General features: G+C 44.2%; 54 protein-coding genes and 5 pseudogenes (2 of these 59 cut by a window edge). 39 read left to right on the forward strand and 20 right to left on the reverse strand.

The genetic code is table 11. The features are described 5' to 3' along the window. The 3 genes from AC3RV5_RS02610 to AC3RV5_RS02620 all read right to left on the reverse strand — a co-directional run. Positions 1-513, reverse strand: the 5' portion of a protein-coding gene (locus AC3RV5_RS02610; protein WP_489730439.1) for a hypothetical protein. Its footprint begins 243 nt before the window's first position; the window shows 513 of its 756 coding nt (coding positions 1-513); it begins with the start codon at positions 511-513; the stop codon falls past the left edge of the window. A gap of 80 nt (positions 514-593) precedes the next feature. After that, positions 594-962, reverse strand: coding sequence for a hypothetical protein (locus AC3RV5_RS02615; protein ID WP_489730440.1), 369 nt, complete (start codon positions 960-962; stop codon positions 594-596). Beyond that, positions 952-1,080, reverse strand: coding sequence for a hypothetical protein (locus AC3RV5_RS02620; protein WP_489730441.1), 129 nt, complete (start codon positions 1,078-1,080; stop codon positions 952-954). Before AC3RV5_RS02620 ends, AC3RV5_RS02615 begins: the two co-directional genes overlap by 11 nt. Positions 1,081-1,314: 234 nt before the next feature. Here AC3RV5_RS02620 and glnK point away from each other — a divergent pair, with 234 nt between their 5' ends. The 4 genes from glnK (at position 1,315) to AC3RV5_RS02640 (ending at position 5,881) form a co-directional block, all read left to right on the forward strand. Next, a complete protein-coding gene (gene glnK, locus AC3RV5_RS02625) occupies positions 1,315-1,653 on the forward strand; it encodes a P-II family nitrogen regulator (protein ID WP_007103493.1) in 339 nt (112 codons plus the stop codon). 18 nt (positions 1,654-1,671) lie between these two features. Further along, entirely contained in the window at positions 1,672-2,934 is a 1,263-nt protein-coding gene (locus AC3RV5_RS02630) for an ammonium transporter (RefSeq protein ID WP_489730442.1), read from the forward strand. A gap of 308 nt (positions 2,935-3,242) precedes the next feature. Beyond that, complete coding sequence (gene ggt, locus AC3RV5_RS02635) at positions 3,243-4,934, forward strand: gamma-glutamyltransferase (protein WP_489730443.1); 1,692 nt, start codon at positions 3,243-3,245, stop codon at positions 4,932-4,934. 23 nt (positions 4,935-4,957) lie between these two features. Further along, positions 4,958-5,881 (forward strand): Dyp-type peroxidase, encoded by a 924-nt coding sequence (locus AC3RV5_RS02640; RefSeq protein ID WP_489730444.1) that lies wholly within the window; start codon positions 4,958-4,960, stop codon positions 5,879-5,881. A 171-nt stretch (positions 5,882-6,052) separates the two neighbouring features. On the opposite strand, the gene AC3RV5_RS02645 is transcribed toward AC3RV5_RS02640, so the two are convergent. From AC3RV5_RS02645 to AC3RV5_RS02655, 3 genes are read right to left on the reverse strand one after another with little or no spacing between them, the layout of a single operon-like run. Further along, a complete protein-coding gene (locus AC3RV5_RS02645; RefSeq protein ID WP_489730445.1) occupies positions 6,053-7,144 on the reverse strand; it encodes an adenylate/guanylate cyclase domain-containing protein in 1,092 nt (363 codons plus the stop codon). A 48-nt stretch (positions 7,145-7,192) separates the two neighbouring features. Then, a complete protein-coding gene (gene hemL, locus AC3RV5_RS02650) occupies positions 7,193-8,488 on the reverse strand; it encodes a glutamate-1-semialdehyde 2,1-aminomutase (protein WP_489730446.1) in 1,296 nt (431 codons plus the stop codon). 1 nt (position 8,489) lies between these two features. Then, positions 8,490-9,533 (reverse strand): aspartate carbamoyltransferase, encoded by a 1,044-nt coding sequence (locus AC3RV5_RS02655; RefSeq protein WP_489730447.1) that lies wholly within the window; start codon positions 9,531-9,533, stop codon positions 8,490-8,492. A 154-nt stretch (positions 9,534-9,687) separates the two neighbouring features. Between AC3RV5_RS02655 and AC3RV5_RS02660 the strand changes: the two genes are divergently transcribed. Both AC3RV5_RS02660 and AC3RV5_RS02665 read left to right on the forward strand, forming a co-directional pair. Continuing rightward, positions 9,688-10,248, forward strand: coding sequence for a P-loop NTPase family protein (locus AC3RV5_RS02660; RefSeq protein ID WP_489730448.1), 561 nt, complete (start codon positions 9,688-9,690; stop codon positions 10,246-10,248). A gap of 166 nt (positions 10,249-10,414) precedes the next feature. Further along, entirely contained in the window at positions 10,415-12,616 is a 2,202-nt protein-coding gene (locus AC3RV5_RS02665) for a penicillin acylase family protein (RefSeq protein ID WP_489730449.1), read from the forward strand. Between the two features lie 345 nt (positions 12,617-12,961). On the opposite strand, the gene AC3RV5_RS02670 is transcribed toward AC3RV5_RS02665, so the two are convergent. Together AC3RV5_RS02670 and AC3RV5_RS02675 are read right to left on the reverse strand one after the other, a co-directional pair. After that, positions 12,962-13,225 (reverse strand): Txe/YoeB family addiction module toxin, encoded by a 264-nt coding sequence (locus AC3RV5_RS02670; RefSeq protein ID WP_489730450.1) that lies wholly within the window; start codon positions 13,223-13,225, stop codon positions 12,962-12,964. Then, a complete protein-coding gene (locus AC3RV5_RS02675) occupies positions 13,218-13,472 on the reverse strand; it encodes a type II toxin-antitoxin system Phd/YefM family antitoxin (protein ID WP_489730451.1) in 255 nt (84 codons plus the stop codon). The genes AC3RV5_RS02670 and AC3RV5_RS02675 overlap by 8 nt, the downstream gene beginning before the upstream one ends. Before the next feature lie 223 nt (positions 13,473-13,695). On the opposite strand from AC3RV5_RS02675, the gene AC3RV5_RS02680 reads away from it, so the two are divergent. From AC3RV5_RS02680 to AC3RV5_RS02700, 5 genes are all read left to right on the forward strand, one after another. Next, positions 13,696-14,733, forward strand: a complete 1,038-nt coding sequence (locus AC3RV5_RS02680) for a cysteine synthase A (protein ID WP_489730452.1) — start codon at positions 13,696-13,698, stop codon at positions 14,731-14,733. A 257-nt stretch (positions 14,734-14,990) separates the two neighbouring features. Further along, positions 14,991-15,401, forward strand: a complete 411-nt coding sequence (locus AC3RV5_RS02685) for a hypothetical protein (RefSeq protein ID WP_489730453.1) — start codon at positions 14,991-14,993, stop codon at positions 15,399-15,401. A 376-nt stretch (positions 15,402-15,777) separates the two neighbouring features. After that, entirely contained in the window at positions 15,778-17,076 is a 1,299-nt protein-coding gene (locus tag AC3RV5_RS02690; RefSeq protein WP_489732080.1) for a DEAD/DEAH box helicase, read from the forward strand. Between the two features lie 257 nt (positions 17,077-17,333). Beyond that, a complete protein-coding gene (locus tag AC3RV5_RS02695; RefSeq protein ID WP_489730454.1) occupies positions 17,334-17,582 on the forward strand; it encodes a DUF3297 family protein in 249 nt (82 codons plus the stop codon). A gap of 646 nt (positions 17,583-18,228) precedes the next feature. Further along, a complete protein-coding gene (locus AC3RV5_RS02700) occupies positions 18,229-18,711 on the forward strand; it encodes a GNAT family N-acetyltransferase (protein WP_489730455.1) in 483 nt (160 codons plus the stop codon). Between the two features lie 179 nt (positions 18,712-18,890). On the opposite strand, the gene AC3RV5_RS02705 is transcribed toward AC3RV5_RS02700, so the two are convergent. From AC3RV5_RS02705 to AC3RV5_RS02715, 3 genes are all read right to left on the reverse strand, one after another. After that, positions 18,891-19,952, reverse strand: a complete 1,062-nt coding sequence (locus AC3RV5_RS02705; protein WP_489730456.1) for a M12 family metallopeptidase — start codon at positions 19,950-19,952, stop codon at positions 18,891-18,893. Between the two features lie 286 nt (positions 19,953-20,238). Continuing rightward, positions 20,239-20,637, reverse strand: coding sequence for a DUF2784 domain-containing protein (locus AC3RV5_RS02710; protein ID WP_489730457.1), 399 nt, complete (start codon positions 20,635-20,637; stop codon positions 20,239-20,241). A gap of 142 nt (positions 20,638-20,779) precedes the next feature. Continuing rightward, positions 20,780-21,232 carry an Lrp/AsnC family transcriptional regulator gene (locus tag AC3RV5_RS02715; RefSeq protein ID WP_489730458.1) on the reverse strand — a complete coding sequence of 151 codons (453 nt, stop codon included), beginning with the start codon at positions 21,230-21,232 and terminating at the stop codon, positions 20,780-20,782. A 102-nt stretch (positions 21,233-21,334) separates the two neighbouring features. On the opposite strand from AC3RV5_RS02715, the gene AC3RV5_RS02720 reads away from it, so the two are divergent. After that, positions 21,335-21,928, forward strand: coding sequence for a LysE family translocator (locus AC3RV5_RS02720; RefSeq protein WP_489730459.1), 594 nt, complete (start codon positions 21,335-21,337; stop codon positions 21,926-21,928). Between the two features lie 73 nt (positions 21,929-22,001). Here the strand turns inward: AC3RV5_RS02720 and AC3RV5_RS02725 are convergent, their stop codons facing one another. Together AC3RV5_RS02725 and AC3RV5_RS02730 are read right to left on the reverse strand one after the other, a co-directional pair. After that, entirely contained in the window at positions 22,002-22,430 is a 429-nt protein-coding gene (locus AC3RV5_RS02725; RefSeq protein WP_489730460.1) for a hypothetical protein, read from the reverse strand. Further along, positions 22,427-25,099, reverse strand: a complete 2,673-nt coding sequence (locus AC3RV5_RS02730) for a reprolysin-like metallopeptidase (protein ID WP_489730461.1) — start codon at positions 25,097-25,099, stop codon at positions 22,427-22,429. The genes AC3RV5_RS02725 and AC3RV5_RS02730 overlap by 4 nt, the downstream gene beginning before the upstream one ends. Positions 25,100-25,667: 568 nt before the next feature. On the opposite strand from AC3RV5_RS02730, the gene AC3RV5_RS02735 reads away from it, so the two are divergent. The 3 genes from AC3RV5_RS02735 to AC3RV5_RS02745 all read left to right on the forward strand — a co-directional run bounded on the left by AC3RV5_RS02735 (position 25,668) and on the right by AC3RV5_RS02745 (position 29,039). Next, positions 25,668-26,348, forward strand: a complete 681-nt coding sequence (locus AC3RV5_RS02735; protein ID WP_489730462.1) for a DUF2982 domain-containing protein — start codon at positions 25,668-25,670, stop codon at positions 26,346-26,348. 186 nt (positions 26,349-26,534) lie between these two features. Next, positions 26,535-26,942: a hypothetical protein gene (locus AC3RV5_RS02740; protein ID WP_489730463.1), complete on the forward strand. Its 408-nt coding sequence runs from the start codon at positions 26,535-26,537 to the stop codon at positions 26,940-26,942. A gap of 588 nt (positions 26,943-27,530) precedes the next feature. After that, entirely contained in the window at positions 27,531-29,039 is a 1,509-nt protein-coding gene (locus AC3RV5_RS02745) for a BCCT family transporter (protein ID WP_489730464.1), read from the forward strand. A gap of 571 nt (positions 29,040-29,610) precedes the next feature. Here the strand turns inward: AC3RV5_RS02745 and AC3RV5_RS02750 are convergent. Both AC3RV5_RS02750 and AC3RV5_RS02755 read right to left on the reverse strand, forming a co-directional pair. Continuing rightward, positions 29,611-30,510, reverse strand: a complete 900-nt coding sequence (locus AC3RV5_RS02750; protein ID WP_489730465.1) for a fructose bisphosphate aldolase — start codon at positions 30,508-30,510, stop codon at positions 29,611-29,613. A gap of 393 nt (positions 30,511-30,903) precedes the next feature. After that, complete coding sequence (locus AC3RV5_RS02755) at positions 30,904-31,869, reverse strand: integron integrase (protein ID WP_489730466.1); 966 nt, start codon at positions 31,867-31,869, stop codon at positions 30,904-30,906. Positions 31,870-32,618: 749 nt separating this feature from the next. On the opposite strand from AC3RV5_RS02755, the gene AC3RV5_RS02760 reads away from it, so the two are divergent. From AC3RV5_RS02760 to AC3RV5_RS02820, 13 genes and pseudogenes are all read left to right on the forward strand, one after another. Continuing rightward, positions 32,619-32,999: a VOC family protein gene (locus AC3RV5_RS02760; RefSeq protein ID WP_489730467.1), complete on the forward strand. Its 381-nt coding sequence runs from the start codon at positions 32,619-32,621 to the stop codon at positions 32,997-32,999. Between the two features lie 142 nt (positions 33,000-33,141). Then, the gene (locus tag AC3RV5_RS02765) at positions 33,142-33,558 is read left to right on the forward strand and encodes a hypothetical protein (protein ID WP_489730468.1); all 417 of its coding nucleotides are present in this window, start codon (positions 33,142-33,144) and stop codon (positions 33,556-33,558) included. 291 nt (positions 33,559-33,849) lie between these two features. After that, positions 33,850-33,987 (forward strand): annotated as a pseudogene (locus AC3RV5_RS02770) (excalibur calcium-binding domain-containing protein); the annotation flags it as partial. Positions 33,988-34,667: 680 nt separating this feature from the next. Further along, positions 34,668-35,957: a group II intron reverse transcriptase/maturase gene (ltrA, locus tag AC3RV5_RS02775; protein WP_489730469.1), complete on the forward strand. Its 1,290-nt coding sequence runs from the start codon at positions 34,668-34,670 to the stop codon at positions 35,955-35,957. 127 nt (positions 35,958-36,084) lie between these two features. Next, on the forward strand, positions 36,085-36,513 hold the full coding sequence (locus AC3RV5_RS02780) for a hypothetical protein (RefSeq protein WP_489730470.1): 429 nt from the start codon (positions 36,085-36,087) through the stop codon (positions 36,511-36,513). A gap of 498 nt (positions 36,514-37,011) precedes the next feature. After that, complete coding sequence (locus tag AC3RV5_RS02785) at positions 37,012-37,530, forward strand: AAA family ATPase (protein ID WP_489730471.1); 519 nt, start codon at positions 37,012-37,014, stop codon at positions 37,528-37,530. 141 nt (positions 37,531-37,671) lie between these two features. After that, positions 37,672-38,010, forward strand: a complete 339-nt coding sequence (locus AC3RV5_RS02790; RefSeq protein ID WP_489730472.1) for a hypothetical protein — start codon at positions 37,672-37,674, stop codon at positions 38,008-38,010. Positions 38,011-38,097: 87 nt separating this feature from the next. Further along, on the forward strand, positions 38,098-38,439 hold the full coding sequence (locus AC3RV5_RS02795; RefSeq protein ID WP_489730473.1) for a hypothetical protein: 342 nt from the start codon (positions 38,098-38,100) through the stop codon (positions 38,437-38,439). 123 nt (positions 38,440-38,562) lie between these two features. Further along, positions 38,563-39,318, forward strand: coding sequence for a hypothetical protein (locus AC3RV5_RS02800; RefSeq protein ID WP_489730474.1), 756 nt, complete (start codon positions 38,563-38,565; stop codon positions 39,316-39,318). Between the two features lie 102 nt (positions 39,319-39,420). Continuing rightward, positions 39,421-39,753, forward strand: a complete 333-nt coding sequence (locus AC3RV5_RS02805; protein WP_489730475.1) for a hypothetical protein — start codon at positions 39,421-39,423, stop codon at positions 39,751-39,753. Between the two features lie 102 nt (positions 39,754-39,855). Next, positions 39,856-40,284, forward strand: a complete 429-nt coding sequence (locus tag AC3RV5_RS02810; protein WP_489730476.1) for a hypothetical protein — start codon at positions 39,856-39,858, stop codon at positions 40,282-40,284. A gap of 105 nt (positions 40,285-40,389) precedes the next feature. Next, a complete protein-coding gene (locus AC3RV5_RS02815) occupies positions 40,390-40,761 on the forward strand; it encodes a hypothetical protein (protein ID WP_489730477.1) in 372 nt (123 codons plus the stop codon). Positions 40,762-40,850: 89 nt separating this feature from the next. After that, on the forward strand, positions 40,851-41,174 hold the full coding sequence (locus tag AC3RV5_RS02820) for a hypothetical protein (protein WP_489730478.1): 324 nt from the start codon (positions 40,851-40,853) through the stop codon (positions 41,172-41,174). A gap of 22 nt (positions 41,175-41,196) precedes the next feature. Here the strand turns inward: AC3RV5_RS02820 and AC3RV5_RS02825 are convergent, their stop codons facing one another. Next, the gene (locus tag AC3RV5_RS02825; RefSeq protein WP_489732081.1) at positions 41,197-42,153 is read right to left on the reverse strand and encodes an IS110 family RNA-guided transposase; all 957 of its coding nucleotides are present in this window, start codon (positions 42,151-42,153) and stop codon (positions 41,197-41,199) included. A 342-nt stretch (positions 42,154-42,495) separates the two neighbouring features. Between AC3RV5_RS02825 and AC3RV5_RS02830 the strand changes: the two genes are divergently transcribed. The 3 genes from AC3RV5_RS02830 to AC3RV5_RS02840 all read left to right on the forward strand — a co-directional run bounded on the left by AC3RV5_RS02830 (position 42,496) and on the right by AC3RV5_RS02840 (position 46,167). Next, positions 42,496-42,801 carry a hypothetical protein gene (locus AC3RV5_RS02830; protein WP_489730479.1) on the forward strand — a complete coding sequence of 102 codons (306 nt, stop codon included), beginning with the start codon at positions 42,496-42,498 and terminating at the stop codon, positions 42,799-42,801. A gap of 1,026 nt (positions 42,802-43,827) precedes the next feature. Further along, the gene (ltrA, locus tag AC3RV5_RS02835; RefSeq protein WP_489730469.1) at positions 43,828-45,117 is read left to right on the forward strand and encodes a group II intron reverse transcriptase/maturase; all 1,290 of its coding nucleotides are present in this window, start codon (positions 43,828-43,830) and stop codon (positions 45,115-45,117) included. A gap of 138 nt (positions 45,118-45,255) precedes the next feature. Next, positions 45,256-46,167 (forward strand): hypothetical protein, encoded by a 912-nt coding sequence (locus AC3RV5_RS02840; RefSeq protein ID WP_489730480.1) that lies wholly within the window; start codon positions 45,256-45,258, stop codon positions 46,165-46,167. Between the two features lie 96 nt (positions 46,168-46,263). On the opposite strand, the pseudogene AC3RV5_RS02845 reads toward AC3RV5_RS02840, so the two are convergent. Continuing rightward, positions 46,264-46,680, reverse strand: a pseudogene (locus AC3RV5_RS02845) (group II intron maturase-specific domain-containing protein); the annotation flags it as partial. Positions 46,681-46,725: 45 nt separating this feature from the next. Between AC3RV5_RS02845 and AC3RV5_RS02850 the strand changes: the two are divergent. Continuing rightward, a pseudogene (locus AC3RV5_RS02850) lies at positions 46,726-47,805 on the forward strand (recombinase family protein); the annotation flags it as partial. 510 nt (positions 47,806-48,315) lie between these two features. On the opposite strand, the gene AC3RV5_RS02855 reads toward AC3RV5_RS02850, so the two are convergent. Continuing rightward, a complete protein-coding gene (locus AC3RV5_RS02855; RefSeq protein WP_489730481.1) occupies positions 48,316-49,038 on the reverse strand; it encodes a reverse transcriptase domain-containing protein in 723 nt (240 codons plus the stop codon). Positions 49,039-50,268: 1,230 nt separating this feature from the next. Between AC3RV5_RS02855 and ltrA (AC3RV5_RS02860) the strand changes: the two genes are divergently transcribed. From ltrA (AC3RV5_RS02860) to AC3RV5_RS02870, 3 genes are all read left to right on the forward strand, one after another. After that, on the forward strand, positions 50,269-51,558 hold the full coding sequence (gene ltrA / locus AC3RV5_RS02860) for a group II intron reverse transcriptase/maturase (protein WP_489730469.1): 1,290 nt from the start codon (positions 50,269-50,271) through the stop codon (positions 51,556-51,558). 239 nt (positions 51,559-51,797) lie between these two features. Then, complete coding sequence (locus tag AC3RV5_RS02865; protein WP_489730482.1) at positions 51,798-52,658, forward strand: TolB-like translocation protein; 861 nt, start codon at positions 51,798-51,800, stop codon at positions 52,656-52,658. 84 nt (positions 52,659-52,742) lie between these two features. Continuing rightward, complete coding sequence (locus AC3RV5_RS02870; protein ID WP_489730483.1) at positions 52,743-53,198, forward strand: hypothetical protein; 456 nt, start codon at positions 52,743-52,745, stop codon at positions 53,196-53,198. 386 nt (positions 53,199-53,584) lie between these two features. Here AC3RV5_RS02870 and AC3RV5_RS02875 read toward each other — a convergent pair. Continuing rightward, a pseudogene (locus tag AC3RV5_RS02875) lies at positions 53,585-53,716 on the reverse strand (IS110 family transposase); the annotation flags it as partial. Positions 53,717-53,822: 106 nt separating this feature from the next. On the opposite strand from AC3RV5_RS02875, the gene istA reads away from it, so the two are divergent. Continuing rightward, positions 53,823-54,842 (forward strand): IS21 family transposase, encoded by a 1,020-nt coding sequence (gene istA, locus AC3RV5_RS02880; protein ID WP_489732082.1) that lies wholly within the window; start codon positions 53,823-53,825, stop codon positions 54,840-54,842. After that, entirely contained in the window at positions 54,839-55,618 is a 780-nt protein-coding gene (istB, locus tag AC3RV5_RS02885; RefSeq protein WP_489728457.1) for an IS21-like element helper ATPase IstB, read from the forward strand. The genes istA and istB overlap by 4 nt, the downstream gene beginning before the upstream one ends. An 82-nt stretch (positions 55,619-55,700) precedes the next feature. On the opposite strand, the pseudogene AC3RV5_RS02890 reads toward istB, so the two are convergent. Further along, a pseudogene (locus AC3RV5_RS02890) lies at positions 55,701-56,723 on the reverse strand (IS110 family RNA-guided transposase); the annotation flags it as partial. Between the two features lie 172 nt (positions 56,724-56,895). On the opposite strand from AC3RV5_RS02890, the gene AC3RV5_RS02895 reads away from it, so the two are divergent. Together AC3RV5_RS02895 and AC3RV5_RS02900 are read left to right on the forward strand one after the other, a co-directional pair. After that, the gene (locus AC3RV5_RS02895; protein ID WP_489730484.1) at positions 56,896-57,471 is read left to right on the forward strand and encodes a dihydrofolate reductase family protein; all 576 of its coding nucleotides are present in this window, start codon (positions 56,896-56,898) and stop codon (positions 57,469-57,471) included. A gap of 113 nt (positions 57,472-57,584) precedes the next feature. Then, positions 57,585-57,671, forward strand: partial view of a nuclear transport factor 2 family protein gene (locus AC3RV5_RS02900; RefSeq protein ID WP_489730485.1) — the 5' end (the start) only. 408 nt of this gene lie beyond the right edge of the window; only the first 87 of its 495 coding nucleotides appear in the window; the start codon lies at positions 57,585-57,587; the stop codon falls past the right edge of the window.

The following is a 57,671-nucleotide window of genomic DNA, read 5'->3' on the forward strand; positions in this document are numbered from 1 at the left end:
TTTCTGCTGGCGATAACGGACCGCTTCCTCAGCGGCAATATCGGCAATCGCTTGCTGATTAAAACCTTTTAGCTGCTGTTGTACCTGCTCTTCAGCTGATGGCCCTGGATAATCAGCTTCGCGGTCTGCCTTGCTGGTCGTAAAGCTGACACTACTATTGTGCACAGGCGGTGCCGGGATATCAGCGGGGATCGCCGAAGTTGCACCTGAGCCCATTCTTGGCACTATTTTTTCGATTTTTATCTGCGCCGCCCCAGGTGCAACGATGTCGTCTGCTCGGGCGGCGGGTTGTTGTTTGGTTAATGGCTGTGTTGGCGGGAGAAGTTTTGGATAAACTAAGGTTGCCTTGATGGTCTGCCGGTTTTGCTCAGGTGTGTTGATTGGGCGTGTAAAGGGCCGGGCAATCAAAAGCAAGAATATGACATGAAATATCAACGAAACACATAACAACCAGTAGCTAGAGCGTGAAGGGGGGACTGACGCGGGTGGTCTGTGCAGTGCTTCTGGTGTCATAACGGGGGCGGGTAGTTTAAAAACAGTAGAGTGAGGGAAGGGTTTTTAGTTCCCTTGCAACGAAAGTTTACGACCCAGCGCTAGGTATTAAACTCATTATCTGCTTGGCGCCGGTTGTTAAATATACTCACGTGCCAGCTGCTTTGGGCGAAAACCTGAGTACACAACTGCTCAATAGCTTCGCTGTTGGACATGCCCGTTATGATAAATAACTGGATATCTTGTACTTTTTCCGAGTCTAACTTGCCTAACATGAGTAAACCATGAGTGTCGGCTGCAGTTAATTCCGAGCCCGTTACCTGACTAAAATCCATCATCAGTTTGCGTGCTTTTTTGAGTCCCGATTTGTAATCCCGGCTTTGATTGAGAAAGATCAGATCGAGCGCATTGAGCACACCGTTAAATTCGATACATAGCTTGTCATGGGTGGTTTTAATTTCATAACTCATTATTTTCTCCTGCGGTAAACACGCCTGTGATGGAGAATAGCGTACTTTTAGTGGCAGTTGGCATGCCAAGCGATATATTTTGTTCCAAGACCATGGGTACATCTGTGTTAGTCGCCAAATACGTTGCTAATACCCGGCATATAAAAGTGCCTTAAGGGGCAGGTCGAGCAGGGCGCACCATTTTAATGCAAATGCCAGACGTTGCCCCAGCGTTGTGCGCTAGATAATGGCAAAATAGCGGTAAGTGCTATTATGTTATTGAAATACCTAGTAAATAATTTGTGGCACAGGTCTTGTTCTATGTTGTTCATCTACTTAGCAAAATAACAAAATAAACCTTGGGAGCAACACCATGAAACTAGTTACTGCGATCATTAAGCCCTTCAAGCTTGATGACGTGCGAGAAGCAATTTCTGAAATTGGCATAGATGGTTTAACCGTTACCGAAGTGAAAGGTTTTGGTCGACAAAAGGGTCACACCGAACTTTATCGTGGCGCTGAGTACCAAGTAGATTTTTTGCCCAAAGTGAAGCTTGAGATCGCCGTGCAAGACGATCAGGTGGAACGCTTAGTTGAAGCCATCGTTGGCGCTGCTAAAACGGGTAAAATTGGTGACGGTAAGGTGTTCGTTTACGACTTGGAACATGCCGTTCGTATCCGTACCGGTGAAACCGATGGCGAAGCCATCTAGAGATTGAGGAGATAAAAAATGGAAATCACGTTTGAATTAGGTTACGCCCTGGATACGTTTTACTTTTTAATATGCGGCGCGTTAGTTATGTGGATGGCAGCAGGTTTTACTATGCTTGAAGCGGGTTTGGTCAGAGCCAAAAATACCACAGAAATTTTGACCAAAAACATTTCGTTGTACGCCATATCCTGCATCATGTATATGATCTGCGGATATTCCATTATGTACGGTGGTGATGAGTTTGTCATGTTTTTAAGCGGTATCACAGCCGATGGCGCCACAGGTGTGGCCGAAGATCCTGCCACTTATGCACCTTCTGCCGACTTCTTCTTCCAGGTAGTATTTGTGGCGACCGCCATGTCTATTGTTTCGGGAGCCGTGGCTGAGCGCATGAAGTTATGGGCCTTTTTAGCTTTTGCAGTGGTATTAACCGGCTTTATCTATCCCATGGAAGGCGCCTGGACCTGGGGAGGCACATCCGTATTTGGTATGTACACGTTAGGCGATTTAGGCTTTTCTGACTTTGCTGGTTCGGGCATAGTACATATGGCCGGTGCCGCAGCCGCACTAGCTGGCGTATTGCTGCTCGGCTCGCGTAAAGGTAAATACACGGCAGATGGTAAGGTTAATGCGATCCCTGGTGCCAACTTACCTATGGCGACTTTGGGTACCTTCATCTTGTGGATGGGCTGGTTTGGCTTTAACGGTGGTTCAGTGTTAGCCACAGCCACAGTAGAAAGTGCCAATTCGGTCGCAGTGGTGTTTATGAATACCAACGCCGCCGCCGCTGGTGGTTTAGTTTCAGCCCTTATCCTGGCCAGAATATTATTCAAAAAGGCTGACCTTACCATGGCTCTTAACGGCGCCCTGGCAGGCCTGGTTGCTATTACTGCCGAACCTTCTACGCCCACTCCTTTGCAAGCTACCCTGTTTGGTGCTTTAGGTGGCATGTTAGTGGTGTTCAGTATTCTGGCATTAGATAAGCTGAAAATTGATGATCCAGTTGGCGCCATCTCTGTACATGGAGTAGTGGGTTTTTTAGGTTTGATGTTGGTACCCGTGACGAATCCTCTGACTGCGGACGGTGGTTCATCGTTTAGTGGGCAATTGATTGGCGCACTTACCATATTCATTTGGGTCTTTGTTACCAGCCTGGTTGTTTGGGGGATCCTCAAAGCGGTCATAGGTATTCGGGTAACGGATGAAGAAGAATTTGAAGGCGTGGATATGAGCGAGTGTGGTTTGGAAGCTTACCCTGATTTTACTGGTAGTCGCGCGTAAACCGCAATTTCTCAAAAGGTGAGTGGGCGTAAAACAATAATAAAATAGCGCCCAGCTTATCCGTTAACGTTCAAAAACCTCGCCTTGTGCGAGGTTTTTATTTTTTCACATCCTGTTAATGCACTATTCTGTCATGACCCTACCCAACCTCATCAGCTTCCTACGGGCTGGCATAGCACTTGACAACCGCTAGTTCGTTGCTAAGTGGCTTATAACTAACCATTAATTTACCCGCTAAGCCCGCTTTTACTTCAAAGCACTGCCGGCACAGCGTATCCTTTGGGTACGACATATCTGTGGATAGTAGTATGTGTATAATCCTGCGTATCGGTTTAGCCTGTAGTTTGTTTTTTGCCACTAACAGTCTGGCCTTTGATCGAATTACCGGTCAGCCTTTTGCATCACGCTCCGAAGTGCTGGCGACCAATGGCATGGTGGCAACTAGCCAACCGCTGGCGACCCAAGTGGGCCTGGACATCCTTAAGCGTGGGGGCAATGCCATAGACGCAGCGATTGCCGCCAACGCCATGTTGGGTTTGGTCGAACCTACAGGTAGTGGTATAGGCGGGGATCTGTTTGCCATAGTGTGGGATGCAAAAACCAAACGTTTATATGGCTTAAATGCATCCGGGCGTTCACCTAAATCTCTCACTCTGGAACATTTTGAGTTATTAGGGCTGGATAAAATCCCGGCTTTTGGGCCCTTGCCTGTGTCGGTTCCCGGAGCGGTAGATGGCTGGTTTGAACTGAGCGAGCGTTTTGGCAGCCTGTCTATGGACAAACTGTTATCGCCCGCCATCGACTACGCCAAAAAAGGTTTCCCGGTTACCGAGGTGGTGGCCCACTACCTGGCACTCAATGCCCTACGTATCGGGCAATACCCGGGTTTCGCAGACACCTTTATGCCTGATGGCCAGGTGCCGGTTAAAGGCCAGATCTTTACCAATCAGCGCCTAGCTAATACCTATGAAAAAATCGCCACCGGCGGTCGTGAGGTATTTTACAAGGGGGATATCGCCCAGGTTATCGCCACCTATATGAAGCAGCAAGGGGGCTTTCTTAGTTATGAAGACTTGGCCTCACACAGTTCAACCTGGGTAGAGCCGGTTTCGACAAATTACAAAGGTTATGACATCTGGGAATTGCCGCCTAATGGTCAGGGCATCGCCGCATTACAAATATTGAATTTGCTCGAGCAGTATGATGTGGAGTCCATGGGGTTTGGCTCAGCCCAGTATGTGCATACTTTTGTCGAAGCGAAAAAGTTGGCCTTCGAAGACCGAGCGAAATATTATGCCGATCCGGATTTTAGCCAGATACCGACAAAATGGTTAATTTCCAAGGAATACGCCAAAAAGCGCAGCAAGTTAATTGATGCAAACACCGCCGCCAAACGTTTCGACGCCGGAATTTATCAAGGGGATACAGTCTATCTGAGCACGGCCGATAAAGATGGAAACATGGTATCGCTGATCCAGAGTAACTATAGAGGTATGGGCTCGGGCATGATCCCAACGGGGCTGGGCTTTGTTTTGCAAAATCGTGGCGAACTGTTTGCGTTGGATGCCAAACATGCCAATGGTTATGCGCCGGGTAAACGGCCCTTTCACACCATTATTCCGGCTTTTATCACCCGTAACGGCCAGCCCTGGGTAAGTTTTGGGGTGATGGGGGGTGGCACGCAGCCCCAGATGCATGCACAAATAGTGGTTAACCTGCTGGATTTTGGCATGAATCTGCAGGAAGCCGGCGATGCCCCGCGTATGTTGCACACCGGTTCCAGTCAGCCCACGGGTGAGATGATGCGCGATGGTGGTTTTGTCAGCCTAGAAAACGGTTATGGCCCCGCACAGCGGCGCGAATTATTGCAAAAGGGCCACGTATTGCAAGAGGTGTCAGGCTGGTTTGGCGGCTATCAGGCCATCATGCGTGACCCTCAAACTGGCGTCTATTATGGCGCGTCCGAAAGTCGCAAAGATGGACAGGCGGCAGGCTATTAAACCAATATAAAAATAAGAATTTTATGGCACAAACACAAAAAGGGATCTGCGCAGAGCCGAGTCTGCACGCCTTGTATTTGTTGTTCAATGTGAATGACGACGATGACCAGGCCATGCGTGTAAAACTGGCGCGTATTTTAGACTTATTCAGTCATTATGATGAAGAGTATTACGAAGCTATGGTTTCCGGGGTTATCGCCATTGGCAGCAGTTATTGGCATGAAGTGTACCCTGGTCTAATCCCGGTTGAACTGGCGCCTTTTCCCGACATGCAGTGTGACGATCGCAGCGCGCCGGTTGCCCCTTGTGATCTGTTTATCCAAATTCGCGCCGATAGGGCAGACGTATGCCATGCGCTGGGAACCGAGATATTTAGCCTGTTAGGCCCCAATGTGGATTTACTAGAAGATGTACGGGGCTTTCGCTATCTGGATGGACGGGACCTGACCGGCTTCGTGTATGGCGCCGACAACCCTAGCGGTATGCACAAGCTGGACGCTGCACTGGTAGGGGAGGAAGATCCGGACTTTACCGGTGGCAGTTACCTCCATATACAGCGCTATAAACACAATATCAGCAAATGGCAGCAACTAACGGTTAGCCGCCAGGAACAAATTATGGGGCGCCAAAAATCCGATAACAGTGAGCTCGATGAACTGTATAAATTACCCCGCAATCACGACTTTTGCACAAGGGTTCATGATAACGATAACCAGGCTATTAACATGTTGCTGCAAAGCATGCCTTATGGCGATATGCACGTACAAGGTCTGTTTTTGGTGTGTTGTGCAAAAAGTCCCAAGCCCTTTAAGCAAATGTTAAGTCAGATGATTTTTGCCGACGAAAATAGAGAGTATGATCAGTTTCTCGACTATACCAGTGCCGAAACCGGGGCCGCTTTTTTTGCTCCATCCCTGACCTTTATTAAACACCAGGGCAAAACATAAATAACAGGAAAGCTAATGGAAGTAGTCACCTGATGTTCACGGGAAAGCCATAATACTGTTATGCAAAAGAATTATTATGCAAGCGCCTGTTAGGCATTTTGTATCTGTTGTGTGACCCTTTAGAGGGTAGGTTTATGCAAATTCATCCTCATTTCTAACTCTGATTTTGGTTCAAAGTTGTAATGCCCCGTCCCAATCTTGGGGTAATTTTTGCTGTCGTAACAGGCGGCACTGGTCAAGGTGGTGTTTGGCCAGAGTATCTTGTGGGCTAAGCGCCAGTGCTTGTTCGAAACAAGCCAACGCTTCAGACCAATTTTGTATGATCCGGTAGCTTATGCCCTGTTTTATCAGGTTGGCATTAAGTAACTTTAATTTTCGCTGTTCGTCGGACAGGTGATCGAGCACTTCGTGAATTTCTAATGCAGCCAAGCGACCCTTTACCTTAACCCAATCCAATAAACGTGACTCAAAACGACCGTTGGCCTTGGCCACTTCCAGCATTTGGGCACTGACCACTATGTCGGTATGGTAAACCGGGGCCAACCCTTCGAGGCGATAGGCTATGTTCACACTGTCGCCAATTACCGTGGTGTCCATGCGATCGTCCGAACCTACTGTGCCGATAATAACCGGCCCAAAATGCATACCTATGCCGATATTGATGGGCGGGTAGCCGCTATTATGCCTGTGTTGGTTATAAATGTTGAGGGCATAACGCAAATCAAGAGATGCCCGAATGGCGTCGGTAGCCTTATCTTCATTGCTGCCCTTGGGATGATCGAACAGGGCCATAATGGCATCACCGATAAACTTGTCGATAAAACCACCGTTATGATGAATGGGATCGTTCATACGCAAAAAATAAGAATTGAGGAAGTTCATCAATTCCTGGGGGCTCATCTGCTCGGACAAACCCGTAAAACCGCGGATATCGCAAAACAGTATGGCCACTTCATCTTCGTCTGCATGACCTAGGGCTAATACGGTGGAGCCATGTTTGGCAAAATGATCAACAAACTGCTTAGGCACAAACTTTTGAAAGGTATGCATCAAACGCATGGCTTCATCAGCTTTTTGTTCGAAACGTTTGGATGATGCTAAAGCGTTACGTTCAAATTGCACCCGCTCTTTTTGGGTAACCACATCTGCCGGGCGCTCACTAAGCTGTTTGACCTTGGCGCTCAATATAACAAGCGCCAAGATACACAAAGCGATGATAGCTAACAGAGCCAGGGGTAAAGGCTGCATAAGTGGTTCTAACATACGACTGAGACTGCTTAAATAAGTGGAATGAGCAAAATATACCCTAACCTACCCGAACTTCTTGGCGACGTCAGCTAAAACCTCATCGGCGATATGCAAAGTCTGCTCAATTATGTCTGTATCATGAGCGGCAGAAACAAAACCCGCCTCGTAGGATGCCGGTGCCAGGTATATACCTTTGTCTAACATGCCGTGGTAAAAGTGATTAAATTGTTCGGTATTGCAATTCGTTGCCTGCTGATAATTAGTGACTTTTTCTACATCCGTAAAAAACAAGCCAAACATACTACCGGCATAATTAACCGACATGGCAATACCGTGTTTATCCGCCAGCTGTTTAAATCCTTCGGCCAGGGTTTGGGTAGTGGCACTCAACTGGGCATACAAACCAGGACGCTGAATTTCTGCCAAAGATGCCAAACCGGCAGCCATGGCCACAGGGTTGCCAGACAACGTACCGGCCTGGTACACCGGGCCGGTTGGGGCGATATGTTGCATGATCTCTGCCTTGCCACCAAAGGCCCCCACGGGCATACCACCCCCTAACACTTTACCCAGGCAGGTAAGATCAGGATCTATCTGGTATTTTTCCTGGGCGCCACCTAAGGCGACCCGAAAACCGGTCATGACTTCATCAAAGATCAGCAGCGCGCCGTATTGCGTGCATATCTCCCGCAAACCGGCCAAAAATCCGTCTACCGGGGGAATGCAATTCATGTTGCCACACACGGGTTCAACGATGATGCAGGCGATATCCTCTGGGTGCTGGGCAAACGCCTGCTGAACTGACTTAAGGTTGTTAAATTCCACCGTGAGGGTGTGTTTGGCGAAATCTGCGGGAATACCCGGTGAACTGGGTACGCCAAAAGTCAGGGCGCCGGAGCCGGCTTTTACCAGCAGGGCATCCGCATGGCCGTGATAACAGCCTTCAAATTTGAGGATTTTATCCCGGCCGGTATAACCCCGGGCTAATCGTATAGCGCTCATGGTCGCTTCAGTACCTGAGTTGACCATGCGTAACATTTGCATGGAAGGCACCAACTTGCTGACCAGTTCAGCTATATCTACTTCTGCCTCTGTGGGAGCCCCAAAACTCAAACCGTTTTGGGCCGCATCAATAACCGCCTGGCGAATTTTGGGATGGTTATGGCCTAATACCATGGGCCCCCAGGATTGCACATAATCGATATAACGTTTGCCATCAGCATCGTACAGATAAGGGCCATCGGCCTTGGTGATAAAGGGTGGTGTGCCGCCTACGGCTTTAAATGCGCGCACGGGGGAATTAACGCCACCCGGAATATGTATTTGGGCGCGTTGAAAAAGTTGTTGAGATTTTTGCATGTTAGTCAGTTGTTACCTTAGTCTGATCTTGGCCAAAGCCGGCCGAATTGGTGTACCAATGAACGTCTTTTTCAAATTTGGCGACGATATTCTCTACCCCCAGGGTCAGGGCAAACAGTGCCATGCGCACTAACACTCCGTTGTCTGTCTGCCTGAATATGGCCAAGTTGGGGTTCATATTCAAGTCGTTATCCAGCTCGTTTGCTTCCACCCGCGAATCCCGCGGTAAGGGGTGCATGATCACCGTTTTGGATTGAAAATGCTGGGTATAGATCTGTTGATTCAAGCGGAACTTGCCGCGATACAAATTGGCTTCCGCCTGGGAACCGAAACGCTCTTCCTGCACCCGTGTTTGGTAACAGATATCGGTGTCCAGATTGCCTTCTAGGGTTTCGCTCACTGTATAGCGATGCCCAGCCGCCTCAATTGCCGCGAGAATGGCCTCGGGCATGGCCAGTTCTTTGGGCGAAATCAGGGTAAAACGCACATTTTTAAATAAACATAAGAGTTTGGATAATGAATGTACGGTTCGCCCGTATTTAAGATCACCTATCATAGCGATATGCAGACCATCGATGCTGCCCCCGTGATAGTGCAATTCCTTTTGAATGGTATACAAGTCGAGCAGGGCCTGGGTGGGGTGTTCGTTGGCACCATCACCACCGTTGATCACGGGGACCCGGCTACCTTGGGCAAACTCCGCCACCGAACCGGAATCCGGGTGGCGCATGGCGATAATATCCGAATAACCGCTTAACACCCGGGCGGTATCGTACAGCGACTCACCTTTAGCCAGGGCTGAGTTACTCATGCCGGTGGTTTCCCGCACGTCCCCGCCGAGCAAGTTAAACGCCGTGCCAAAACTGACCCGGGTTCGGGTACTGGGCTCAAAAAACAGGTTACCTAAAATTGCGCCGTCCAGCACAGTAGTGCGCTTCTGGCGTTTGGCGTAGGGGGCCATGAGATCAGCGATGGCAAAGACCCGCTCAATAGATACACGGTCGAACTGATTAACGGAAAGAATATGACTACCTTCGAATTTCATCTTAAAAAGCGCCTGTGTAAAGTGAACCGGCAGCATTTTATCAAACTTCTGACAGGCTGCGCGAAATCTATTTGCCTAAATGTGAATTTGTCATTATCCCATGCTAAATTGGCACTACATACGGACGTTAATCCCCTTAAAGCAAGGAGTGCCTATGCTTCACAACATAATGACAAATAAGGCCATACGTTTGGTGATGATTGGTAACTCAGGTTCGGGTAAATCTACTCTGGCCGGGCAATTAGCCAAACGTTTTAATATCGCCCACCTGGATTTAGACACATTAGCCTGGCTACCGAAGGGATCATCTGACGAAGAAGTGCAGCGGGCACCGCTGGTGGAATCGATGGCTGGCATCAACGCTTTTATACATACCCAACCAAATTGGCTGATAGAGGGCTGTTACAGCGACTTGCTTGAGCAGATATTGCCCATGGCCACCCAGCTAGTGTTTATGGACTTACCCATTGCAACATGCATTGAAAATGCGAAGGTTCGCCCCTGGGAGCCCCATAAATATGCCTCACAAGAGGCGCAAGACGCCCAACTATACATGCTCATTCATTGGATAGGCCAGTATGACGTAAGGCAAGATACGTTTTCTTATAGTGCCCATCAGGCACTGTTTGCGAGATTCCAGGGGGAGAAGGTGCGTATCACTCAAAATCAGCAGGATTTAGGGTTTTTGCGGACGTTAGATTTGGGAGTGCATTAACCGCTACAAGTGGTTAAACCACTGGCCCCAAGGGGTGTATGTTGGGTGTTTTTGTAACCTTGATATTGAGGTGTTCGGTTTAGTTGCAAGATCCAGGGGAACATCGGTGTTTTTGCGAGTTATTAATATTGTTATATTTTATGTTCTTTTGAGGCAGCACATCATTATGATTCGAACTAAAACTTATTTCTTTATTACTATTATTTCGTTGATAATGGTCGTTGTATTTTCCAGTTTCACTTGTGTTGCAAACACTAGCGATTTAGCGCGGTGGCAGCAACAAGCTGGTGAAGTTACCATTACTCGTGACACATGGGGCATTCCTCATGTGTATGGTAAAACTGACGCTAATGCCGTTTTTGGAATGATATACGCGCAGGCTGAAGATGATTTCAAGCGTATCGAACGCAATTACCTTAATGCCATGGGCCGCCTGGCTGAATCAGAAGGGGAAAGTCAACTATATCGTGACCTTCGCATGAAACTCTATATCGACCCTGCTGACATGCAACAGAAATTCAGCAAAAGCCCTGTTTATCTGCAAAAACTGATGAATGCTTGGGCGGATGGTCTGAACTATTACCTTTATACCCATCCTGATGTTACGTCCAAAGTGATCAAGAAATTTGAGCCTTGGATGGCACTAGCTTTCACTGAAGGCAGTATTGGTGGTGATATCGAAAGTATCAATATAAAGGGTCTTGAAAGTTTCTATGGTCAAAGTAAAGGCGACACTGTTGTTGCCGGGCTCACCCAAGATCCTAATGCAGAGCCACAAGGTTCAAATGGTATTGCTATCGCCCCTGAGAACACTAAAAGCGGTAAGGCACTGCTGCTTATCAATCCACACACGTCATTTTATTTTCGCGCAGAAGTGCATATGCAAAGCGATGAAGGATTGAATGCTTATGGCGCTGTAACGTGGGGACAATTCTTTATCTATCAGGGGTTCAATGAAAATACAGGCTGGATGCATACCTCTAGTGGTGCTGATTTCATTGACGAATATCTCGAAATCGTCGAACAACGTAAAGATGGGCATTATTACAAACATGGTAATTCGTGGAAAAAGCTACGGGAAAGACACATTACCCTGGTGTATAAAACGGATAAGGGACAAAGCTCAAAAACCCTTACGGTTTATTATAGCCACCACGGCCCTATAGTAAGAGAGCTCGATGGTAAATGGGTAAGTGTCGCTTTAATGCAAAATCCAGTTGATGCACTAAAGCAGTCATATGGTCGAACAAAAACCAAAAACTACGCCGACTACAAAGAGAATATGCAGTTACATACCAATTCTTCGAACAATACGCTGTTTGCCGACTCAGAGGGTAACATCGCGTATTTTCATAGCAATTTCATTCCTCGCCGCAACCCTGCATTTGACTGGAAGAAACCGGTTGATGGCAGTGATCCCGCTACCGATTGGCAAGGATTGCACACACTCGAAGAGACCATTGGCGGCCATAACCCAAAAAGTGGTTATTTAAATAATACTAACAATTGGCCATGGATGGTGGCCGGGCCAAAATACAGCCCTAAAGCAGCAGATTACCCCGCGTATATGGAAAATTACCCGGAGAATTATCGCGGTATTCACGCTATTGAGGTGCTCGAGGGTAAGAAAGACTTTACCATTGATAGTTTGGCTGCTGCGGCCTATGACAGTCACTTAACCGCCTTTAATATTCTGCTGCCTATATTGTACAAGGCATATGATGCTGTGCCTGTTGCAGACCTTGCTGATCAGATAGCGCTGCTTAAAGCATGGGACCATCGCTCTGGGGTCGACTCTAAAGCAACATCACTGGCTGTATTTTGGGGCCAAGAACTTAGGCGTAGAGCCGCAGATAATGAAACGGCTCGAGCGAATGCCGCAGACCGCGGTCTTAGTTTTAGTCAATATGTAGCTGAATATACCGCTCAAATGGGTGTAATTACTTTATCTGAAGCAAAGGCAAAGCTGATCGCTGACTTTGGCAGCGCAGAAACACCTTGGGGTGAGATAAATAGATTTCAGCGTCTAACCGGTGACATTGTTCACCCCTTTGACGATGCAGAACCAAGCATCCCTGTTGGGTTTACTTCTGCTCGTTGGGGATCGTTAGCAGCCTATGGTCAACGCACATTTAATGATACCAAGCGTATATATGGAACCCGCGGCAACAGTTTTGTCGCTGTCGTTGAATTTGGCGATAAAGTAAAAGCCAAGGCAATCACCGCTGGTGGCCAAAGTGGTGACCCCGCTAGTGCGCATTTTAATGATCAAGCCCCACTTTATGCAGCGGGCAAATTACGAGATGTGTATTTTTATCCAGAGGATATTAAAAAAAATACTGAGCGTAAATATCATCCAGGTGAATAATTAACGTGCTAATTTTTTGCTGCGTTTTAACATTGTCATGGACGAACATTAAGGTTTGAAACGAACAAGACACGTTGATTTTTGTCAATTTACAATGGGTGTCATCATAATTATTATCTGATTGAAATTTCAAGGTTCACTAGCGAGTTGGTCAAATTCACGGCTACAGACTTTATTGGGAACGAAAGGACAACCCGGGTTTACTGGTTGCCTAATGCGTTTTGCGTGGACACGAGGCCGGGTCAGCTATAATTACCAAGCACTCATGTTAATTTGATTGTTATTTGAGCTGGTCTAGACTTTAAAAACCTTTGGCTACCCGATTTAGCTATGCCTAATTAGTCTTTAGTAATGATAACGACAAGATAAAATGGTAATCGTACTCTGCTCGATTACATAAACTAAGCGATTGGTATCGGCTATTCTACGAGACCACAAACCAGTTAAATTCTCTTTTAATGGCTCGGACTTGCCTATACCTTCAAAGGGTGAGCGTTTTACATCAGTAATAAGTCTATTAATTCGCTTAAGCGTTTTTTTATCTTGGGTCTGCCAATATAAATAGTCTTTGCAAGATTCGTCAGTCCATGACAATAAGCGTTTACTCATCAAGCACGTCTCTTAGAATAACCTCACCAGCTTTATACTGCGCAATTGATTTATTTAAATGTGCTGCATTTTTTGGTGACCTAAGTAAATGAACTGTTTCCATCAAACTGTTGTAATAGTCAAGAGAGATAACAACAGCATCTTCTGAATCTCTCCTAGTAATCACGGTAGTATCAGCATCATTTATTACTGTGTCCAAAACGGCTTTCAAACCATTTCTAGCTTGTGTAAAAAATACGATCCTCATAAAAAATCTCAACATGTACAATATATAAGACAAGTCTAGACATTAACTGCGTACTTGTACGGTATATTGAATATGAAAAGGATGATCCACAGGCAGACGAGACTTTATAAGTCGTTGAGCACTAACTAAGACAATGCCGCTTGAATAGACATAAAATCGTGTTTATGGCTCGCGGTTTAATGTGTTAACTTGCCTATATCGAATGAACAGAGGTAGCGTCTTTATGCGCGCGAATAATTTAAGTGAAATGGTGGGCAATACTGACCTACTTAAAATAGAATCATTATCAGCGCTCACCGGCTGCAATATTTACGTAAAATGCGAATATCAAAACCCAGGTGGTTCAATCAAAGACAGAGCTGCCCTGCAAATGGTGTTAGATGCCCAAAAAAAAGGCCATTTAAAGCCGGGCATGACGATAGTAGAAGGCACGGCAGGTAACACGGGTATTGGACTTGCAATCGTGGCTAAAGCCCTTGGCTATAACCTCAAAGTGGTCATGCCAAAAGGCCAAACCATCGAAAAAGAACGCTTAATTAGCCTGCACGGTGCACAATTACTGTTAGTTGAGCCTTGCCCATTTAAAGACCCAGCTCATTTTTATCATACAGCCAAACGAATTGGTGAAGAAAATGCAGATTATTGGTGGGCAAACCAATTTGAAAACTTAAGTAATTATCGTGCTCATTACCTAAATACAGGTCCAGAAATTTGGAAACAAACTGAAGGCGAAATTGACGTATTGGTATCCGTTTGCGGCACAGGTGGAACCATTGCAGGAAATTCAGACTATCTTAAACAGCAAAATGCAAACATCAAAGTTTGGCTTGTTGATCCTGATGGTTCTGGGATATATAACTTTTTGAAAAACAACGAATACAAGTCAGATGGCGGCTCATTTACCGAGGGTATCGGTATTATGCGCACCGTTGATAATTTCCGTCAGGCCAAAATTGATTACGCGGTCAACTTACCCGATTCTGACTTAATTACCGTGGCACATTATTTGGCAGCTAACGATGCTATTGTACTTGGCAGCAGTTCTGCACTTAATGTTGCTGGAGCGCTGCGTGCTGCAGCTGCATCAGGCCCGGGTAAGACGATAGTAACCTTTGCTTGTGATTTAGGTGAACGCTCATATTCTAAGCTTTACAATCCAGACTTTTTAAATGAAAAAAAACTAGCCCAGCCTAATCCAGATATCACCGCTTTGTTCGAGCGTTATAAGGCGCAAGCTATGGATAATGTCGTGAGCGTGTAATTTGCTTTGAGCGGAAGTAGAGGGCTTTTGTGATATGTATTGTAGAAATTGACCAAGATAGCCTACTGCAACTGCAAGCGGCCCATCTCGGTTTTCTCGTCATCCGGAAGATAGACCTTAGATTGCTAGGGGCTTCTAAATGAATGATAATCGAATTACAAAAAGGCTGTTAATCCTTCGTGTAACCGTTCTTGATGTCTAAATTTTCTTGTTACTGAAGATGTCGTGGTTATACGTTGCTTTTTAGGAATACATTTATGTTGAACGTCAAAAATCTCGCGTTGGTACTATTAACGTATGCTTTGTGCACCGTGAAAACCGTGACAGCAGCTGAAGATGTCACCATTGATAGTGATAAAATTTTAATTACTATTGTACTGAAACATCAGCAGGATAAGAGTCTATCTGAGCTGCAAAAGAAGATGGATGAAAGCCGGTTTTGGCAATCATTTCCGCCGGAGGGAATGGAAATTGAATCATGGTATGTCGCCATGGGTTTGGGTCAAGTGATTACTGTAAAAATTGAACCCAAGGATCTCAGAAAGCTGAACTTGGCTATAGAAAAGTCTGCTTGGGGTGCATTCACGACTGACATCTATCCAACGTATGAGTTTAGTGATATCGCAAAATCAATCAAAGCAAAAAAGATGGCGACCGAGAAAAAATAGCTTCTGAGATAAAAATGTCGAGGTAAAGAAAGCCCCAATAGTTCGACAAAGAAAATTCGAACTTAAAGGGTCAGTCAATTTACATTATTGTGCGTTTATTCGTAGATAATAACCTTTTGATCTGACGCGAATATTGTACCTATTTTTATTGCTTTTTTCGGCTTCTTCCTCTGTGTTTTCTGTGCGCGGCACCCGGTGCACGACACCCGGTGCGCGGCACCCGATGCGCGGCACCCGATGCGCGGCACCCGATGACCTCAGTGGTGAATTATCTTTTTGCTTTTTCTATTCACTAGTAAATTGAAATGGCTGTTCTGTTAATGAGTCCAACATGCATCATATCGAAATTCTTAATCCATCCAAGGAATGTTTATCTATGTCATTTGGCTCTTTAGGCTTGTGTGATGAGCTGGTAAAAACCGTTGCTGAACAAGGTTATACAACGCCATCGCCGATACAGATTAAAGCTATTCCGGCGGTGCTTAATCAGCGTGATGTTATGGCGGTGGCACACACTGGCACGGGCAAAACGGCTGGCTTTACGTTGCCTATGGTGGAGTTATTGTCTGGCGGCCCTATCCAGGGTGGCCCTATCCAGGGTGGCCCCAGCCCGCAGGCTCAATATGTGCGTGCGTTAGTTATTACGCCGACCCGTGAGCTTGCTGCTCAGGTTGCCTCAAGCGTACAAACCTACAGCCGACATATGAATATTCGCTCTACTGCCGTGTTTGGTGGAGTGAGGATCGAGCCGCAGATCTCCCAGTTGCATGGTGGGCTGGATGTGCTTGTTGCTACGCCTGGTCGTTTAATTGATCTTTATAATCAACAGGCGATTAACTTTGACCAGCTTGAGATATTGGTATTGGATGAGGCTGATCGCATGTTGGATTTGGGGTTTATCGACGATATCCGTCGCATCCAAATGCTGCTGCCTACCACACGTCAAACCTTGATGTTTTCAGCGACGTTTTCTAACGAGATCAAGTCGCTTGCTAAAGGTATGTTAAATAATCCACTTGTGATTGAAGTGGCGGCTGCGAACAGCACGGTCGATACCATTAAGCAGAAAATACATCCGGTAGACAAAGCGCGTAAGAGTGAGGTGTTGATCCACCTGATTAAAAAGAACAATTGGCATCAAGTTTTGGTCTTTAGTCGTACCAAACATGGTGCGGATAGTTTGGTATTGCGGCTGGAAAACGCCGGTATTGGTGCCGCATCAATCCATGCCAACAGAACCCAGCATGCACGCACACGTGTCTTAGATGGTTTTAGAAACGGGAATATTGTGGTATTGGTCGCCACTGATATTGCCTCTCGGGGCATTGATGTCAATCAACTGCCTTGCGTGGTTAACTTTGATTTGCCCTATGTACCAGAAGACTATGTGCACCGCATTGGTCGTACTGGTCGTGCTGGCATCTCTGGTTTAGCGGTTTCATTATTCAGTGAGGATGAATCTAAGCAGTTACAGGCTATTGAACGTGTCATTGGCTATAAGTTTGAGCGTGAGATCATCCCAGGCTTTGCGCCCAGTAAAAAGGCACCAGCAGACTCATCTGATGATGAGGAGTATGGTAATTTTGAGGCAGATTCTAAACCTCGACGTCGAGGTCAATCTCAGGGGCGTGGAAGCCGTGGCGGTAACTCGTCTAATCGAAATCGACATAATTGAAAAGAATTGTGCTCAGAGTATGAGGCAGCCCCATGAATTAAATTAACACCGCACACCCCATCTGAGTACCTTGCTTGAGTTGTTCGATGCCATGGTGCTGGTCGAGTAATGAGTTTCGTGGGTAGCATGACTAGTTTTATTAACATGCTATCCAAATTCGCAAGTTACTAAACAACGCCTCTAAACCCAACTGCAGTTATTGAGCGCTAGGCCTAAATTGTCTACAATAGCGCACTTTTTTACTTCAGGTCACCAATATGAACGATACTAAATCGCTACCGGCTTTACCGGATCGTCTTTCTAATAATCCTCGTAGCCCACATCATGTGAAAGAAATTTTCGAGCACAATATTGGTATTCTGTTGAACGGCAAAGAGCGTACCAATGTCGAGGAATATTGCATCAGTGAAGGTTGGGTAAAAATCCCGTCTCCTAAAGCGTTGGACCGTCGAGGACAACCGCTGCTGATAACGCTAAAAGGAACTGTTGAAGCTTATTATAGTTAAGTCGTTTGGCCCTTCTGGTTTTCGCTTCAGGGATTAGACGCGCATAAAAAAGCTGACTATGGTGCCATTCATATACCCCAATTATTACACTATTACACAGATACACAGACTCCAGCATAAAAACAACACCTCTGCAGAGCGCGCATTATAAGAAATCACCCTAAATAACCAAGGGTTATGTGTCCGTTAAATGGGTCTTGGTACAGGGTGTCAACGTTAACTTTGTTGTTCAGCAGCGCAGTTGTGCTCCTCATCTCGACTCATAAATACAGTCGGTGTTGCGAAGTTCATACCTTTTTACAACAGTGATTTTGGTGCGCAGGCCATGACCAGTTGCAGTTACGCACAAGTGATGAGCAAAGATAATGACCTGAAAGATCACCTAGCCTGAGAGGCAGGTTTTCGTATGGGCTACTATGGCGGCATTATTACCGACACAGAAGCCGGAGACGATAAGAATCGACGCCTTTGCACGGTTAAAACAAATCGACACTCGTTACTGGCAAAGTGCTGAACAAACCTGTTCCGGGGTACAACTACTGGCAGAGTCTTTTTGATGAGGCTGGGCTAAAGAATGACGGCGATTCATCAAATTGATAGCGGGGTGTTATATTTCACAGTGTGGGGCAGAACGGGAGAATAGCCAGTGAGTTATGAAATTCAAGAAATCAAACCTATTCACGATACTAAGGTTTGCGAGATCATAAAAAAGGTTGGTGAAGAGTTCGGGGCAATTGGTGAGGGTTTTGGCCCTTCAGATCCCGAAGTAAATTCCATGAGCCAGTATTATAACGATGAAAGCTCTAGCCGTTATCTCGTTGCAACTATAAAGGGCAGTATCGTAGGCGGAAGTGGTATTGCGGCTTTTAATGGTAGTAGTGACGTCTGTGAGTTACGTAAATTATTTCTGCTGCCAGAAAGTCGTGGTTTAGGACTCGGTAAAAAGCTTACGGAAGATTGTCTAGAGTATGCGAAACGCAAAGGGTACAAGATGTGTTACTTGGATACATTACGCAACATGAAGTCGGCAATTTCTCTATATGAAAAGCTAGGATTTAAGCATCTAGATAAGCCATTAGAAGGTACCATTCACAATAGTTGTGATGTTTGGATGTTAAAAGAGCTGTAAAGTACAAACAAGTAAATAATCCGGTAGCCGGAAGTTTCCTACAGCCCCCACAACACCCTGCACTGAAGCGTCGGCCAGAGCGCCGCGCACAGGGCGTTCGTAGAAAATGGGCCAGCATGTCACCAGCATCCAAATGAACAGAAAAAGGGCCAGATTTGTTTGCATCTGGCCCTATTTTTTCACCACAGCATCACCCCCCCTTCGCCTGACGCGCCCCCATTATATAACCTTAAACGCAAATAATAGCGTCGCCCACTAATTAAGCGCAATTCTACTCTTGAATTGTAATTGCTGCCGCTATCGTCATCACCGGCCAAAAATATAGGCTCGCCATTGTCATCTTCAAATAGCACCATGACCGTGTCCATGCTGCCAAATGTTTGCATGGTATAGGTTCGGCTTAGTTCTGGTTCAATAATAAAATCTATTTGATCCCCGGGATTGATATCCAGCTTATGAGACAAAAACGGTTTTAACTCGGGCCATTGCATTGGGCTGTCGCCCGGGTAAAACTTGCGGGCTTCTTGTTTATCCATTTCGGATAAGCCGGGGGCGGGGATCAGTGGCTGATTTTCATATCCGGGGGGGTGCAATATCAAACCGGCTTGAAACTGGTAATGCATGACCGAGTCTCTGTCCCATGTGCTGCCAGCAACATCTTGTGAGGCTATCTTACGAATAATATTATGATAGGTTTGGTCTCTACTCCAAAAATTCGGGGAGCCGGCAAAGGTGGCGTATACCGCATCTTCATTCCAGAGGATCCCTGCTTTGTGGTTTTGATGTTCATGGGGGAAACCCATGGCATGGCCAATTTCATGCAAGGCGGTATCCCGACCATAAGATGTGGTTAAATCCCAACCGAAGTTCATGGTTTGTTGGTCGCGATTGGGCACCAAATCTATGCAGTCCCGTCCCACATAAGACCAGGCGCTGCCGGGGGCAAAGCCAATCCTGAATTCCGCATCGGCCGCCTGGTTAACTTCAATAAATACCAACCCCAAACCCAGGTTTTTCCATTCGTTAAAGGCATCTCTGACTGCTTGTAATTGTTCCTGTGGACCGGCTAAGTCACTTTGATCCTGCATAAAATAATAATGTAAGACAGTGTGGTTGACCCACTTCTTCTCAATATAACGGATCAGGGATTCACGGTTAGGGTTTATATTGACATCCAAAAACCTCGGCTCTACCAGCGGTAGATCACAAGAACAGGGTAAGTTGGGGGCACATGTTTTCATTTTCACGTCCTTCTGGTTGTGAAACTCAGTCCTGTGGGCTGATATTGATTTAACCAGTCACTGGAAAATGTTGGACAATATCGTTTCAGTTTACAAGATGGCGGGTGTTTCGAAACTGCACAGACGCCTAGATTCTATACTTCTGTAACAACACATGAGTATAATATTAACCTAGCTCAATGAAGCTAAACTTTCAATTTTCTGATAGACATACTGAGCGTTTAGTTACATGCGTTGGGCAGAAATTTTGTCTGGTTTACACTACGGCTATTGGCATTAATTCAAACTAAAATGTCCGGGGTTTTACCCAAAACCAACTTGCCAGCACTAAGCACGCAAAGAGACTGTAACAAGCCACAAAAACCCACTGGGGTGCTTGATAATATAATAGAGCGTTCAGCCAGTGAGTGATAAAGGAGCCGTCATAGGCTGCTTCTCCCGCGCTTGAGCGCAGCGCCATTTCCCAGCGGGTTAAGGGGCAAATGACACCGAACCAGGATTGCCCTGCTACTACGCCAATGCTCAGTAAATGGCTGATGCGCAACCACGGATTTCTGACCCATCGCCATGAACGAAACTTACCCAAAACGATAAAGATAAAGCCAAACACCACAAAAGCCACAAACAGTACATGACTAACCAGTAGGATATCAGCGGCGAACGTATACAGCGCCTGGGATTGCATAGTGCCTCTTTACTTTAATGTCACATGAGCCTTGATTGAAGCCCAACCTAGGGGTTAAAAAATAGCAATGTAATAAAAACCTGGCAACCTATTTGGCTGGTGGTTTACTGAGCCAACAAGGGGTGCAATCGACGCTCAACACTCAGGCCCGTTCGTCCTTCGGGGACTCCATGACCACATGGGTGGTAATGGTGCTCACCTGGGGTAGGGTGCCCAGAATTTCGGTGTGAAACGCCTTATAGGTTTTTAAGTTCGCGGTTTCTACCCGTAATATATATTCAAATGAACCGGTGACGTTATGGCATTCTTTTACTTCTCGCGCCTGGGTAATGGCTTTTTCAAAGGCGCGTTGGGATTCTTTGGTGTGTTTGCCCAAACCTACTGTGACATAAGCGATAAAGCCATTGCCAATTAACTCGCTGTCGAATATGGCGCGATAGCCTTTGATTAGGCCACTGTTTTCTAGTTCCTGTACCCGCCGTAAACAGGCTGAAGGCGATAAACCGATTTTTTCTGCCAGCTCAGTATTAGAAATTCGGCCATGGTCTTTTAACTCATGCAATATTTTATCGTTATATCTGTCAATCTTAATCATTTATTGTGTAACCACCCTGATTTAAAAGTCATTCGGCGTAATAATTGTATAATTTGACCTTTATAATTGCATTAAATTAAAGCCAGTTGAATAACAAATATCATGACCTTGGAAATAATCACCGCCTTAGTGCTGTTTGCGTTTGTGTCGTCGATCACTCCCGGCCCAAACAATTTGATGTTAATGGCGTCTGGGGCAAACTTTGGGTTTAAAAGTACATTGCCCCATTTATTCGGGGTAGGTATAGGTTTTACCCTGATGGTGGTGTTAGTGGGTTTGGGGATAGTGCAACTATTTGATCTTTACCCGTTAAGTTATCAGGTATTAAAAGTACTGAGCGTGGCCTATCTGTTGTATCTTGCTTACAAAATTGCCATTTCAGGCTCGGACATTGAAAATCGCACCTCAAGGGTAAAACCCATGACCTTTGTGCAGGCGGTGTTGTTCCAATGGGTAAACCCCAAGGCTTGGACCATGGCACTGACAGCAATTAGTGTGTACGCACCCTCTAAGAGCTTAGCAGCCGTTGTATTGGTGGCCTTAGTTTTTGGTGCTGTCAACTTGCCTTGCATTAGTTCCTGGGCCGCTTTGGGGCAAAAAATTCAGAGTTTTTTGACCAATCAAACACGCTTGAGGCTATTTAACTTTAGTATGGCAACCCTGTTGGTTTTATCCCTTTATCCCGTGCTGTTATAAAACGCAGGCAGGGCGATCAGCAGGATGTTTTGCCTGAGGTGTTTGGTATTGGCGTAGCTGGTTCATCTTCAGACTATTTTGCATAACACAGGGCGAGCATTTTCTGGTTATACATTACTGCGTAGTCGTGCATTTTTGAGCGTAGAGGAAGTTCATTTGGCGTTGATATTATATCACCGGTACCTTTGACTACCCGATAGCCGCAATGCAGTTCGAGTTCGCCCAGGGGGTAAATCGTCAAGTCTATACCCGGCAGGGAAGTAACTCTGCCAGCAAACGCCAACAACCGTCTATCTCCGTTTTGACTTGCTTGTTGCGCGTCTTGCTCAGGATCAGCATGTAGTACCCACGTTAGGGGGTGTTGGCTGTCAATGGCACTGGGTTGCGCCTCACCGGCCTGAAGTTGAGCGTTCGGGCCATGTTGTCCGGTGCAACCCGCTAATACAAAGCCTATCAGGCCCACGGCGAGAATAACGTGCGAGTAATGAGGTAATTTAATCATACGTTAACCTGCCTGCTTGGCCACATCACTGCTTTTTTGCGCCACAGCAACCAAAAACCCAGCAGCCAGTAGCTGGCATAACCTAAGGCGCCGCCGCTGCTTTTGGGCTTGGAAGGGGTCGGCATGGCCACTGGCGTTGCGACTGTTGTAACCGTTACCGTGGCGGTGCTGGTTAGTTGCTTGTCACTCACAGTGTAACTAAAGCTTTCGCGGCCAACGAACCCGGTTTGCGGCTGATAACTGATCTGGTTGGTGTCAATCGATACGCTAGCATTACCGCTGTAATTAACGGCACTGATGTTAAGAGTATCACCGTCGATGTCAGTATCGTTGGCCAATACGTTGAACAGGGTAGGGGCACTGTCCTGGTTAAGAGTAAACATATCTTGTGCGGCACCGGGTGCATCGTTAACCGGGGTAACACTTATCTCTAAGGGGAATATCCCAGAGTCTACTATGCCGTCATTGACCGTGGCAGCAACCGACAAAACACCGTTAAAATCCGCATCGGGCACAACGGTGATACCGTCCGCACCTACGCTGTAGTGGTTGCCGTTTTCAAGGAACAAGGTGAAATTTTCCGGGTAACTTGAATCAGGATCACTAACTTGCAACGCTGCCAAGGTGATGTTCAAAGAGTTGTCTTCCACTACTGTTAAGGGAAGCTGGCCAGTGATAACGGGCGCCACAGGATCCGGACCCGGTTCAATGGTAAAATTTCCCTTATTGAGGCTATAAAATACATTGTCGTGACATAATACTTGTAAGCGCACTTGGCTGCTGGCTGAGTTAGGCACACTTATGGCTTGCTCACCGTCGTTGGGTGTATCGCTGAGTACTAAACTGTCAAACAGATTGTCGCCGTCCAGATCCAGGCGAATGTCCACAGTTTGACAGCTAACCGGTGCCAGTTGGGTGTCTGCTGTGTCCCATTGCACAGTTTGCAGGGTATTGCCCTGCCAATTTGTGCCGGCGGCGGGTACAAGTACCGCAAAATTCACCCCGGTATCGATTACCTCCAGAACAACATCTGCGGTGTTGACTCCACCTTTACCATCTTTAACCGAAACCCTGAAGTTTAGTTCTCTATTGGTGCTGGGGTAGGCTTCGCCGAAACTTACCTTATCAGCTACCACATCGCTCAGTTTTGGAAAATAGCGAGAAGGCTGGGCGGTGCCCGGGTAAGAGCGAAACAGCGGATTGGCACCGTTATCGGTTTGCATTTCTTGTGCTGAAGTGGTGCTTCCAAATAAACCTCCGCCGTCCAACTGTTCCCAGTTGTAGCTCAGGTTGTCGCCATCTTCATCGCTGGCCTGGGCAGTTAATACGAAGGGGGTATTGGCGGGGATACTATAAACACTGGTCGCCAGCACAACCGCAGGCGCAGTGTTATTTAATGAACTGCTGGCGGCGCAGGTGCGACCGAAGCCGTTTTCTGTGTAGTTGAGGATCTGCTCAATCGAACCGGCATGAAAATAAGGATCGCTGCTGCTTTGCAAATTCTGCTCACCACATACGCCGGAATACGACATGATGGTCGAGCCGCTACCAGGCTCAAAGGCCGTGTCGGGGTTACGCTGGTCAGCGACACAGTTATTTTGATCTTGGGCATTATAGGTATGTTTGGCACCCAACTGGTGGCCAAGCTCATGGGTTACCAAATCGATGTAAAAGCGCTCCCCTCTAGGGTTGCTGTTGCCGCTATAACCTTGGGCTTTCACGTCGTTATTACATACCGAGGGAACAACAGCCAACCCGCCCGGGTTAGTGCCCAGCAAATGGCCGACATCGTAGTTTTCAAACCCAATTTTGTCATCTAACAGTTGCTGATTCGTCTCGATATCGGCGGCCTGATCACTGTTGGTGTAAGGATCAGTTTGTGCATCCACAAAAATAATGTCGTTATTGTCAACCAGCTCAAATGCTATGGCCAGATCCGCCAGCAATATCTGGTTAACCCGATTGACCAGGCTGACCATCTCAGCCACGGCATCGGCTTTACTGCCACCCACTTTGGCGGTGTATTCGCCTGTGGCACTGAGAGCTAGGCGATAAGTACGCAGGGTTGCTCCGGTGGATTTTTGCAGGACAACTGCTTTGGTTGAAGGCCCCGTGGCACTTGCTGAAGCAAACAGCGTATCGTTATCTAATGAGAGATCATCAGAGGCAATGGAATCCTGGTAGTAATAACTGATATACAGGGTCGGGTCATCCTGGTAAAGGGCTGAGAGTAAAACCCACTGATCTTGCTGGCGAAACAATCCGGACAATCCTTGGTGGGTGATGCTAAACCGCCCGACATTTTGTGTTTGGCCCAGTTCGTAACCCTCAAACGACATCATCGCCGGGTAACGCGCAGCCAAGGCTTTTGACATCACCGGAGAAGGGCTCAAGACAAACTCCTTGGTGCCCCCTTCGGGTAAAGGAACCGGCAAAGTGAATGTGGCGGTTTTATCCGCGAAGCGCCGCTGCAGGGCGGCAGGGTCGACCTTGAGATAATTCCCGCGACTGGCAGCGATTTTTGCCCGAGTTTGATCCCCTAACTTGGCTTGTGGTGCAGAAGTCCACAGTTCAGATTGGGCGGCGTAGCTGAACATGCATACCGGTACGGCAAGTCCGTATAAAGCGAGACTAACGACAACTCGGCGTATTTTACAGCGTAAATGCATAAACTTCCTCGAAATGATGAACCCAGTAATATACATGAAACTAGGGGGCTTAGGGGCAAGAGACCTGTTTCAGACCGACAAGTTGAGCAAGGGTACTGTTTATAAACTTCGCTTGCTATCCTTTTGGTCTCAATGGGCCGAGTAATTAATGACTCTATTGGGGATACGGCGAATGTCACCTGTTGGATCTGTTTTTGTTCACTTAAGGCAAAATCGAGACCGAAGATACGGCGCACAGGAAGTTCTCCTTTGCACAGTCTACACGGGGGACTGCTTCAACTGAGATCATTTCGTTGGCAAATATTCAGTTTCTTAACGTGCATAAAGCAGTTATCTTGGCAGTTATCATCACCTATGCCTTGGCTTACCTAATCGATGATGATTCATGGTATGAGGCGCGTACGTCAACGAGAAAATATAGCATTGGCTAAACATACAAAACCTCAAGAACAGGATTTACGCTGGTGGCAAACCCATTGCCCAAGTTGCCAGCGTTTCAGATTAATCGGCTTGTGGGCTATCATAGCGTTTATCCTGTATTTTGTTATTTGGGCATGAAGAAGTATTTATGCAAGAAGTGATTCAAATTCGTGCGGCGGCAAAACGCAACGTGCTTGCCAGCTTCTTATGCGGAGCGGCAGGCCTGTTAGTGTCCATGGCGATATTTAATTGGCTGCCGGAGCGCTTTTTGTTGGTGGGGATTTTTGTGACCAGTGCTTCCCTGGTGGCTTTATTGATCGCCTGGTTTAAATTTCGTGAGCCGGTTTTTAGCATCGAAATCTCCCGCGACTACGTGCGTTACCTGCACCGCCGAGGCCATTGGCAAATAAGCTGGGACAATATCCAGCGCATCGACGTGCCCAGGGCCCCGCGTAACATGCAGCTAGAAGATTTAAGTCTGGTAGGGATCAAGTTAAAGGACTATGCCCCGTTTTTAAGCTCCACCCCTTTGCGCCTAATGACTAATATATTGATGGAGCAGCGGCCTTTGCTACTGCTCGGAGATCAGCAAAATTCTGCGACCGGCGGCAGTTACACGAGTGATCTTATTGAAGATGACAAATACAAATACCCTGACGGCACGGTCATCAAAGGTATTCCGGCCATGCTCGCCAACCGTATGGGCAAATTGCGCCAACGCCTGGGTTACGATCTGTATATCAGTGTGGCGGAACTTGATCGCACTGAGCTTGAGTTCGTCCAGTTACTCAGGGAGTGTCAGCAGCATGTGGCCAGTACGCCAAATTAGTGGTGGTTTGGGCGCAGAGGACATCAGCGAGGTATACAAGGTAAATTTGTTGGGGTATGTAATTAACCGTTTGGAGGTAATAAAAAGCAGCGTTTGGAATAACATAAGTGATCTTTCTGGTATACTCAGTCAACAACGTTTCTCATTCTTAATACTTAACCAGTCGATTTATAGGTAGTCAATATAGTGCCAAAATTCCATATACTTCACTCCAAAAATGCGATTTCGGTGAGTTTCGATGAAAACTGGGATCATCAGTCACATGCTGAAAAGTTTGGCGAAAAGTTACTGGTTTGTAGCGAGAAAATGCATTCAGGCCCCTGGGCATTTATCGATGACATCAGGAATTGGTCAGTCAAAACGCCTAAAGAAATTGACTTGTGTATCAATCTGGCCATTGAGTTGAGCCAAAAAGGGTTAACCCATTGTGTTGTTTGTGTGGATGATAATGCGCTGTCTAAATGGATGATGCATAAAATTGTCCCCAATGAGATCAAAATAGTGTTTTTCCCGGATATAGCCCAGTGTAATGCATGGGTACAAATGCATAATTTTGAGGTACCTGAATTACCCTCTCACGAGATAGCAGGCTAATTTTTTCAAGGGGCATATTATCTATGCCCCGACATAATTTTGTCGTTAACCCTTAGCTGGGGGCCTGGTCTAGTGGTCAGTTTGACTGGATTTTTGGTGTATCCTGGCAAAAAGGCACTGCCGGTAATCCAGCCCTGTGATAAAAGGCGGCGTAGGGATTATTCGCCCATGTTTATTGTACTTGTGTCGGTTTTTCGATCTGGGGATGCCAGAGAATTATGCGGTTATTTTCCAGTTTAGCCTTTGCCATACGTAATGACGATTTCACTTGCGATAGCAAATTTGCAGTGTTTAGTATCCCTCAGTAACAATCCGTCAGCCTTGTGTTTGAAACTACTAAATAGCCGAGGCTTGGGCTCTACATGAAGCCAATGTAATAATGTTTGAAACTCATTATTTATGCCGAACAGTCTGCATCTGATCTGACCTGCACCAATGTGTCATCTATAGCCACTCGATGATACTGGGAAAAAGGAAAAATCACCCCGCCCCCTTATTCCCAGCTATTTTACTGGTTTTACTCATTAGTTGATTTGATATCGCTTTTAAAGAGCCGTATTCTTTTGCTCATATTAAAAAGATTGATGTGTGAACCGTTTGCCTTTAAACAAAACAACAAAGCTTGAAAAAACCGCGTTATTACTGTGCGTTAGTTTATCTGTTATCGCTTTTTTATTTCCTAAGTTGCTTACTGCTCACTTACAACCTGTTATTAACCAGCTTTTAAGCTACTTGGGCTCGCCATTTTTTGTACTCGTTAATTTGTTGCTCGTTACTGTAATTGCAATTGCGATAAGCCCGTTAGGGCAGCGTAAAATTGGTGGCGAACATGCAAAAATTGAATTTGAGTTGTTTGGTTGGCTCTCAATGCTATTTGCAGCAGGTATGGGATCGGGGCTTATTTTTTGGGGCGTTGCCGAGCCTGCGCTTCATACAATTCACTCACCTTTAAAACAAAGCTTATTTCCAAATCCACAAACGAGCGGCTTAGCATTAACCTTGGTTAATTGGGGCGCGCATGCATGGGCGCTTTATGCGGTGTTTGGTTTAGTGCTGGGCGGACTAAGTAGCAACAGTGGCAAGGCGGGCGATATTAGTGCGCCGGTTATAAGTGCAGCCAAAGGTGTAATAAATCGAGCCTGGCAAGTAAAGTTAGGTTTCGGCGTTAAATTAGTGGCGATTTTTGCCATATTTTTTGGCGTTGTTGGCACAATTGCAAATTCAACGTTGCTACTGCGTAAAGGATTAGCATTAAAGCTAGGTGTTGAATCTGCTTTACTATCGGGCTTTATAATTATTAGTTTGATTGTGATTTTATATACGTTGTCGGCAAAGTTAGGGCTTAAAAAGGGTATTCAAACACTGAGTAAATTAAACGTGTATTTAGCGTTCTCGCTCATTATTTGGCTGCTAATGTTTGTGCCCATAAAGCCCGTTATTGAAATAGCCATTGGCGGCACTTGGGATTACATACAACTTATTACAACCGGTACTTGGCAATTTGCTAGCCAACTTAACGATCCTGAGTGGGCGAATGGCTGGACTTACAATTACTACTTTTGGTGGTTAGCATGGGGACCATTTGTGGGAGTTTTTTTAGCAAAAATAAGCCAAGGTCGGCCAGTATGGCAGTATATTTTAGGTGTTGTACTCGTGCCAACACTCGTTACTATTGTATGGTTTAGCGTGTTTTCTGGCTCTGCTATAGCGTGGGATACTACTCATCAAAGTGGAATTTTAGAGGCAATAAAAGCAGATTACACCCAAGGTTTATTCGTATTTTTTGAACAACTAGGTTGGCAGGGCGCTGTACTCATTTGGGCAAGCTTATTGCTGCTATTAATTTTTGTGGCCACTTCTGCTGATTCGGCGATATTGGTTATACGCCAGTTAAGTGGCGCTAATGATACACAGCCATGGAGCTTGTATGGCTGGTCCTTTGCATTAGGGCTGTGTGCTTATGTGTTATTAGTACAAAACAATGAGCCATTAAACAGAAGCGTGGCTATTATCGGCGCTTTACCATTTTTAATTATATTTTTGCTGCAACTGCTTGGATTTGTTAAAGAGTTTATAAAAGAGCTATCGCTTGATTAGTCAGAATTAATCGGGGGCAGAATGACCTTAATGTCTCCTTTGGAGCTAACTCTCTATTAACCCAGTAGGGGCGACTATAGAACGCTCGAAGTAGCCCCACAGCGTTCGTTTGTTCGTGCCAATTGCAGACATACGCTACTTGATTTACAACGTATTTTGCACTTGGGCTTTGCTTCCATAGCGGACGGTCAGGCTGTCAGACATTTACTTTAGAAACTGCCAGTTGCCAGGTACCTAAAGGCAGTATTGTCTCAAATCAGTTCTGTTGTAGAGATCAGGGATAGCGTTTAACCACTGAAGACTACGATTATTACTGATCCTCAGACTAGCCGTTTGCTATATATAAAACGCCAAGATGATTTTTTGCAAAGGTGAAAGCTAAAACGTAGAAACAGGAAATTAAATTCAGCTTTGCAGGTAATTGGTTAGAGCAAAAACCGATTATCAGTGCAGATTTGGAAAGGGGATCAGGCTATCTAGCAACATTGGATATTGAGCTGAGCTACGAATAATAAAACCTAGGTAGTGACTAAAAACAGGCCAAGTGGCCTGCTTTTAAGTTCAATCAAATTTATGCATTAGACGCCTGATAAATGCTATCGATCGACTCATTGATGGTCGACTCAAATTCATCGTCAGACATAAGCGCGAAGAGCTCTTCAGATAACGCTCTTGAAAAACTCGCAATCATACCTTTGTTTTCCGATAATAGGAGGTTTGCTTTTTCACGACTATAGCCGCCAGACAATGCAACGACTTTCAAAACTCTGGGGTGAGTAATCAATTGATCGTAAAAACCAGCAACTTTGGGCAGAGTTAACTTCAACATCACCTGTTGATTATCGGGTATTGCATCCAATTGCTTCAACAATTCTCCACGAAGTAACAGTTCCGCAGCGCCTTTTTCTGGACTATAAATATCAATCTCAGGTTCAATAATCGGCACCAAACCCTTGGCTAATATCTGCGCACTAACGGCAAATTGTTGAGCAACGATTATATGAACGCCACTATAATTTGCCAATTTAATGAATGACCGCATTTTGGTGCCAAAGACTTTTTTATCGACCGCTTTGTCTAACGAATCATTCAAGCCGCGAATTGGCTTCATCAATTGAACCCCGTTATGTTCGTCTTCTAAGCCTATATCTACCTTCAAAAACGGCACAATTTGTTTTTTTTGCCACAGATAATCTGAAGAGGCGAGCCCTTCGATTTCCCTGTCTAAGGTGTTTTCGAACAGAATTGCGCCTAAAATTCTATCTCCAGAAAAGGCTTCGCTAGTCATAATGCGAGTACGCATTTCATGCACTTTTGTAAACATTTCTTCATCACCAGAATATCGATCTTCTGGAATGCCGTATAGTCTCAACGCTCTTGGTGTACTGCCGCCGCTTTGATCTAAGGCTGCAATAAAACCTTTTTCAGTTTGTATCTTTCTTAACATTTCTAAGCGAACTTGTGATGTCATTGAGCGCTTTCCTTATTCGGGTAATTGTAGGTACACAGGTTAACTCTTAGCGCGGCCTTCTAACATTGCCACTGCCGGTGATAATGCACGTCAGACGGTCACATATTCGGATCCGAGCAGCTGATTAGACCGAAGGATAGGCGTGCTTACCAAAGATACTTTGATCTAGGCTCCCCCCAAACCGTTTAAGTTAACTGTATAACCTTTTAACAGTTGCTGCATATTTTGCAACAACTGAATCTTTGTTGAATTCAACGCTTACAAGAGAGCCAACCGATGCTCCGCTTATCGCCCTGACTTGAGAGTCAGACATAGCTAGATCTAAGGCTAGTTCAGCATTTAAGGGGTAAAGTGAGTTCTTTAGGACATTTTTTTTAAAATGTGTAGCTGAACCTAAATATTATCCATAGGACTTTGTGTATTGCCAAATTTAGTCCCAATCACATGTGTATATATTTCGGTTGTTTTAACATCAGCATGACCAAGTAAGTCTTGAACTGTTCGAATGTCAGCACCACTACGTAAAATCTGGGTTGCAAATGAATGACGCAGTGTATCGGGGCTAACTCGTTTTTCGATATTAGCCAACTTAGCGGCTAATGCAATACTGCGCTGAATTTGCTTTTGGTTAATATGATGACGGCGGTAAAACTGGGTTTCTGGATCAATACTGAGGTTTGCAGCGGGAAACAGATATTGCCAGCTAACGTTTTTGTTAGCCCCTTGATATTTTAACCGCAAAGCATGTGGCATCCAAACGCCTGCGAACCTATTATCTTGCAAATCCAGCGCTAAATATTGTTTCACCCTGGTTACTTGCCTGTGTAACGCAATGGTCAACTCGGTTGCTAACGTCACTACACGGTGTTTCCCGCCCTTACCATTCCAGATCCGCAAGCAATGATAGTCAAAATCAATATCTTTCACCCTCAATCGTGTTGCTTCCATCAAGCGTAGCCCACTGCCATAAAGCAGACTAACCGCTAGATGATAGTTACCAGGGGTTTTTGCCAGCAATCGTTTTACTTCATCCACAGTTAATACCACAGGCAACTTCTGTTGACGTTGGCTGCGCACAAAATTCAATTTCAAATCCAGCGGACGTGCAATAATAGTCTTATATAAAAAGCTCAAAGCATTAAGTGCACTAGCCTGGGTTTGGGCTGCGACATGCCTTTTACTCACCAGATAATTTAAAAATGATTCAACATCCTGATCACTGAGCTGAGCCGGATGTTGGTTATGATGAAAGTGAATGTAAAACTTTATCCAATGCAAGTAAGTTTCAATGGTGCGCTTGGCATAGAGCTTTTGCTGCATAGTTTCGATAATATGTTGTAAAAAAGGTGAAGTTGACATGGTCAATCCCAATAAATAATTACACTGTATGTATAGCCAGTAGTTGTGGGTTTGTCCAATAACAGCAGATCGGGTACAGTTTAGGGTAATCTTACAAGTGTATTTTGCAAAAAGTTGAAAAAAACTATATAAAAGAGAAACATGAGAGCGGTGTAAAAATCTGCTCAAGATTATATTGGACAAAATGGCGTGTTTAAACACCCCGTTTTGTCGTTAACTAAATTGTTAGAGGTTACTTAAATGAAAGGGATTTTTTTTACATTTTTAATAGTACTTCTAAGTGGCTGTGCTTCATATTTAGATAACTTAGATCCTAGCGGAGCTGCCGTTCGTTACGGTTGTAGTTACACTGATGGCCACTTTAGTAAAGATGGTAACTTTGTTTCTGGTGGGTACAGTTGTCCTAAGTCTACGCCAAGCTCCTATCTAAAAAGTAATGGTTGCACTTGGGTAAATAGTTATTATCGTAAAGATGGAACTTTTGTATCAGGCCACACTAGGTGCAATGTACCAAAATATTCAAGTTCTAAATCTGGCTCTAATTGTCATTATGTTAGTGGCTATTACCGTAAAAGCGGAACTTATGTAAAAGGCTATACGCGGTGCAGGTAACCTCTAACAAAAACATTAACTGGAAAATTACTCGCTGGGCTACGCCCAAAACGCGTCGTATTTTCCAGTTATATTAAGCGTTATATGTTTATCGTAGTCTGCTATTAGCAGATATTTAAATAAAGGAAGGTAATGAGATGTTTACACATGTAGTCCTAGGCACAGACAATATTCCAGAGACGAAAGCTTTTTATGATGCTGTTTTAGGTACAATTGGAATAAACGGCGGTATGGTAAAACCAAATGGAGATGGACGTGTTATCTATTCAGCTAATGGACAGTTTTTTGTTATAACAAATCCGGTAAATGGCAAAGAAGCTACCTTTGGAAATGGCTCAACTATTGGCTTTAAAGCAGAGTCAAAAGCTCAAGTTGATGAATTTTATAAAGTAGCCTTAGAAAAAGGTGCTGTAAGTGAAACCGTCCCCGTTAAAAAAAATAACGGCGCATTTGATCTTTATGTTGCACATGTTCGAGACTTAACTGGAAATAAATTATGTATCAGTTTTATGTTATAAATTGCATAAAGCATCGAAGTCAAACGTATAACAAGTTGCTCAAAAGGACTAAAACAGTTTGCTCGTTTTTTGCAAAGAACCGCAAAAAAGCTAGCCAACCATTTTAGCCTCTTAGCAAGGCGTTAGGCAAAAGGAGTAATCATTGCGAGTCTCTATTTCAAAAAATCGCAGTAGCCTTGAGAGTGGAGATGAGTATTTTGTTCTCAATAGTGATTATTTTAGTGAGTATGTCGATGAAGAAGATTTTAATTGTCGTAAATCTATACGTGTAGAGCATGCGTTTCATGAAAATTGGTTTGAGGGTGATGATAAATTCCTTCCACCAATTCTTTATTTTAATAAAGGGAAAATCCAATTTATTAATGGTCGTCATAGAACAGCTCTATTGTTTGAGTATCTTGCGGAGATACCTGTGATTTTTCTTTCTCCGGATGCAAAGCCTAGAATTACGGATGAAGAAATAAAGGAGAATATTGGGTTACTTAATAAAATTGCGAAACCAATGGTCGCGGGTCAATGCTTTGAGTTTCCTGATTTTCCGATAAGACATTTAGGGTAGTTGCTTCGAAAGAGTAATTTGCCTAACAAGGCGTTTAAAACGGAACTAAAACAGTGGGTTAAGTTTCGCTTCGCTACACATTATAACCCACAATTTTAGTCCGCTTAACGCGGCGTTAGTAGTTTTATCAAGGATGGTCGTAAATTGAAAAAGTTATTCCTTATCATTTTAATTAGTCTTGGTGCATGGCAGTACTTCTCAAAAAGTAGTGTTGCTAATCAACCTATCGCACCTCAAGTTCAACCTGTACAAGTGAAAGTAAAAAAATATGTGCCACCTAAACCCATTTATAAATGCGATGGAAGGCAACATTGTTCACAAATGAAATCTTATGAAGAAGCTAAGTATTTCATTCAACATTGTCCTAATACTAAAATGGATGGTGACAACGATGGTATTCCTTGTGAAAGGCAATTTGGTAGAGGCTAGTAGGATTTCAAACTACTAACAAGGCAATCAACAAGGACACGTAACAGTTGGCTACGTTTCGCTTCGCTACACAATTTTAGCCAACCATTACTTAGCCTGTTATTTGGGCGTTAGTGCGTCAAGGAAGCTTGATGCATCTTGCAGGGTGTAAGTCCCTGTCGGGTAAGGTTTAGCCAGCCACCCGTATCGAGTCTTGCGCATTGCGCGGAGTCTGAGCAAAGGAAGTGCTTTGCTGTGTGAGGACACAATCAGATGAACAACCAATGTGAAGCGTAGACAGAGAATTATATAGGCCATAGGGAATACGTGTTCCTGAAGTGCTGGTATCGCTGGGATAATAAATAAAGTCCTGACTGACGAGGCTTGTAACGCCGTCGAAGTCCACGCAAAGCAACCATTATTCAAGATATTTGAAGCGGCAAGGTTGTGGCGAGTCAGTCCAGTTATCAAGCCGTGGCATGTATAAAGAGATGCATCAGGAACTTGAGAGAGCCAAAGGTGTTCCATAAGGAAATGGTAGGGTAGCTAAGCCACAAGCGAGGCCAACGATGACCCTTCGGCAGTCAGATCAGCCCGTAGTAGTCTGAGCAGGGGAAAGCCTTGTACATGGCGAAGGAGCTGACAGTTATATCAGGTGTTTAGCAGACACATAGGCCGGACAAAGTAGGGCTGGAACCACTATGACAACCGAACTAAACGCCATCACATTTAAATCACAAACCCATCCCCGCCACAGATTTCAGAGCCTATATGGATTGCTAGGTGACGATTTACTGTATCAAAGCTGGGAGCAACTGAATAAACGAGCCGCGCCAGGTGTTGATGGCATTACAGTGCCAACATACCAGCAGTCGCTTGTGGAAAACCTCACACGTTTACGTGTTGCACTGACAACCAAGTGTTATCGTGCGAATGACATTAAACGTGTCTTCATCCCAAAAAGTAATGGCAAGCAACGCCCATTAGGACTTCCAACGGTTGATGACAAGCTTGTGCAGCAAAGCGTAAGCCAGATACTGCAAAGTATCTGGGAAGCGGATTTCTTGCCAAACAGCTATGGATACCGACCGCAGAAAAGTGCTCATCAAGCGGTACACAGCTTGGCGTTAAATCTCCAGTTTAAAGGCTACGGTTATATTGTAGAGGCGGATATTAAAGGCTTCTTCGATAACATTGACCATGACTGGCTGATGATGATGCTCAAGCAGCGCATTGACGATAAAGCACTATTGAGCCTGATTGGACAATGGTTAAAAGCACGGATAAAAGCCCCCGATGGGACATACATCAAACCCCAACGTGGCTCACCTCAGGGCGGTATCATTAGCCCAGTGTTGGCTAATATCTATCTGCATTATGCATTGGATCTATGGTTTGAGAAGAAAGTAAAACCTCGCATGCGAGGCAGAGCCATGCTGATCCGCTACGCGGATGATTTTGTGTGCGCGTTTCAATATGCCAATGATGCAGAGCGATTTTACCGAGTGCTACCAAAACGGCTAAAGAAGTTCAAACTTGATACCGCGGCGGAAAAGACCAGTCTATTAAGATTTAGTCGATTCCAACCAAGTAGTAAGCGGCAGTTTGTCTTCTTGGGCTTTGCATTTTACTGGGGAGTGGATGTAAATGGTAAACCAAGACTACGGCGACGAACTGCAAGCAAAAAGCAGCAAACCAGCCTTAGCGAATTTTACCAGTTCATCAAATCCAAACGCTCGCAAAAGCTAGCGATGTGGTTGCCTCAATTAAAACGTAAACTGACAGGGTTTAGAAATTACTTCGGTCTGCCTGACAATAGCCGCAGTGTGAGCAAGTTGTACAACTATGTATTGCATAGTCTGTACAAATGGCTGAACAGACGCAGTGGTCGTCGGAGTTACAACTGGAGTAATTTTAAGAAGATGCTAGAGTATTTCCAAATACAGAAGCTACGAGTTAGCAAAAGAGTGATCAATGTTGACTGGTACTAAGATGGGCGTGATTTACACGCGTGAACATATAACTGAAGAGCCGGATGCGGTAATTCCGCACGTCCGGATCTGTGTGGGGTCGGCTCAGTAATGGGCCGCTCTACCACGATTGCCTTACAAGGAAGTCATGGATATTAAACTAGTCGTTGCATTAATAGGAATCTTGGGTGTTGGTGCAAGTGCAATTATTCAATATTATTTAGGCCGTCAAAATGAGAAGAATAAGAAGGTTATTGAAATTCGTACTCAAGCCTATTTAGACTTATTGAATAGTGTTGCTGAAATAGCATCTTCCTCAAAACATGGTAAAAGTCGAAACTTAGAACAATTGAAAATGCTCACCCAAGCTAAATCAAGAGTCGCTCTCGTGGGAAGTGTTAGTGTTATTCGCGAACTACATGAGTTTTTCACTAAATATGGTGTATTAGATTCAGATGAAGCATTTAGGTCGTTCACTAATATAGTATTGGCAATGCGTGAGGATTTATCTGGGAAGAACAATGTCTCGGCTCATGTTCTTTCTGAGACATTGTTTGGTAGCAATAACCATGCATAACAAGCGCAGTCAATCTGACAGTCTCAAACTGTCACCTTTTGTGCAAAAATACGCACAAAAATCGCCAATTTAGCCTGCAGTTGCTGCGGGCGTTATAGCGACTTTGCTTTTCCGATTATTATTTAGTTGCCGCGTAGGGCTTTGGCTTATCAGTTTATGGCAAGCTAGTCCTATTTTGGGTGCTCGCCCGTTCACTTTTCAATCATCACACTTTAAATCTTTCTCGCGCGATAATGTGCATTTTCTCAAAGCTAAATGCATAATTTCATTGCGGTTTTGACCAAGGGTAGTTTAAGGTGGGGTAATAATTCTAATCATGTTGTTGTGTTAACAGGGCAGGCGGCATAGCCGCGATAGTTTACCGTTAACGCAATAACAAACGTATGTTTCGGACACATACTCGTTGGCTGAGGCTCGTACCTCGCAACTTTTGCCAGCAAGTATGTGCCGTAAATACGAAGCGTTATGTGACTCAGGAGAGTTCATCTGAAATTTACAATGATATACGGTCCTTCTGGGATCGGAAAAGAAAGTGTTGGACGTGAACTTGCTAAAAGAAATGGCTGGCATGTCTTTCCGCAACATCTTGCTTTTGATGTTGCGTGCGCTGTAATAGGATTTGGCAACGATGGTTTCGAGGCTTATCAACGTAAAATTTGTCTAGATGCTTTTCAAACACTTTATGAAAAAAAAGTTAAAGGCGTTGTTTTTACTTTCTGCTATGTTCACCCCTTTAGTAATTACTTTGTCGAAGGCCTCTTAGAGTTTCTAAATAAACCTGAAATAGATGCAAATTTTGTACGGTTATCCTGTGATTACAAAGTACATGTACAACGAGTCACAAATACAGGTCGCAAGAATACAAACAAAATTCAATCAAAAGAATATCTCGACGATTATTTAGAAAGGTTTGACTTCTCAGTTGATATACCCAAAGTGAAAACATTGCACATTGATAATACTGCAATAACCATTAAAGAATCAGCAATTGAAATAGAGAGAAGTATCGTCACATAACAAGCTGTTCAAGCAGGACAAATAACAGTTGGCTGGTTCCGCTCCGCTTCACATTTTAGCCAACTACAATTTGCCCCTTAACAGGGCGTTAGGTTTATTTGAGTTCTTGAGGCGTTAGGTTTATTTGAGTTTAGGTATTTTATGAGCATTAAAGAAAGAGTATTAAAAAGCGAATTTAATTTTTCAGAATTTGTCGACATCTTGACTAGAGATGGATACGTTACAGAGTATGATCAACCAGAATGTTGTTCACTCGCCACTCCAGTTATGGAAAAAACATCAGCTCTTCAGAGTGAATTTAATGAGCTATTTGAATTTTTCTACCCTCGTGAAGAAAATAACGTAAATCTACATTGCATAGCTACAAACACCGGTTTTCACTCCCAAGGTGAATATGCATATGCTCTTTACAACGATCATGTTATTTCTAGTGAGGAAGTAGAAAAAGAGCTAATTAAACAGATTAAGCGAAGAGCTTAAACCTAACAAGCAGCTCCACCGGTGAGCTGAGCGTTAGGCTTTCTATCAGCACATCGATAGGTTCACAATCAATAAAAAGGATAAATTATGGAAATTGCAGAAAAAATATTAGATTACCAGCTAACTCATGGTGTTTTCGATAATGCGACATTTCCAGGGACAGAAGGAATTGCTAAGCGTGCAGTAACTCAGGGGTTTAGTACGTTATCACCTAAACAAAAAGTAGTACTTGAGCCATACCTATCTACAACATGTTCAGGTGTCACTGATCCTGGAGGGTATCATAATGGATGTCCGGCTGAGTTAGATGGTGAAACACTGCTAGATGCGTATGAGCGATGCGATGACACAGAATCTTTAGTTTGCGAGGACTGCAATAATGAACAGGCGGATTATGCCCATCAATGGGATAAGATTTCTCGGGAATAAAGCCTAACAAGTTGCTCAAGCAGGACAAAATACAGCTGGTTTTTTGCTCGTGCCTCGCGAATTTTAACCAACTATATTTTGCCTGTTAGCAAGGCGTTATGCAAAAGGAGGCACCGAGTATTGATGACCATCGAAGACTGGGCTAAGAATATCATTGCCAGCGAGTTGAACATGCAAGTTGAAGTCTATGATAATGGCTCAGAGTCGGGAATGTATGATCTTATAATTGGGTCTGTGAGTGCTCCTGAATATGCTATTGAATGTATTGGTGCAGTTGATCCGGTCGCAACCCAAACATGGAACATTGGTCCAGCAAAAGGACCAATGAAAGTTCCTTTATCAAGCGATTGGCTTATTTCAATTAAGAAGTCGTCGAATATTAAATCGCTCAAGCGAAATATTGCTGATGTTATTAGGAAATGTGACAATTTAGGCCTTACAGAATATACGCCCGTTGATTGGCAATTAAGACGCTTCAGCGCAGAAATATTCAAGGTACTAGATGACTTGGGAATAACTTCCGTCCACATGTATCGAGCAACCGGAAGTGGTGATGTTCATTTGACTATGGATGGAGGAGGCGGCGCAGTCAATCAAAGTGGTGATGATGTAGCTTATTGGATTGGAGATTTTTTAAGCAGCGATGATAAAGCGGATGTTGTAAAGAAACTTCGAAACTCTAACGCGAAAGAAAAACATGCTTTTATACCGATTGTTCTTGGTGGTGCGCCTTGGAGTGTTGAATCTTATTTTCTCGGTGAAATGCCTCTTCCCAGTAAAGACCCAAAATTGCCTGAACCCATTACAGGTGTATGGGTTATGTTAAACGGCAAAGGGTTAAGGTACATGAAGAATCAGTGGCATGTATTCAGTTACTAAAGCGCATAACAATCCCAGTCACGGCGACGGCTTTTCCATTGCGGCTCCGCCTCCATTCCAAAGCCGCGCATGCTGCAGGCGTTATGTTTCACGAGGAAGCTGATGTATAAGCAAATCGAATATTACCTAATAAAGTACAGTAGGTTATTAGTTGGAATAGGTTTGATAGTTTCTGCTGCATATCTTCATCAAATAAAAATGGCACAGTGGGAACAAGAAGATCGTGTAAACAGTGCAATTATAGAGGGCTTGAAAAACGAAAGGTTCGATACACAGAAAGCTTTAGAGGCATTGGATGTTGTAATCAAAACAAGCGAGCAAAAAAAAGATACTTTGCAATCTTGTATTCGCATATTAGGTATTGTTGGTTTATTCATCATGTTTTTTACTTTCAGGGTAGAGAAACATAACAAGCAAATTAGCGGTGACACATAAACGTTGGCTGTGTTCACTGCGTTCCACATTTTAGCCAACGTTTATTTAGCACGCTATTTGGGCGTTATGTGTCTATTCAATCTATCGGCTATGAGGTTCTAATTGGCTAACCATAGTAAAAAAATAAATTTGGCTAAAGAGCAATTAGAAGATGCGATAGATATGCTAGTAAATGGAAGATATATATCTTGCTTAACTCTAGCTGGTGCGGCTGAGGAGGTCTTTACTGCTTTAGCTGATGCAAAGCTTGGTAAGAACCCTTTTAACATAATACATGAGTTAATTAACTACGATTTAGCGGTGGAAGGTCATCAACAAATATCTAGAGGTAAATTTCGTAAAGTTAGAAATAGCGCTAGAAATTTGGTCAAGCACCATGATCAAGGTGATGATGAGTCTGTGCATTTAAATAGGTGTGGTCAAGCAGTAGCCACACTTGGTCAGGCAATGATTTCTGCTGATATGTTAGAAGTAAAATACAAAAACAAAAGAAAATATAATGCTTGGTTAAAACAATATAGAGACACATAACAAGCTAATAAATAAGGACAAAAAACAGTTGGCTGTTTTCGTTCCTCAACATTTTAGCCAACAATTTTTTGCCCATTATTAGGGCGTTAACTGCCAATGAGAGTCATGGAAGAATTTAAGCCTAATCACATTCCGAAGAAGACGCGCATTTTCAATGTGATATGGGCGTGCTTCCTTATATTTTTGGCTATATATGGTTGGCTGTCTGGCAGCTTTTATTTTCCTGGTCGGGCTGGTAGTGATGGTGTTACGTTCACCAATTTAGGTTTAACTTTATTCATTTGCGCTTTAATCACCGCTGCAATAAATGCGCTTATGGTAGTTGTAGACCACTACGATAAGCGTAACAATGAAACACAATATAAAATGATTTCTTGGTATCTTAATATCTTTGGTGTCATTGTTATTATCAGCGCCTTTGGTTATCAATATATCCATAGTCAGAAGCCAGTGGTAGTTATTATAAATGGCAGTTAACAAAAACATCATGGTGGGAATTTTACTCGCTGGTAAAGCGCTCCTAAAATCCCCATATGTTAAGCGTTAGCTGTACAAGAGTATTGAGCATGGATTCACAGAAAGAGTATCAAGCAAGGAGAGCTATTTTTATTAAAATTATCCCTACTTGTTTTATTATATTCTTCACTTCTATCCTTCTATCATTTTTTATCAGTGGCTTTGAAGATGTATTATTTATCGTAGGCGTATTAGCTATGGCTATTGCTATAGCAATTCAAATGCTTATTAATAGGTGTCCAAATTGTGGTAAATCTCAATTTGGCACAATAACAATCAAAGGTAGATTAACTCGAACTAGAGGTTGGGTTTTAAATCCGATGTTTTGCCCATGGTGTAAAACAAAACTAAACGAGCCAAGTAAGTACAGCTAACAAGAGACTATGGCGTCAATAGTTAATTTGTAGCCTTTGGCGCTTCCCACATAACCCCATCTCTGAGCATTGAATTTAAGATGACGACCATCTTTCTAATGCACGCGATAATAGCCACTTTCTTGGGTTTACCTGCTGCAACTAATCGTTGATACGTTTCCTTAAATACGGGGTTACTTTGTATCGCTGACATCATAGCCATGTACAAAACAGTCCTGACTTGATGCCTGCCTCCTTGGATTTTCCGCAGTCCTTTATAGCGCCCACTTTCTCGATTCATGGGAGCCACACCGACTAGCGCAGAGGCTTGTTTGTTGGTCATGTAACCTAACTCTGGCAAGTTACTGATGATAGAAGCGGAGGCTATTTTTCCTATTCCTTTCATGCTCTGTAAGATGCAGTTCTTCGCTTGATAATCAGGACAAGACTCTATGAGAGCGACGATTTTATTCTCAATTTTGGTTATCTGGTTTTTGAAAGCGGTGAGAACAGGTTTAATGGTCATGGCGAGTTCTTTCGGCAGGATTTGTAGACGGTTCTTTTCCATCGTTTGCATAACCAATAATTGATTTCGTCTTGCAACTAAATCACTCATAGCCTGCATCGTTTCTGGCTTTAACTGAGATAACTTAGGCTGAATAGCCTCACCATAATGAGCAATTAGTTGAGCATCTAGTTTGTCTGTTTTAGCGCGCTGACCTATTGCCCCAGCAAAGCGTTTAATGTGAATAGGATTAGCCACGACGAAAGGCAAATTAGCGTTCGCACAGGCGACAATGAACGGCATTTCTAATCGGCCAGTCGCTTCAATGACAATGCGCCCAGGTGAATGCTGTTGGATTTTTTTAATGGCTTCTTTAATACCCTTTTCATCGTTAGAAACAGTGAAGTAAATATCGAGAGGGCGGATATAAATATCTAATTGAAGCTTGCCTGTATCGACACCGACGTTAACGCTTTGATTTGTTTTTGTATTTATAATAAGCTAACTCTTGCTTGCATAATGCGGGTTGAGACCCAGTAGACTATTCGAGTGTTTTGCTTGGAGTCCTTCGTGGCGTTCTTTCTTGTTATCGGTCTCTCAACTGAGGAGCCATCAATCAATCGAACTACCACAAAAGAAGGCTTTAGTTGCTGCTAAAGCTTGGGTCTCACTTTACCTCACCCCGATTAATATCAGGATAATTTACATGAGTTATTATCCATACAAGGCAATCAAGTCGGATTCGTAATAGTTGGCTCGTTCCGCTTCGCCCCATTTTAGCCAACTATTACTCACCGCTTATTGCGGCGTTATACGTTTCAATAGTTTGGAGGCAGAATGTTAAAGTGTTTTATTCTAATTCTATTTGTTTTTTCAGGTGTTACTTTAGCTGAAGATCAAATTACAATTTTTGTAAATGAATCAAGTTATTCTTTAGAAGGTAACCCAAAAGAGTTCGATTCAAAGTCTTTGGTACATGAGCTTAAAAATCAAAATGTGAAACGCGTATTATTAGCCGTTGATGTATGTGCTGGACCAGTAATTTTAGCAAACGTGTATGTTGCTCTTAGTGAATTAAATATTTCAAATGTCGACTTAAAAGGTGTTGGCAAGTTAGAAAAAGGCAGTTGTAAAAACGTATAACAAAACAATCAACATCGTTCGCTTTGCTCACTGTGAAAAAAACTCGCTCTCGCTATTTTTTTCACGTTATTGTAGGCGTTATGTTTTTAAGTGGGGGGGAAGATTGAAATTAACTGAATGTCCAAAATGCAAAGAGCCGCAAAAACTTTCGACGCTTTTACTTATCAACAATATGACGAACAAAAAATGCCATAAATGTGAATGTGTTTTGAATTATGATTCAGGAAAGTCTGCGCTGTTACTGGTATCGATTATATTTCCGGTTTTCATACTTGAGCAATTTAAAGATTATCTAGGCGATTGGTATATTGCTCTACTAGTAATTGGTTTTTTTATAGGCATATACTCTTACGTAACAAAAATTCCGTTGGTACAGAAAAACAAAACATAACAAAAACATCATGGTGGGAATTTTACTCGCTGAACAGCGCTCCCAAAATCCCCATATATTAAGCGTTAGTGCGTCAAGGAAGCTTGATGCATCTTGCAGGGTGTAAGTCCCTGTCGGGTAAGGTTTAGCCAGCCACCCGTATCGAGTCTTGCGCATTGCGCGGAGTCTGAGCAAAGGAAGTGCTTTGCTGTGTGAGGACACAATCAGATGAACAACCAATGTGAAGCGTAGACAGAGAATTATATAGGCCATAGGGAATACGTGTTCCTGAAGTGCTGGTATCGCTGGGATAATAAATAAAGTCCTGACTGACGAGGCTTGTAACGCCGTCGAAGTCCACGCAAAGCAACCATTATTCAAGATATTTGAAGCGGCAAGGTTGTGGCGAGTCAGTCCAGTTATCAAGCCGTGGCATGTATAAAGAGATGCATCAGGAACTTGAGAGAGCCAAAGGTGTTCCATAAGGAAATGGTAGGGTAGCTAAGCCACAAGCGAGGCCAACGATGACCCTTCGGCAGTCAGATCAGCCCGTAGTAGTCTGAGCAGGGGAAAGCCTTGTACATGGCGAAGGAGCTGACAGTTATATCAGGTGTTTAGCAGACACATAGGCCGGACAAAGTAGGGCTGGAACCACTATGACAACCGAACTAAACGCCATCACATTTAAATCACAAACCCATCCCCGCCACAGATTTCAGAGCCTATATGGATTGCTAGGTGACGATTTACTGTATCAAAGCTGGGAGCAACTGAATAAACGAGCCGCGCCAGGTGTTGATGGCATTACAGTGCCAACATACCAGCAGTCGCTTGTGGAAAACCTCACACGTTTACGTGTTGCACTGACAACCAAGTGTTATCGTGCGAATGACATTAAACGTGTCTTCATCCCAAAAAGTAATGGCAAGCAACGCCCATTAGGACTTCCAACGGTTGATGACAAGCTTGTGCAGCAAAGCGTAAGCCAGATACTGCAAAGTATCTGGGAAGCGGATTTCTTGCCAAACAGCTATGGATACCGACCGCAGAAAAGTGCTCATCAAGCGGTACACAGCTTGGCGTTAAATCTCCAGTTTAAAGGCTACGGTTATATTGTAGAGGCGGATATTAAAGGCTTCTTCGATAACATTGACCATGACTGGCTGATGATGATGCTCAAGCAGCGCATTGACGATAAAGCACTATTGAGCCTGATTGGACAATGGTTAAAAGCACGGATAAAAGCCCCCGATGGGACATACATCAAACCCCAACGTGGCTCACCTCAGGGCGGTATCATTAGCCCAGTGTTGGCTAATATCTATCTGCATTATGCATTGGATCTATGGTTTGAGAAGAAAGTAAAACCTCGCATGCGAGGCAGAGCCATGCTGATCCGCTACGCGGATGATTTTGTGTGCGCGTTTCAATATGCCAATGATGCAGAGCGATTTTACCGAGTGCTACCAAAACGGCTAAAGAAGTTCAAACTTGATACCGCGGCGGAAAAGACCAGTCTATTAAGATTTAGTCGATTCCAACCAAGTAGTAAGCGGCAGTTTGTCTTCTTGGGCTTTGCATTTTACTGGGGAGTGGATGTAAATGGTAAACCAAGACTACGGCGACGAACTGCAAGCAAAAAGCAGCAAACCAGCCTTAGCGAATTTTACCAGTTCATCAAATCCAAACGCTCGCAAAAGCTAGCGATGTGGTTGCCTCAATTAAAACGTAAACTGACAGGGTTTAGAAATTACTTCGGTCTGCCTGACAATAGCCGCAGTGTGAGCAAGTTGTACAACTATGTATTGCATAGTCTGTACAAATGGCTGAACAGACGCAGTGGTCGTCGGAGTTACAACTGGAGTAATTTTAAGAAGATGCTAGAGTATTTCCAAATACAGAAGCTACGAGTTAGCAAAAGAGTGATCAATGTTGACTGGTACTAAGATGGGCGTGATTTACACGCGTGAACATATAACTGAAGAGCCGGATGCGGTAATTCCGCACGTCCGGATCTGTGTGGGGTCGGCTCAGTAATGGGCCGCTCTACCACGATTGCTTACAATCTAAATCAAGGAGTCGATTTGAAATTTTTTATATCAATAATTATTGTTTTATTTTCTTCGTATACATTAGCTGCGAATGAAAATATCAATTTAGGATCTGGTAAATTCACAATTGAAGGTGGTAAGGGGCACGCAGAAAAAAATATTGATATTTATTATCATTTACCTAATTCCTATGATGAAAACACTAAAGTACTTATTGTTATTCCTGGAGCAGGAAGAAATGGATGGAGCTATCGTGACTCATGGGTTGAAGCCTCAGAAAAACACAATGTATTGATTTTATCTCCTAGTTATTCTGAAAAGCTTTATCCGAGGTTCTGGAATTACAACATTGCAAGAATGCTATCTGATGTAAAAATCAATAAAGCTAAAAGTGCAATAGAAAGCTATACAGTTGTTTCTGATTCCAATGAATGGATTTTTAGTGATTTTGATCGGGTCTTTGATTACTCCGTTTCTAAACTTAGCTTAACAGCAAAAAATTATGACATGTTCGGTCACTCTGCTGGTGGTCAAATATTACATCGTCTTGCTTTATTTGATTTAAAAAACAAAGCAAATCGAATCTTAGCGTCAAATTCTGGTTGGTATACAGTTCCGACTTTCAAAGAAAATTTTCCTTACGGTCTTAATAAAGGCGTTTCTACGCGAGAAAAAATAAGTTCAGCTTTTAAATCTAAGCTTACTCTTTTTCTCGGTGAACTAGACAATGAGCATGAAACTCGTGGGCATCTTGTAAGAAACCCACAATTGGATATTCAAGGCACTTATCGCTTAAGTCGTGGAAAGCACTTTTTCAAAAAATCAAAAGAATTAGCTTCTAATCTTAATGTTAAATCCAATTGGAATATCCATGTAGTTCAAGGTGTTGGACACGATTATAAAAATATGGGTAAAGCAGCTGCGATATACCTATATTCCGAGTAGTGTAAGCATAAATCGGGTAGCCGGAGGTCTCTAACCTCCAGCCCCCACAACACCCTGCACCGAAGCGTCGGCCCGGACGCCTCCGCACAGGGCGTTTCACTTAGGATAGTGAAGCGAAATCCAACCATCACGTAACGAATAAAGCCCTTCGGATTTTAAGTAATCAAGTGACAAAGCCTGATTGATCCCAGGGGATTTCGCACTGCGCCATGGTCCTTTGCTGGTGATGCCACAGGCAACTGCTGCTTGTACTCGCACCCGAGCGTCGGACCGTCCTAATCTCATTAAATTCCTTACTTTGGTACGTGGCTTACGCCACTGCCGCCAATAAGCCATTCTGACTCTGCGCCTGATCCAATGATCCAGATCGACACATCGTTGATAGCCATTAGCGATACCAAAGTAGTTTATCCAGCCGCGTAAATATTGGCTGATTTTAAAGAGTTGGTAGCGCATGGACACGCCCCAGTTACGGTTCGTTAATCTCCGGACTTGCTGCTTAAATGTCTGCATCACCAAAACCTCGAAAGTGGGTGGCAACGGATGAGCAATAATAAAATGGTCGCACTCTATGCTCGCGTATCATCAGACCAACAGGCTAAAAACGACAATGTTGGGAGCCAAATTGACTTACTAAAAGCGAAGATTGAAGCCGATGGAGAAACCCTCATTGAAGACATGATGTTTGTCGATGCGGGGATCAGTGGAGCTACCTTAATTCGCCCTCAACTGGAGAGACTCAGAGACGCCGCTTCTATCGGGATGATTGATTTGCTTTATATCCTTGCACCAGATCGGTTATCACGAAAGTACGCACATCAGGCGCTATTGATGGAAGAATTTGCAGGCTTAGGCATTAAGGTTCGGTTTTTGAATCATGATATCGGCAAAACACCAGAAGATGAAATGCTGCTTCAGATGCAAGGCATGTTTGCTGAATACGAGCGCGCAAAAATCATGGAGCGTAACCGTAGAGGCAAGCTCCACCGAGCTAAAGGCGGCAGCGTCGATGTTCTATCCAATGCCCCCTTTGGCTACCGTTACGTCCGTAAGCAACAGGGTGGGCAAGCAGCTCAATACATCATCGATTTACACCAGGCCACGACGGTGCGACAGATATTTCAGTGGATTGGCGAAGAACGGTTGAGCATAGGCGAGGTCAGCCGGCGTCTAAGTGATGCAGGAATAGAGACTCAAACAGGAAAAGCAAATTGGGATCGGAGCGTGATCTGGGGGATGTTACAAAATCCGGCCTACATGGGCAGAGCCGCCTTTGGTAAGACCAAAACCACAGAGTACAGGGATAGAATTCGTCCACAAAAACACAGCGCCGAAACACCAAAGAAGCCGTATTCAGTATCAAAAGCCAATCAAGAAGACTGGATAGAAATAGCGGTACCTGCGCTTGTTAGTGAAGCGCTATTTTTAACGGTTCAAGATCAGTTGGAAGAAAACAGGAAGCAAGCCCGACAACGCCGTAGAGGCGCTGCCCACTTACTTCAAGGGCTAGTCGTTTGCGGGCATTGCCATTATGCGTATTACGGCAAGAAAATCAGTCCATCGGCAGCTAGGGGTAAGAAAGCCTATGCGTACTACCGCTGCATTGGAACGGATGGTTACCGGTTTGGTGGGCAACGGATATGCGATAACAAACAAATCAGAACAGAAAGGTTAGATGAAATAGTTTGGCAGCAGATGGTCGATCTATTAAATCATCCAGAGCGATTAGAGAAGGAACATGAACGACGTCTGGATTTATTGCAACAGGATAAAAAAGCCAATGAGAAGTACGACACAATAGCGCTGGAAAAGCAAAAGAACCGTTTAGAAAAAGGTCAATCTCGGCTCATTGACAGCTATGCAGAAGGTGTAATCGACAAAGAGGATTTTGAACCCAAGATCCGTCAGCTAAAAAGTAAGATACAGCAAATAAACCAACAAATTGAAGTCTGCCAGCATAACAGCGTCAGCCAAATGGAACTATTTCTGGTCGTTAGTCGGCTAGAGGAATTTGCAAAAACGGTAGCAGAGTCTTTAGGTACCATCGACTTCAATAGTCAGAGAGAAATTATCAGAGCACTGGTGAAACGCGTTGAGGTTTACAAAGAAGAAGTTAATATCGTATTTCGTATAGAGCCGCAGAGTAATTTAGGCGGTAATAATGGTGCATCGACTACTAAGGGCAAACTTATGCAATATTGTAAGCGGAGTAATTGGCCCACCTTGAGGAACACCTTCTCGACTTTCACTATAAAACTGGTTATCGATAACTCCAGCTCGTAAGTAACGTTTCATCAATCTTAACAAACGCTTATCCTTCACTTTATAGCCAAGGTGCGTCATGAGTAAATCATGATTAACGCGGTCAAAGAACTTAGACAGATCAACATCGACTGTAAAACGGCGACCCGTTTTAATGATGCTTTGTACCTGTTTCACCGCTTGTTGCCCATTTCGATTTGGCCTAAACCCAAAGCTATTGTCTGAGAAGGTTGGGTCGAAAATAGGCGTAAGCACTTGAGCAATGGCTTGTTGGATCACGCGGTCAACAATGGTCGGAATTCCCAGCTGACGTTTATCGCCATCTGGTTTATCGATTTCCACTCGTCGAACGGGTGAAGGTTGGTAGCGCTCTGAACGAAGCTCAGATGCAATACGTTTCCAGTTTCCATCCTTTGCCCAAGCAGGGAAGTCATTGATGGTCATCCCATCAATGCCAGCAGCCCCTTTGTTGGCTCGAACTCGATTCCATGCAGCCAGAATATTGGCTGGTCGAAGAATAAGCTCAAGTAGATCTGCACTAAAGGCTGGCTGCTTATCGGTACGCTGAGTCACGTCGCTACCGGACGGTATGCGTGTATTCAAGTTCAATAAGGCTCCTCCTTTGTTCTAAATGTTCAGGTGGGGCGCCCATGCGACTTCACCGTGTCCCAACCATTACGATGGGCATTTGGCTACTATGCCGTCTGCTGACTTCTGCTTAATCATCAACAAAGTTACCCCTGTTGACGCTGTCGGTTTTCATCTCATTCGCTCCTTTGAGTCGATGACATTCAAAGGCCAAGACACTTATATACCAGAGTCTTACTGGTTAATTACCGATCGCTTGTTAAGCAGATCTCCGGAAGGCCGGCCCCACCCAGATAAGAGCATGAACTGTCTCTGCACTGCTGCATCATTTACGGTGGCCGTTAGATCACGTGGTTTCGTCGTCTTGTGCCAACTCACCTTCAGCCTACGCCTCATATGATGTTCTTGTTCATCAGCTCGCAGATTTGCGTCCGGCTTCCTTCAGACCAAACCTCGCGGAGGCCGGCTCACGGTTTGGCCCTTGCCATTCGCTAGTAGTTAACGTTTAATAACAGTAAGTTAAGTAAACGGTGATCTTCCTACAGAGGACTTTCATCCGGGGCGGACTCCGCTCATTAGTTCATGCCCATGCTGGGCGTACACAAGTTTATTAAATATCGTTACGGCCAAAAAGCGGCCTTCACTGGACGCGCAGAAAACGCGCGCCATTTATAAAAAGCGTTAGTGCGTCAAGGAAGCTTGATGCATCTTGCAGGGTGTAAGTCCCTGTCGGGTAAGGTTTAGCCAGCCACCCGTATCGAGTCTTGCGCATTGCGCGGAGTCTGAGCAAAGGAAGTGCTTTGCTGTGTGAGGACACAATCAGATGAACAACCAATGTGAAGCGTAGACAGAGAATTATATAGGCCATAGGGAATACGTGTTCCTGAAGTGCTGGTATCGCTGGGATAATAAATAAAGTCCTGACTGACGAGGCTTGTAACGCCGTCGAAGTCCACGCAAAGCAACCATTATTCAAGATATTTGAAGCGGCAAGGTTGTGGCGAGTCAGTCCAGTTATCAAGCCGTGGCATGTATAAAGAGATGCATCAGGAACTTGAGAGAGCCAAAGGTGTTCCATAAGGAAATGGTAGGGTAGCTAAGCCACAAGCGAGGCCAACGATGACCCTTCGGCAGTCAGATCAGCCCGTAGTAGTCTGAGCAGGGGAAAGCCTTGTACATGGCGAAGGAGCTGACAGTTATATCAGGTGTTTAGCAGACACATAGGCCGGACAAAGTAGGGCTGGAACCACTATGACAACCGAACTAAACGCCATCACATTTAAATCACAAACCCATCCCCGCCACAGATTTCAGAGCCTATATGGATTGCTAGGTGACGATTTACTGTATCAAAGCTGGGAGCAACTGAATAAACGAGCCGCGCCAGGTGTTGATGGCATTACAGTGCCAACATACCAGCAGTCGCTTGTGGAAAACCTCACACGTTTACGTGTTGCACTGACAACCAAGTGTTATCGTGCGAATGACATTAAACGTGTCTTCATCCCAAAAAGTAATGGCAAGCAACGCCCATTAGGACTTCCAACGGTTGATGACAAGCTTGTGCAGCAAAGCGTAAGCCAGATACTGCAAAGTATCTGGGAAGCGGATTTCTTGCCAAACAGCTATGGATACCGACCGCAGAAAAGTGCTCATCAAGCGGTACACAGCTTGGCGTTAAATCTCCAGTTTAAAGGCTACGGTTATATTGTAGAGGCGGATATTAAAGGCTTCTTCGATAACATTGACCATGACTGGCTGATGATGATGCTCAAGCAGCGCATTGACGATAAAGCACTATTGAGCCTGATTGGACAATGGTTAAAAGCACGGATAAAAGCCCCCGATGGGACATACATCAAACCCCAACGTGGCTCACCTCAGGGCGGTATCATTAGCCCAGTGTTGGCTAATATCTATCTGCATTATGCATTGGATCTATGGTTTGAGAAGAAAGTAAAACCTCGCATGCGAGGCAGAGCCATGCTGATCCGCTACGCGGATGATTTTGTGTGCGCGTTTCAATATGCCAATGATGCAGAGCGATTTTACCGAGTGCTACCAAAACGGCTAAAGAAGTTCAAACTTGATACCGCGGCGGAAAAGACCAGTCTATTAAGATTTAGTCGATTCCAACCAAGTAGTAAGCGGCAGTTTGTCTTCTTGGGCTTTGCATTTTACTGGGGAGTGGATGTAAATGGTAAACCAAGACTACGGCGACGAACTGCAAGCAAAAAGCAGCAAACCAGCCTTAGCGAATTTTACCAGTTCATCAAATCCAAACGCTCGCAAAAGCTAGCGATGTGGTTGCCTCAATTAAAACGTAAACTGACAGGGTTTAGAAATTACTTCGGTCTGCCTGACAATAGCCGCAGTGTGAGCAAGTTGTACAACTATGTATTGCATAGTCTGTACAAATGGCTGAACAGACGCAGTGGTCGTCGGAGTTACAACTGGAGTAATTTTAAGAAGATGCTAGAGTATTTCCAAATACAGAAGCTACGAGTTAGCAAAAGAGTGATCAATGTTGACTGGTACTAAGATGGGCGTGATTTACACGCGTGAACATATAACTGAAGAGCCGGATGCGGTAATTCCGCACGTCCGGATCTGTGTGGGGTCGGCTCAGTAATGGGCCGCTCTACCACGATTATGCACCTAATAGGTTAATTATCGCCGTCAGAGAAAAATCATCTTAAAGTCATAAGGACGTCAGGTTTTTTAAAATCGGTTTGATTAAACTGACCACTTCTTTAATCATATTCAAATAAGGACATGTTATGAAGCATATTTGTATTTCAGTTATTTTACTACTTTCGGTTCTAACTATGAGTAGCAAAAGTCATAGTCAGGATACATTTTCAGCCCCTGTAGGCCCATATCTTGGGCAAAAGCCTCCAGGCTTAACTCCTGAAGTTTTCGCTCCTGGCATTATTTCGACAGAGCATCATGAATGGGGTGCTATCTTCTCACCCGACATGAAAGAGTTCTACTTTAGTAGGAGAAACAACAAAAGTGGAAAAGATTCGCACTTTGTTCTTAAATCCGAGAATAATCGATGGCACGAGTCAGAAGTGGAAGCTGGTGTGGGTGGGTCTATCTCTCCTGATGGTAAAACTATGTTTTTTGCAAACAACTATAGGGAGCGAACCGACGAGGGATGGTCAGAGTTTAAAAGCCTTGGTTCTGCGTTTGAAGATATCGACATCATGCGCCTTACGACTTCGTCCAAAGGCACTTATGTTCTTGATGAATACGCTAAAGATGGAAATTTTGTTCTTCGATATTCTCGACTGGTAAATGGTGAACGTGAAGCCCCGAAGCCACTTAGTAAAGAGATAAATACTGGAAAACAGAACGTCCACCCGTTCATTGCACCTGATGAGTCCTATATTTTGTGGGATAGTAAAAGAGATGATGGCTATGGTGGTAGTGATATCTACGTTAGTTTTCGTCAAGAAAACAACTCTTGGGGAACTGCCATTAACTTAGGTGATAAGATAAACACAAGTACCTCACAACGTGGAGGATACGTAACGCCAGATGGAAAATATCTTTTCTTTATGAGTCCTGCTAGCACAGGAAAAGGAGATATGTTCTGGGTGGATGCGCAAATTATTGAGACACTTAGACCCAAATGATGAATCATATAACAATCGCAGCAACAGCGACGTCAAAAGGCGGCGCGCCTTCTGCGGGCGTTATACAAAAAGAGGATTTTACATTTGAAGTTTATTCTAATTCTTGTTTTAGCTTTTATGTCTGGTTGTTCTGCTTTCTTTAGTGATATTCAGTTAGAAGAAAACTGCTTTTCTTCATATAATGTAAAGGCTGAGGAATTATTTAATCTCAATGATAATGAGGTTTTATATATTGAGCTATTGTACGGTAAGGGAGATAAGGACGTTTTCTACAAAAAGTACGATTTTAAAGGTTTCCTTCTATACCAACCTAAATTAATTCCAGCTGATACTATTATTGATCAGGCTGCACCAGTACTTTTTACAGGTAATGTTATTAAAATGTGGCCTAGTTGGGATGAATATTATATTGGTGGCGGCAAAAAACATTTAAGTTTTGAGATCATAATACAGAATGAAAAATACATATTTATGGGTCATCTAATGCCCACGGATTTTATCGAATCGATGCCTGTCCGATGTAATTTCGATAGCATGTAAGTGTATAACAAGCCAATTATTCCGACCTCAACTCGCTGCGCTCGTTTTGCCGGCATATTGGGTCGTTGGTATGACTCCCCACGTCAAGTAAAACAAGCGGTATCCTGCTTCTTTTTTAAAGCCTTTTGTCTTTTACAATAAATTGAGTTAACCCATTGAGTGAAGCAAGTAAATTCGTCGGTTGTCCTGCTGATATCCGTGGATTATTCACCTTTCGATGAACAGCGCCTACCTTACTTATTCCGTCGTGACCGGTGACCGGCGCAGACCTGTCTTCAGTCTATGTTCGTGGTTCAATAATGTGTGAACACTATTGCCATCCTAACGCCCTCGGTGGTTGTGCCACAGCCGATGCTTGACCCAACACGCTAACTCAAACGCTTTTCTCATGCAGGCACCCTTGATAAGCGTAATTTGGGGTTAACCTGCGGTAACACGACTTCTCGTGATATAGCCCAGATATAGGCAATCATCTCACGGGCAATGGCAGTCACGACCACATTGTAATGCTTACCTTTGTTGTCACCGGCAATGTAAAACTGACCCACTAACGGTAATTTAAAACTGACCCACCTGAGGCACAATTGCCACTGATTCTGAAAATGAAGAGGCGGCGTGAATGCAATGTTAGATCAGGAGTCATTAGTGGATATACATGTGTTACATAGACAAGGTTGCAGTATTCGAAGTATTAGCCGTCAACTAGGCATATCTCGTAATACGGTGAGAAGTTATTTACGAGATTTGGCTAGGTCGTCAGACTATGGACCTCGCGCAGCAAGGCCATCTATATTGGATGCGTTTAAACCTTATCTTCGAGAAAGAATAGACGCCGCCAAGCCGCACTGGATACCGGCAATTGTTCTGTTTCGAGAGCTTCAAACGCAAGGGTATGAAGGACAAGATGGACTAGTGAAGATCTATGTTCGTCAGTTCAAGCCCGCAACCCAAGATCCTGTGGTTCGTTTTGAAACGGCACCAGGTCAACAAATGCAAGTTGACTTTACGACGATCAAGCGTGGCAGAAACAAACTAAAAGGCTTTGTCGCTACATTAGGATACAGTCGAGCTAGTTATGTTTGTTTCAGCGAATATGAAAAGCTAGAAGACTGGTTAGCGGGTATTGAAGGTGCACTAAATTACTTTGGTGGTGTACCCAAGGAAATCCTGTTTGATAATGCCAAATGCATCATGATTGAACGAGATGCTTATGGTGATGGCAAACATCGTTGGAACAGCAAGCTCCTACAACTCTCCGCTGACTACGGCTTTAGATTACGCGCATGCCGCCCATATCGGGCTAAAACCAAGGGTAAAGTAGAACGCTTTAATGGTTATTTAAAACACAGTTTTATCACGCCTCTGGCTGCCACAATGAAACAAGCAGGACTGGAACTGGACGTCGACATTGCTAATGGTCAAATCGGTCAGTGGCTGCATGATGTCGCACATCAGCGCATTCACGGCACAACTAAACAGAAACCAGAAGTCTTGTTAATAAAAGAGAAATTGGTGCTAAGTGAATTACCAACAACACCGATAGTAGCCAATATCATTGCACCGATAACTCGACATGCTTTACCGATTGAAAGCTTCCAACATCCGTTGAGCACTTACGACCAACTCATTGAGGTGGCGCTATGAACTTGCAAATGGACAGAATATACGGTGCTTGTGAAGCACTTAAACTCGATACGATGGCCGTTGAATGGTCTGCGATAGCTGATACGACAGCGGGAACCGATAATACCTTAGCGGACTTCCTTGAGCAGCTGTTGAATGTGGAGCTTGATGCTAGAGCGCAGCGAACACGCGAGACGCTATTGAAGTTTGCTGGTTTACCGGCCATAAAACGCTTCGACGAATATGACTTCAAATTCGCAACCGGCGCTCCGAAAAAACAATTACAGGAATTAACGGGGCTGAGCTTCATCGAACGAGCGGAAAACCTTGTACTGCTTGGGCCAAGTGGCGTTGGTAAAAGCCATTTAGCCTTAAGCTATGCTTACCAAGCAATACAAAAACGGATAAAAGTACGTTTCATTACCGCTGCCGATTTAATGCTTCAACTGGCTACGGCAAAGAAACAAGATCGCCTTGAAAACTATATAAAGCGCAGTGTACTTGGACCAAAGTTGTTGGTAATTGACGAAATCGGTTACTTACCTTTCGGACGAGAAGAAGCCAATCTTTTCTTTAATGTGATAGCGAAACGATATGAATATGGCAGCGTCATTGTTACGAGCAACTTACCATTCTCACAATGGTCAACGGCATTTGCAGATGATCAAACACTTACCGCTGCACTATTAGATCGATTGCTTCATCATGCTCATATCATACAAATATCTGGCAATAGCTATCGATTAAAAGGAAAGAAAACAGCAGGAATAACTCCTGCAATTACAGAAACCAAATAAAGTAAAAAACGCTAAGGGTGGGTCAATTTTACTTTACCGATTTTAGCAGTTTAGTGGGTCAGTTTTACGTTGCCGTTGACATGTGCATCAATCGCTGGTAGCGACGACATAAGCGAAGCTGAGCTTGCCATGCGATATCGGTAATGATTTTAGGTAAACCTTCTTGTCGTTTTTGCAGTTCGGTAGAGATATTGGCGTTATAGCGATAGCTATGTGCGCCTTCAATTAATAATCGTCTGGCTCGGCCATTACCACATTTGGTAATGCCGCCTAATTTTCGTTTACCACCACTAGAGTGTTCACTCGATACCAGCCCGACATAACTCATGAGTTTTCTGGGATGGTCGAAGCGGTTTAAATCCCCTAATTCGGCCACCACACCAGTGGCAACCAGTAAACGCACACCCCGCATGGCTTGTACGGCTTTTACAACAGGGTAATAGCGCCAGCGTTGTACTTGATTGACTAATTCATTATCCAGTCGTTCTAAGCGTTGTATGCGCTCGGTAATCGTTTGGATACATTCTTGCAAAACAATTTGTTGGGCCGGATGAGGTAAAATTAATTCAGTTAGCCACCGTAAATGAGGGGCTGACCAATTGTCTTTGATTTTGCAGTTAATGTCGTTGCGCAGCAGCATAGCCTTAAGTTGGTACTTGGCGTCTTTCAAATCCTTCATCGCGACTTCCCGAGAACGAGACAAATCTCGTACCGCTTCATCTTCCGGCTCAGGGACATAGATAGGTGTGAGGTCTTCAGACTTAAGTAACTTAGCCAACTTCATGGCGTCACGTTTATCGGTTTTAACTTTATCGCCTGGTTTTTTAGGGATAAGTGATGGGGCAACCACATAACAGCAATGGCCCAAACTGGTGAGCAAACGATAAATCCAGTAACCGCAAGGCCCTGCTTCATAGACAAAATGCAAGGTGGCATCGGGATATTTAGATTCAAACTGACGGGCTAATTTTGTTATCGCTAACTTGCTTGTGGGTTGACGCCCATGATGGATCGGCTCGGCACCTCGTTGGTCTTCAATGTAGGCCACTTCAACAAATTCTTTATGCGTATCTAAGCCAATAAAAAGTATGTTATGTTTATTCATGCTGATCTCCTTTTGATAGTTTCTTTAACAAAACTATTATGGCTCTGGCCGGGCCACGTTGGCTTTTAGCTAATCCACGAATATTGGAGATCAGCACCTAAAGAAGCTGGCTCGTGGGGAGTCATTATGTCTATACGGTAATAGGTATACCCATTTTACTGGAGTAAATACATTGAGAAATTTAGCGATATTAATATTCCAAACTCTTGACGGTGTGATGCAAGCTCCTGGTGCTTCATCGGAAGGCTTTCCCGAGGGTGGTTGGGCTAATGATTGCTGGGCTGAAGTTATGGAACAGGTTGGTCGAGAGGCAATGGCTGAGAATTATGATGTTTTGTTGGGGCGTAATACTTACAATACTTTCATTTCAAGTTTTTCCGATGCTGCACCAGGTAATCCAGTCGCGGATAAACTCAACCAGGCAAAAAAGTATGTCGTAACATCGGATACAAATGATCTCTCTTGGAAAAATTCGGTAAAAATCAACAGCCAAGATGTAGCTGGAGAAATATTAAAGCTAAAGCAAGAAGATGGCCCTTTACTACAAGTTCATGGAAGTTGGCAGCTAATTCAACTCCTGCTTTCTAATCAGCTTATTGACGAATTTCGGATTTGGACTTTCCCAGTAGTAGTTGGTGAAGGTAAACGCTTGTTTGCTGACGGAGCCGTTCCGACTAAATTTCAGCTAACTCAGTTTGAAACTAGCCCATCAGGTGTACTCATGCACTTCTATAAAAGGGCTGTTTGAGTGGCGTATAACAAAAATGTCAATTTGACTTCGTTACGCTTCGCTTCTCTCAGCAAATTACATTGGCGTTATATGCATGTACATTCTGACTGCAGTTGATATAGGGGAAATATATGAGTACTGGAATAATATCGATTAAAGCCTTACTTTTTGGGATTTTCACGCTTATTTTAGTCGGTGAACTTAATGCGAAAGAAAGC

It is taken from the genome of Paraglaciecola sp. IT1134 (assembly GCF_058068185.1).

What these genes read in the sequence shown, in the direction of transcription:
- AC3RV5_RS02615 (WP_489730440.1), bottom strand. Translation starts at nt 962, where the DNA reads ATGAGTTATGAAATTAAAACCACCCATGACAAGCTATGTATCGAATTT.
- glnK (WP_007103493.1), top strand. Translation starts at nt 1,315, where the DNA reads ATGAAACTAGTTACTGCGATCATTAAGCCCTTCAAGCTTGATGACGTG.
- AC3RV5_RS02630 (WP_489730442.1), top strand. Translation starts at nt 1,672, where the DNA reads ATGGAAATCACGTTTGAATTAGGTTACGCCCTGGATACGTTTTACTTT.
- ggt (WP_489730443.1), top strand. Translation starts at nt 3,243, where the DNA reads ATGTGTATAATCCTGCGTATCGGTTTAGCCTGTAGTTTGTTTTTTGCC.
- AC3RV5_RS02640 (WP_489730444.1), top strand. Translation starts at nt 4,958, where the DNA reads ATGGCACAAACACAAAAAGGGATCTGCGCAGAGCCGAGTCTGCACGCC.
- AC3RV5_RS02645 (WP_489730445.1), bottom strand. Translation starts at nt 7,144, where the DNA reads ATGTTAGAACCACTTATGCAGCCTTTACCCCTGGCTCTGTTAGCTATC.
- hemL (WP_489730446.1), bottom strand. Translation starts at nt 8,488, where the DNA reads ATGCAAAAATCTCAACAACTTTTTCAACGCGCCCAAATACATATTCCG.
- AC3RV5_RS02655 (WP_489730447.1), bottom strand. Translation starts at nt 9,533, where the DNA reads ATGAAATTCGAAGGTAGTCATATTCTTTCCGTTAATCAGTTCGACCGT.
- AC3RV5_RS02660 (WP_489730448.1), top strand. Translation starts at nt 9,688, where the DNA reads ATGCTTCACAACATAATGACAAATAAGGCCATACGTTTGGTGATGATT.
- AC3RV5_RS02665 (WP_489730449.1), top strand. Translation starts at nt 10,415, where the DNA reads ATGATTCGAACTAAAACTTATTTCTTTATTACTATTATTTCGTTGATA.
- AC3RV5_RS02670 (WP_489730450.1), bottom strand. Translation starts at nt 13,225, where the DNA reads ATGAGTAAACGCTTATTGTCATGGACTGACGAATCTTGCAAAGACTAT.
- AC3RV5_RS02675 (WP_489730451.1), bottom strand. Translation starts at nt 13,472, where the DNA reads ATGAGGATCGTATTTTTTACACAAGCTAGAAATGGTTTGAAAGCCGTT.
- AC3RV5_RS02680 (WP_489730452.1), top strand. Translation starts at nt 13,696, where the DNA reads ATGCGCGCGAATAATTTAAGTGAAATGGTGGGCAATACTGACCTACTT.
- AC3RV5_RS02685 (WP_489730453.1), top strand. Translation starts at nt 14,991, where the DNA reads ATGTTGAACGTCAAAAATCTCGCGTTGGTACTATTAACGTATGCTTTG.
- AC3RV5_RS02690 (WP_489732080.1), top strand. Translation starts at nt 15,778, where the DNA reads ATGTCATTTGGCTCTTTAGGCTTGTGTGATGAGCTGGTAAAAACCGTT.
- AC3RV5_RS02695 (WP_489730454.1), top strand. Translation starts at nt 17,334, where the DNA reads ATGAACGATACTAAATCGCTACCGGCTTTACCGGATCGTCTTTCTAAT.
- AC3RV5_RS02705 (WP_489730456.1), bottom strand. Translation starts at nt 19,952, where the DNA reads ATGAAAACATGTGCCCCCAACTTACCCTGTTCTTGTGATCTACCGCTG.
- AC3RV5_RS02710 (WP_489730457.1), bottom strand. Translation starts at nt 20,637, where the DNA reads ATGCAATCCCAGGCGCTGTATACGTTCGCCGCTGATATCCTACTGGTT.
- AC3RV5_RS02715 (WP_489730458.1), bottom strand. Translation starts at nt 21,232, where the DNA reads ATGATTAAGATTGACAGATATAACGATAAAATATTGCATGAGTTAAAA.
- AC3RV5_RS02720 (WP_489730459.1), top strand. Translation starts at nt 21,335, where the DNA reads ATGACCTTGGAAATAATCACCGCCTTAGTGCTGTTTGCGTTTGTGTCG.
- AC3RV5_RS02725 (WP_489730460.1), bottom strand. Translation starts at nt 22,430, where the DNA reads ATGATTAAATTACCTCATTACTCGCACGTTATTCTCGCCGTGGGCCTG.
- AC3RV5_RS02730 (WP_489730461.1), bottom strand. Translation starts at nt 25,099, where the DNA reads ATGCATTTACGCTGTAAAATACGCCGAGTTGTCGTTAGTCTCGCTTTA.
- AC3RV5_RS02735 (WP_489730462.1), top strand. Translation starts at nt 25,668, where the DNA reads ATGCAAGAAGTGATTCAAATTCGTGCGGCGGCAAAACGCAACGTGCTT.
- AC3RV5_RS02750 (WP_489730465.1), bottom strand. Translation starts at nt 30,510, where the DNA reads ATGACATCACAAGTTCGCTTAGAAATGTTAAGAAAGATACAAACTGAA.
- AC3RV5_RS02755 (WP_489730466.1), bottom strand. Translation starts at nt 31,869, where the DNA reads ATGTCAACTTCACCTTTTTTACAACATATTATCGAAACTATGCAGCAA.
- AC3RV5_RS02760 (WP_489730467.1), top strand. Translation starts at nt 32,619, where the DNA reads ATGTTTACACATGTAGTCCTAGGCACAGACAATATTCCAGAGACGAAA.
- ltrA (WP_489730469.1), top strand. Translation starts at nt 34,668, where the DNA reads ATGACAACCGAACTAAACGCCATCACATTTAAATCACAAACCCATCCC.
- AC3RV5_RS02780 (WP_489730470.1), top strand. Translation starts at nt 36,085, where the DNA reads ATGGATATTAAACTAGTCGTTGCATTAATAGGAATCTTGGGTGTTGGT.
- AC3RV5_RS02785 (WP_489730471.1), top strand. Translation starts at nt 37,012, where the DNA reads ATGATATACGGTCCTTCTGGGATCGGAAAAGAAAGTGTTGGACGTGAA.
- AC3RV5_RS02790 (WP_489730472.1), top strand. Translation starts at nt 37,672, where the DNA reads ATGAGCATTAAAGAAAGAGTATTAAAAAGCGAATTTAATTTTTCAGAA.
- AC3RV5_RS02795 (WP_489730473.1), top strand. Translation starts at nt 38,098, where the DNA reads ATGGAAATTGCAGAAAAAATATTAGATTACCAGCTAACTCATGGTGTT.
- AC3RV5_RS02800 (WP_489730474.1), top strand. Translation starts at nt 38,563, where the DNA reads ATGACCATCGAAGACTGGGCTAAGAATATCATTGCCAGCGAGTTGAAC.
- AC3RV5_RS02805 (WP_489730475.1), top strand. Translation starts at nt 39,421, where the DNA reads ATGTATAAGCAAATCGAATATTACCTAATAAAGTACAGTAGGTTATTA.
- AC3RV5_RS02815 (WP_489730477.1), top strand. Translation starts at nt 40,390, where the DNA reads ATGGAAGAATTTAAGCCTAATCACATTCCGAAGAAGACGCGCATTTTC.
- AC3RV5_RS02820 (WP_489730478.1), top strand. Translation starts at nt 40,851, where the DNA reads ATGGATTCACAGAAAGAGTATCAAGCAAGGAGAGCTATTTTTATTAAA.
- AC3RV5_RS02830 (WP_489730479.1), top strand. Translation starts at nt 42,496, where the DNA reads ATGTTAAAGTGTTTTATTCTAATTCTATTTGTTTTTTCAGGTGTTACT.
- ltrA (WP_489730469.1), top strand. Translation starts at nt 43,828, where the DNA reads ATGACAACCGAACTAAACGCCATCACATTTAAATCACAAACCCATCCC.
- ltrA (WP_489730469.1), top strand. Translation starts at nt 50,269, where the DNA reads ATGACAACCGAACTAAACGCCATCACATTTAAATCACAAACCCATCCC.
- AC3RV5_RS02865 (WP_489730482.1), top strand. Translation starts at nt 51,798, where the DNA reads ATGAAGCATATTTGTATTTCAGTTATTTTACTACTTTCGGTTCTAACT.
- istA (WP_489732082.1), top strand. Translation starts at nt 53,823, where the DNA reads ATGTTAGATCAGGAGTCATTAGTGGATATACATGTGTTACATAGACAA.
- istB (WP_489728457.1), top strand. Translation starts at nt 54,839, where the DNA reads ATGAACTTGCAAATGGACAGAATATACGGTGCTTGTGAAGCACTTAAA.